Source organism: Chitinolyticbacter albus, from assembly GCF_024437655.1.
In the GTDB taxonomy this organism is placed as follows: domain Bacteria; phylum Pseudomonadota; class Gammaproteobacteria; order Burkholderiales; family Chitinibacteraceae; genus Chitinolyticbacter; species Chitinolyticbacter albus.
On sequence record NZ_JANBVF010000017.1, the window covers coordinates 114057 to 168929 of the forward strand.

Here is a 54873-nt window from a genome sequence, read left to right on the forward strand (position 1 = left end):
AGCTGGCCCGCGCCTTCGGCATGGAGGTTTGCTTTGTCGAACGACGCGGCGCTGTATCGGTACGCGCCGGCTATCTCGATTTCGACACTGCGCTCGCCACCGCCGACGTGCTCAGCCTGCATTGCCCATTGTCCGACGCGACGCGCAGCCTGATCGGCGCGGACGAGCTCGCCCGGATGAAATCGAGTGCGCTCATCATCAACACTGCGCGCGGTGGCCTGATCGACGAGGTGGCCTTGCTGCAGGCTTTGCGCGATGGCCGCATCGCCGGAGCAGGCCTCGATGTGCTGGTGGAGGAGCCCCCACGCCATGGCAACCCCTTGCTCGACGCGCGCCTGCCCAATCTGATCGTGACGCCCCATGTCGCGTGGGCCAGCATCGAAACGATGGAAGTCCTCGCGGAGCAGCTGATAGGCAACATCGAGGCCTACTTGCAAGGCCATCCGCGCAATCTGCTGGTTTGAACAGCACGCTACCAGTGATGCACCGCGCGCCGCTGCAACGGGCGCGACTGAGCTCGCCTGCGTGGCAGCGACGCTCGCGGCCTGCCGACTGAGCAAAGTGGCAGGCCGAGGCCAGGGCCCCGGCCTGCCTGGGCGTGGTGCGATCAGGCCGCGGGTGCCGATGCAAGAGCGATGGCTTTTTCAGCTTCGCGTGCCGCAGTTGCCCGTGCTGCCTTCAGCGCTTCGGGCTCTGAGGTGCCGAAGGCCGCCCCTTCGACGATCTGCGAGGTGAAGCCGTCCGGGCCTACCGGTACGTCGCCGGTGATGGTGGTGCGGTAGAGCACGCGCTCCACACCCTCGAGGTGATCCAGATCCTGCGGGGCGAGGTGGGCAGTGGCGCGGTTGTCCCAGAAAGCGATGTCGCCGTTGTTCCAGTGAAAGCGCACGGTGTAGGCGGGCTTGGTCACCTGCTCGAAGAAGATTTCCAGGAGCTTGTCGCTCTCGTGCTGCGACAGCCCGACGATGTGCGAGGTGAAGCCCGGGTTGACGAACAGCGCCTTCTCTCCGGTTTCCGGATGCACGCGCACCACCGGGTGGATGGAGACCAACGGGTTCTCGGCGAAGCGCTGGGCGAGCTTGCTGCCGGCGGGAATGCGCGAGCGGGCGCCGAAGCGATGCTCGGCCGTGAGGCCATCGGCCAGCGCGCGCAGTGGGGCGGACAGCCCTTCGTAGGCGGCGACGAGGTTGGTCCATTGGGTGTCACCGCCGAACGAGGGCACGTTCACCGCGCGCAGGATGGAGCCGGCAGGCGGGTTGACCACGGCCGTCACGTCGGTATGCCAGCGGCTCTCGTAGCTGGAGCGCTGGATGCCATTGCGCCGCTCGTAGCGGCTGCGATCGATCGGCAGCAGCTCCGGGTAGCCGTCGATGGGCTCGTCCTCGTGCGGGTGGGCGTAGGTCACTTCGCCAAAGCGGGCGGTAAAGGCCACTTGCGCGGCATGGTCGACCTGCTGGTTGCGGAAGAACACCACCTTCCACTTCAGCAGCGCATTGCGGATATCGCGCACCGCTTCGTCGGGCAGCGATTGCGACAGGTCGATGCCGCCGATTTCGGCGCCGATATGGCCGGCCAGTTGTGTGACGGTGACGCCGGAGGCGTGGGTAACGGTAGACATGGTATGGCTCCTTGGCATGCGCTGGCCGGGTCTCGGCACGGCGCGATTGGGCGGATGGGCTGGGGGTTCAGTTGCGGGATGCGTGTAGGGCGAGCTTGGCCTCGACGGCCGTGCCCTTGAAGAAGTCCGGGTTGGCCTCGGTGTAGAGCCGGTAAGGGTTCTCGAACACCAGCGCCTTGAAGTCGGCCTCGCTGATCACGCCCTCGTCGACCAGGTCGCGGCTTTCGGCCAGCGCCTCGGTCAGGTCGGGCACGTCCCAGTGGCCGACATCGGACGAGTAGATCGCGTTGATCTTCACGCCCAGCGGATTGGCCTTGTTGTTGAAGGCATGCGCCACGGTGCGATCATCGGCCTCGCTGCCGAAGTAGAAGTTGTCCACCCAGCGCGCCTTGATGTCCTCGACGCTTTCAATGCCGGCGAGCGCGAAGTCGTTCTGCTGCTCAAGGCTCGGCTGGCTGGCCTCGCGGGTGTAGCGCTTGCCCAGCGTGTCGGCGATCAGCTGCTGTGGCTCCAGCGAGCGGCCCTTCACCAGATCGCCGCCGTAGCGGCGGAACAGGTCGGCCAAGCCGTGGCCATCGAGCGCGGCCGGGTCGTAGTGCTTGAGGCCTTCCGGGCCGCGCTTTTCCCAGCGATCGACCAGGTGAATGAACACGCGCGCACCCCAGTCCGCGCCGCCTTCCAACAGGCCGAAGCGCAGCTGCGGGAAGCGGTGCGTCACGCCGCCGAAGAACAGCGCCTTGGCAAAGGCCTCGGATGCATCGGCGAAGTGGCCGATGTGGTTGAACATGTAGTTGCTGGTGGAGTTGCGGCCCACCCAGCCCTGACTGCCGTAGTGGGTGGTGATGGGTACGCCGAGCTCCACCGCCTTGGCCCAGAACGGGTCGTAGTCGTACTCGCTGTCGATACCGTAGAAATCGACCCACGACGCGTACTTCTCGATTTTCTTGAATTCCTCGGGCGAGAATTGCTGCTGGATCGCCTTGATCGGCCGGCGCACGCCGCCGGCGATATTGATCACCTTCAGCCCCAACTCCTTCACCGCGAATTCCAGCTCGGCGATGCCTTCCTCGGGCGTGTGCAGCGGAATGCCGGCCACCGGGGTCAACCGGTCGCTGTACTTGCGGTAGAGGTCGGCGTGGTAGTGGTTGATCGCGCGCTGCAGCACCTGGCGCGCCTCGGCGCTGCGCGCGGCCAGCGGCGAGAGCACGTTGTTGGGGAACAGGATGGAATAGTCGGCGCCCTGTTCATCCTGGCGCTCGTACAGGAGCTGCGGCAGGTGGTAGGTGGCGACATCCAGCGTGTTGTCGGTGACGCGCGCCCACCATGGGTTGCGGCGGGTGCGATGAAAATGGCGCTGCTCGGGCGTTTGCGCGTACCAGTCCTGGCCGTTGCTTTCCGAGCGTGAGCGCTCGCTGTTGGCGCGGCGAAACTCGTCGACAAGCTGCGTGCCGCCGTAATGCGCCACATAGTCTTCCAGCGCCGGTGTGTAGTCGTTGGTGTGCACATCGGTATCGATCACCGGGAAATCCAGCCGGGATTTGACAACGGCGGAACGGGATACCGAAGTGGCGGGTAGTCTTGCGGTCATGCACGATCTCCTGGCAAAGGCGGGCCGGCATGAGCCCTCATGCCGTGGCGTCAACCAATTTGCATAAACCGTGCCATGCTGCAAGCCGTTGATTTTTCTGTGGGTTGTGCAGAGATTTGCTGGCTTTGAAACGTCGATGTCAGCAATGTGCAGCAATCTGCACAGCGCGGTGAACCAGCCCCGCGAGGTTGGCGGCATCGCAGCAATCCGCCCGGATCATTGCTGCGATCGCAACAGCCGGTGGGGCCTGCGTGGGGCTGGGCAGGTGGGGCCCAAGCCGCGCCGTTGCTGGCGGAAAGGGCCATGTGGCGCGACTGGTATATCGCTTGCTACGTGAGGTGGCGTATTCCCACTCACGCAGGAAACGTTGCAATGTCCACCGCTCGCAAGCTGCGCCTCGGCGCTTTCGTCCAGGCCACCGGCCATCACATTGCCGCCTGGCGCCATCCGGATGCCCAGGCCGATGCCGGGCTCAACTTCAAGCACTACCAGACCATCACTCGTACCGCGGAGCGCGGCCTGTTCGATGCCATTTTCCTCGCCGATAGCCCCAGCCTGGAGGCGAGCGGTGATCCGGATGCCTTGAAGCGCAATGGCAAGCTCGCCAAGTTCGAGCCGGTCACACTGTTCGCTTCGCTGGCCGCGGTGACCGAGCACATCGGCTTTGTCGCCACCGCCAGCACCACCTACGAGCAGCCGTACACGCTGGCGCGCAAGTTCGCTTCGCTCGACTGGCTGAGCGACGGCCGCGCCGCCTGGAACGTGGTCACCACCGGCAACGAGAACGCCGCCGGCAATTTCGGCTATGACGCCCACCCGGACCATGCTGAACGCTACGAGCGTGCCGAAGAATTCGTCGACGTGGTGAAGGGCCTGTGGGACAGCTGGGAGGACGACGCCTTCATTCGTGATCGCGAATCGGGCATCTATTTCGACCCGGACAAACTGCACACGCTGAACCACAGCGGCAAGCACCTGAAGGTGCGCGGTCCGCTCAATGTCGGCCGTCCGCCGCAGGGCCACCCGGTGATCGTGCAGGCCGGTGCCTCGGACGACGGGCGCGAACTCGCCGCCAAGACCGCCGAAGTGATCTTCACCGCTTGGCAGACCCGCGAGGAGGCGCAGGCTTTCTACGCCGACGTGAAGGGCAGGCTGGCGAAGTACGGCCGCCGCAACGAGGATCTGCTGATCATGCCCGGCGTGTTCCCGGTGGTAGGGCGCACCGACGAGGAAGCGCAGGAAAAATACGAATTCCTGCAGTCGCTGATTCACCCCGATACCGCCTGGGGCATCCTCAAGACGCGCTACAAGGGCGTTGATCTATCCGGTTACAGCCTCGATGACCCGGCGCCGCTGCCGCCCACCGACACCAATGGTGGCAAGAGCCGGCTGCAGCTGGTGACCGACCTGATCGCCCGCGAGCAGCCCACGCTGCGCCAGCTGGTCTACGCGGTGGCGACCGCGCGTGGCCATCGCACCATCGTCGGCAGCCCCACCTCGATCGCCGACCAGCTCGAGGACTGGTTTGTCCACCACGCCGCCGACGGTTTCAACATCATGCCGCCCATTTTGCCCACCGGGCTCGACGATTTCGTCGAACTGGTGGTGCCCGAGTTGCAGCGCCGTGGCCTCTTTCGCACCGAGTACGAAGGCCGCACGCTGCGCGAGAACCTGGGCCTGGCCCGGCCGGAGAACCGCCACGTGCTGGCGCGCCGCCAGACCCTGGCGGCGTGAGGGCAGGGCGATGATGGATAGACGCACCCTGCTGGCGGGTGGCCTGGCTGCGCTGGCGGGCGCCGCCATGCCAGGTATTTTGCTGGCGGCGCCCGCCAAACCGCGTGTGATCCGCTTTGGCGTCTCGTCCGCCGGGGTCGGTAATCCACCGCGCAGCGGCACCGGCACGCTCGACGTGGTGCAGGCGCACCGCTACCTGGAGCAGGAGTTCGAAGCTGACGGCATTGCTGTGAAGTGGATGTTCTTCAAGGGGCAGGGGCCGGCGACCAACGAGGCGATGTCGAACGAGCAGATCGATTTCGTCAGCCAGGGTGCCTTGCCGTCCATCATCGGCCGGGCCGCCGGGCTCGATACCCGCGTGGTGTTCGTGTCGGGCGCGCGCGGCAACAGCTATGTGGGCGTGCCTCCAGATTCGCCGATCAAGTCGGTGAAGGAATTGCGTGGCAAGCGTGTCGCGTTCAACAAGGGCACGGCCGGGCATCTGGCCGCCATCCGCATACTCGATCTGCACGGCCTGACCGAGCGCGACGTGCGCGTGATCAACCTGGAGCCGGGCGCCGCGTTGGCGGCATTCCAGTCCGGCGATCTCGATGCGATCTTCGGCGGGCTCAATCTGCTGAATCTGCGCAACAAGGGCGCGTTGCGCGTCATCTTCGACACCCGCAACACCCCCGTGGCCACCGCGCCCAGCCACGTGCTGGTGCGCCAGCCCTTTGCCGAGCAGTATCCGGATGCGACGCGTCGTGTGGTGAAATCGCTGGTGCGCGCCGCGCGCTGGTCCAGCGACGAAGCCAATCGCGATGCGCTGTTCTCGCTCTGGTCGCAATTCGGCAGCACCACCAAGGCCATGTACCAGGAGGAATATGCCGGCGTGGCCATGCGCGACCGGCTCACGCCCTTGGCCGATCCGTTCATCCTGGCCCGCGAACGCGAGGCGATTGCCGATGCCTATCGTTTCAAGCTGATCCGCCGTACCGTCGATCCGGCCCAATGGCTGGATACCCGCTATCTCAATGCCGCGCTCAAGGAACTGAAGCTGGAACACTATTGGTCCCGCTTCGATGCCCAGGGCCGGCGCCTCACCTGAACCCGAATCGGAATCCTCCCATGAGTGCAAACCTGCAAGCCATTCCCCTCAACACCATCACGGGCGACCCTGCCACGCTGGCCGACTACGCCGGCCAGGTGCTCTTGGTGGTCAACGTCGCCTCCAAGTGCGGCCTCACCCCGCAGTACGGCGCGCTGGAAGCGCTCCATCGCGAGAAGCAGGACCAAGGCTTTAGCGTGCTCGGTTTTCCCGCCAACAACTTCAAGGGCCAGGAGCCCGGTCGCAACGAGGAGATCGCCGCGTTCTGCAGCAGTACTTACGACGTGACCTTCCCGCTATTCGCCAAGATCTCGGTGGCGGGCGACGATAGACACCCGCTCTACGATGCGCTCACCGCGGCCCGCCCGGATGGGGTCGATCGCGCCGCCTTTATCGAACGGCTGCAGGGACGCGGCCAGGTCGTGACCGACCCGGCCGGTGTGCTGTGGAACTTCGAGAAATTCCTGGTCGGCCGTGATGGCCGCGTGGTTGGGCGCTATGCCCCCGGCGTCGCGCCGGACGACGTGCGACTGCGTGCCGATGTGGATGCGGCGCTGGCGGCCTAGCGTGGCTAACAAAATCCTTCTGGCTACGTCGCGCTCACTTACCGTACGCCTTGTACTGTCTGCGACCGAAGGAAGTCCGGTTCACCGCCTTTCAGGACGTTTCGCACTTCTTGCCAGAACCGCTGCGCTGGATCTTGTTAGCCGCGCTTTAACCACGGTGGTTACTTGCGGTACAGCTCGTAGATCGCACCGGCGTAGTCGTCCGAGATATAGAGATTGCCGTTGCGGTTGGGGATCACGTCCACTGGGCGGCCCCAACGGCTGGCGATGTCGGCCGGATCGGTGAGGAAACCGGTAACGAGATCCTGCGGATCGGCGAAACCGTTGTCCGGCCGCAGCGGCAGATAGACCACCTTGTAGCCACGCGGCTGCGTGCAATTCCAGCAGCCATGCAGGCCAATCACTGCGCCGTTGCGCCATAGCGCCGGTACCGCGCTGCCGGTCCAGAAGCTCAGCCCCAGCGGTGCGGAGTGGGCCGGCAAGGCTTTGCTGATGCGGTCTATCGCGCTGCAATCGAGCACCGCCTCGTCTTCGTTGTTATCCACGTCGGGCAGGTAGGGGGGGCTGTCAAGCCCGCCCTCAAAGCTGGGGTTGCAATAAGGCCAGCCATAGTTGCCGCCGTTGCGCACCTGGGTGAAGGGTTCGGGCGGATTGTCGTTGTAGTAGGCCGGATCGAGCGCTTTGTAGGGGAAGCGGCCGTCTTTCAGCGGATAGTGGATGTTGTCGCGGTGGTTCACCGCGGCCCACCGCTCGCCCGTGACCGGGTGGATGGCCAAGCCCTCGGCGTTGCGCAGGCCTTGGGCATACAGCGTCAGCGCGCCGCCGATGTCGGGCGTGGTATAGATCGCGCCGCGCTTAGGGTTGGCGAGGATATCCGAAGGGTTGGCATTGGTCGCCGAGGCGATCGAGATATACATTGTGCTGCCGCTGAACGCGATGTTCTTCAGCGCGTGACCATAACTGCCCTGCAGTTCGGGCAGGGAGCTGTCCGGCAGATTGTCGACCACGGTGCTGCGCGGCCGCAGCGTGATGTCGCCGTCCATGTATTCGGCACGGCTGATGCGATCGGACTCGCCGATATAGAGATAATCGACGCCGCTCACCGTGTGGAATACCAGATCGTGCCCCTGGCTCAAGCCGCTGGCAAAGACATTGGTCGCGGCAGCGCCGTTGCCGGGTACCACGCGCACAATGAGGCCATTGCCAGGGCGCGAGACCAGCAGATCGCCATTGGGCGCCTCGGCCATGAAGCGCGCTCCAGGCACGCGGGCGATCACGCGCAAGCCAAACCCCGGCGGAACGATTGCGTTGCGCGCAATACTGAATGGCGCGGCATCGAGCCCGCTCGGCACTTCGACCGGTACGGAAACCGATGCGGCCGGCGGCCCGGCCGGTGTCGGGGTCGGGGTTGGGGCAGCGTGGTCGTCTCCATCGCCGCCGCCGCCACAGGCGGTCAGGGCCAGCAGACTGAGCAGCGCCAGCAACCGGGCAAGGGGTCGATTGAAGCGGACCATGGCTCAACTCCCAAACAAGGCGCTCGCCGCGCTGCATTCACGCGGGGCTTGTCATTCGTTGTTTAACGAAGCGTTCATGGCAATGCGAGGAGCCGGCTAGGAACCGGGTCTCAGCCGCCGCACAGCCCCCCCAAAATCCATGAACCTGCAGGGCGGGTTCGAAAAACAGCTATCCGCTCCGCCCCTGGCAATCAACCTTCTTGCAGGTGCCGTGCGCCTGATGGCGATCGTTTTAGATCCAGCACAGTGTCGCGAAACAGCGAATACAAGCCTAGTGCACAGTAGGTTCCGGTGGCGGGGGAAGGAGCTCGGGCAAGCCATCGTTCATATCATCATCGTCATCATCGGGAACCATGGGCACGATGACGACGCGCGGCGGCATGCCGGGCTTGCGAGGTGTGACGAGCGTGAAATCGGGCAGATCCAGCGGCAACATGGGGAAAACCTCTTCGACGATGCGCTCCCATTGTTGGTCATCGCTGCAAGGTAGGCTGTAGGACGAAATCTGAAATCGTTGTAGGGGCACGACCGCCGATCCAGCTATTGCGGGCGGTTTCCTTGCTTGAGATTGCCGCGTCCCAGCGCCATGCCACGCAGCGGTTCCGGCGTGCATGAACGGCTGGCCGAATCGAGGCCACGACGATCCATGATGCGGGCTCAAGGCGAGAGATGAATGGCAAGCAACGGCGGCATTGCATCTGCAAAATCGAGCAGTGTGGCCCACCATGGCGTGCCTGCTCGATTACAGGGTGGGGCCGTCCGCCCTGGATGGATGGGCTCATTGGCGATTGAAGAATGAAGTTTGCTGGAATCGCATTCCCGCCAATATCTGCTCGACGCGCTGGCTTGAAAGCGCGCCTATGCGTTCACCCAAACGGGTCTTGTACAGACAGGAAACTTGCGAAACCACCACGACACTTTGCTTGGCCAGATTTCCCTCCTCGGGCTCCAGCAATACGTTCCCTGGCTCATTGGCCTTGTTCAGGTTCGAACTGAGTGCGCAAACCACGACGGTGCTGATGCGGGAATGGTTCAAGACATCATCCTGAATGACGACGTAGGGATGCGGGTGCCCAGGGATGGACCCCCTGGATTCGTCGGCGCCGATCCAGAACACATCCCCCCGATTCACCACCCTGGCTTGGCTGCCTTGATAGGCCTCGGCTTCTCTATCCATGGGTTCTCGCTGACTGCATCAAACTAAACGTGCGTGAGATTATACGTAGGAGGTAAGGGGTGCGGCGCGGGCTTGCCGTGGTGATTGGCCGATAGATCAGCGGCCGAGGAGCTTGGCATAGAAAGTGGCGCTTGCAAGTCCGCCCAATAGGGAAAGGGTCAGCCAAATCAGGTGGTTGCCATGTGTGACGAAGAACCATAATCCGCCAAGAAGCAGTCCAAGAAAGAGTCCGACAGCAGTCGCTGAACGCCAATCGATGACCCAGATTTTTTGGAGCAATGTGTCAGCCGCGTAAAGCACGACAGAGCTAAAGGTAAAAGCCATTGGCAATTGCACCAGCGTTTGCAATTGCCATGTTTCGTTGGACTTGATGCCAGGCACGGTGGGCATTAAGTCAAGCAAGCAAGACGGCGTAAGCCACAACGGAGCAGAGAGCCGGACAGCTTGGCCTTTCGGATCGGCGATTGTGGCCGCGTACGCCACAGCCGCAATGCAGTGGGCGTAGTAGATCAAGACAATGGCAAGTCTGAGGCGATTACGCATGGTGACCCCTATTGCGGGAAGTAACTGGCAGCCGGGGCCGCGCAGCTGCGGATGGACATTGCATTGCAAAAAATGGGGATGTCCTTATCGAAATTAGGTGCGTGCATAGACTGCCTCCAGTCGAGAAACAACAGCCTGGACAAAGTCTTCTGGGAGCTCTTGAATTATTCTCGACGGCGGTGTAAATACTTCTTCTCCGTAGGTGGTTTCAATTTCTTCCAGGCGATCCATCCTCAGCTCACGATTTACAGGATAAGGATCACCGAAGTATTTGAGCGCTTCTCGAAATGCTTCCAGCGTGACAGGCATGTTTAAATTTTCAAGGCCTGACAAGGCAATCAATGCCAGGTCGCCAGAGCTATTCCAGAAATACTGATTTAGAGTCCCATTCATGGTTTCTGCTTCCAGCCACCACAAAGCTAGAGCTTCTTGCTCTTCCTTCATGAGCGAGTTGAAACCATTTGCCCAGTTTTCTTCAAGGCGTTTCCAGGTTGGGCTATTGGTTGGCTGCATGAAAGCCCCTAGCGTTTGACATGAGAGGCGGCGCCCGGCTCGCCGGTGATCGCCCGCTCGATGACAGGGTTAGACTGCTGATAGTAGGAATGCTCGGATTTCATTGAGGCTATCACTGCTGAACGCTACACGCGGGGACGTGGCGGCGGATTTCCAGATGGCTTGCATCCCAAGCTCCAGCGCGGGCTGCATATCGGCTGCGAAGTCGTCGCCGACGAATGCAGCAGTATGCGGCTCGACATCGAGCATCTGGAGGCAAGCGCGGAAGATGCGCGAATCCGGCTTCTTGATTCCGAGGCCGCCCGAGGTAACCAACGCATCGAGGTTCTCCCCGAGGCCCAGGCCTATGATCTTGCTTCGCTGAAAAGCGTCACGGCCGTTGGTCACAAGGCCAACCTTCATGCCCTGCGCTTTGCACGATCTGACGAGATCCAATGCACCAACGTACGGTTTGGCCGTCGCTCCAAGGTTCTTGTCGAAGTCCGCGAGCAGCGACTCGACGAGGCCTGACGGCAGTGAGAATTGATCTCGAAGGCGAGAGAAGACCTCGGTCTTCTCAATGCGAAGGTTGTTCAGAGCGACGTACAGGGATTCCCATTCGCTTTCATGGATGCCAAAGGACGAAAGTTCACCACTGGCATACTGCTTAGCCGCGACCGCACGCAATGTTGCAGACTTGTCGTGCAAGGTGTCATCGAGATCAAAGAGCACGGCTCGAAGGTTCATGAGTGTTAACGTCGCAGGTAAGGGGCGGCTGGAGTGCCGCAGACATTGGGGGGGGGAACCCAACAGCGCAGCAGTTTGGGTGTCCGGTTGGCTGAACAGCTAGGCGGCAGTTTGTCTGTGATATGCATGGATAGTCACCCCGGCTTTGTTGCACAATTCCCCTCGCCTGAACCCTACCGGTAAACGCCGGCCATGACCAAGCCCGCCCCAGCCAAGTACAAGACCACCAACTGGCGTGACTACAACGCCGCCCTCAAGGTTCGGGGATCGCTGTTGATCTGGCTTGATCCAGCCATGCCATGGTACGCGCCAGCCAGTGGCAAGCCCGGGCATCAGGCGACCTTCTCCGATGCCGCGATTCAGTTTTGTCTGTCGATCAAGGCGCTGTTCCGCCTGGCATTGCGGCAGGCCATCGGCATGGTCGAGGGCCTGATCAAACTGGCCGAGCTCGACTGGCGCATTCCGAACTACAGCACGCTCAGCCGACGGCAACAGACGCTGACGGTGCAGATTCCAGTACGACGTAGCGTCGGGTGACCTGCATCTACTGACCGACAGTACCGGCAACCAGTTCCTCGGCGAAGGCGAGTGGAAACGAGAAAAACATGGCGCCGAGTACCGTCGACAATGGCGCAAGGTGCATCTGGGCATCGACGCGCAAACGCTGGAAATCCGCGCGATTGAAATCACCGGCAATGGTGTGGGTGATGCGCCGGTGTTGCCGGATTTGCGGGCACAGATTCCGGTCGACGAAACCATCGCCAGCTTCCATGCCGATGGGGCTTACGACACCAAGGGTTGCCATCGTGCCATTGCCGAACGAGGTGCCGAGGCGATCATCCCGGTGCGCAAGAACGGCCAGCCAGGAAAGAGAACGGCGAAGGAGCGCGAGTGCGGAACGAAGTACTACGCGCGATGCGCCGGTAGGGTCCGGCGATCTGGAAACGCTGGGGCGGTTATCACCAGCGCAGCCTGGTCGAAACCAAGATGCACTGCTTCAAGTTGCTGGGTGAACGGGTGAAGGCGCGCACCTTCGAGCGACAGGTGGCGGAGCTGCAAGTCCGTGCCGCCTTGCTCAACCGGTTCACGCAACTGGGCATGCCGGAAACGGTGCGCGTGGCATAAATCCGTCCGGGGTTGGGGCTGGCTCAACTTTCTGCCGGGTTGTGCAACAAAGCCTTCTGGCATTGCAGCTCGGTTAGCGCCTTGATTCCCACCGGTTTTTACTGAAGTACAAGCCCCATTGTAAAACGGTGGGAGAACGGAGGGGATTATTTGTGGTTTTGGCTGTATGTGGCGAGATGGCGTTAGACAAGAAAAAACCCGCTAACCTAGTAAATTAGCGGGTTTAGTTGGTTTTTCTGGCTGCGCTAGGAACGCGTCAGTATGGCGTCCTTACTCCATCCGGTAGTTCGGTGCTTCCTTAGTGATCTGCACGTCGTGCACGTGCGATTCGCGGATGCCGGCCGAGGTAATCTCGACGAATTCCGCCTTGGCGTGCATGTCGGCGATGCTGGCGCAGCCAAGATAGCCCATGGACGAGCGGATGCCGCCGACCAGTTGATGCACGATGGCGGTCATCGGGCCCTTGTAGGGCACGCGGCCTTCGATGCCTTCCGGCACCAGCTTCTCGACATTGGCGGTGTTCTCTTCCTGGAAGTAGCGGTCGGACGAGCCTTGCTGCATCGCACCGAGCGAACCCATGCCGCGGTAGCTCTTGTACGAGCGCCCTTGGTAGAGCTCGACTTCACCGGGCGCTTCCTCGGTGCCGGCGAACAGGCCACCCAGCATCACGCAGTGGGCGCCAGCTGCCAGTGCCTTGGCAATGTCGCCGGAGAAGCGGATGCCGCCATCGGCAATCAGCGGCACGCCGGTGCCGGCCAGTGCTTGGGCCACATTGGAAACAGCGGAAATCTGCGGCACACCTACACCGGCAACGATACGCGTGGTGCAGATGGAACCGGGGCCGATACCGACCTTGACCCCGTCGGCGCCGGCTTCGACCAGCGCCAGCGCGGCGGCGGCGGTGGCGATGTTGCCGCCGATCACCTGTACCTGCGGGTAGGTTTGCTTGACCCAGCGTACGCGGTCGATCACGCCCTGGCTGTGGCCGTGCGCGGTATCGACGACGATGACGTCGACGCCTGCTTCCACCAGTGCCGATACGCGCTCCTCGGTGTCACCACCGGTGCCGACCGCGGCGCCGACCAGCAGGCGGCCATGGCTGTCCTTGGCGGCGTTCGGGTGCTCGGTCTTCTTGATGATGTCCTTGACGGTGATCAGACCCTTGAGGCGGAAGCTGTCGTCGACGACCAGCACGCGCTCCAGGCGATGCGTGTGCATCAGCTCGCGTGCTTCGTCGATGCTGGCGCCTTCCTTGACGGTGACCAGGCGATCCTTGGGCGTCATGATCGACGCGACCGGGGCATCCAAGCGGGATTCGAAACGGATGTCGCGGTTGGTGACGATGCCGACCACCTGACCGTTGGCATCGAGCACCGGCAGGCCGGAAATCTTGTGCTGGCGGGTGATGGCGAGCACATCGCGCACCGACATCTCGGGGCGGACGGTGATCGGGTCCTTGACGATGCCCGATTCGTGACGCTTGACCTTGGCCACTTCCTGCGCCTGATTCTTGGCTGGCATGTTCTTGTGCATGATGCCGATGCCGCCTTCCTGCGCGATGGCGATGGCAAGGCGGGCTTCGGTCACGGTATCCATGGCGGCTGAGACCAGCGGCAGGTTCAGCTGGATATCGCGGGTCAGGCGGGTGGACAGGGTAACGTCGCGGGGCAGGACGCTGGAATGGGCGGGAACGAGCAGAACGTCGTCGAAGGTCAGAGCTTTCTGAACAATACGCATGGGGCGCAAATCCTCGGGGCGCAAAAATCGATTATACCGGGCTGTTGCTTTCTAGGCTACGGTCGGCATGAAAGGGCACGCGGGGATTGCATGCGTGTGCGCCGCCCGCTAGCGTGTAAGAAAGACAAGTCAGGGGAGGGGAATGGGTATGGATTTGCGATCGCCGCAATGCGCGGGGCGCACGGCGCTCATTCTGTCGGGCGGGGGCGCCCGGGCGGCTTACCAGGTGGGGGTGTTGCTCGCTGTGTCGCGGCTCTCCCCGCGCCAAGTGGGCAATCCCTTTCCCATCATCTGCGGTACCTCGGCCGGCGGCATCAATGCGGCCGCGATCGCGGCCGGCGCTGAGGATTTTCATCGCGCGGTGCGCGAACTCGCCCGCGCCTGGCTGCAGCTCACGCCCGAGCAGGTGTATCGCGCTACGCTGCCCGCGCTGTTCGGCCGCGCCGCGCACTGGATGTTCTCGCTGCTGGTGGGCGGCTTGGGTCGGCACAACCCGCGCTCTTTTCTCGACAGCAAGCCGCTGGGTCAATTGCTGCATTCGATGATCGATTTTCCCGGCGTGACCCGCAGTATCGAGCGTGGCTATCTGCGTGCATTGGCGATCACCGCATCGGGCTACACGTCGGGGCAATCGGTCAGTTTCTTCCAGGGTTGCGACGAGCTGGAGGGCTGGCAGCGCGCACTGCGCATTGGCACGCGCACGCAGATCGGCCCCGAGCACTTGATGGCGTCCAGCGCGATTCCACTGGTTTTCCCTGCGACGCACATCCATCGCGAGTACTTCGGTGATGGCTCGGTGCGGCAAGTGGCACCGATCAGCCCGGCCATCCATCTGGGGGCGGAGCGCGTGCTGGTGATCGGCGTGGCACCGCAGCGCGAGGTGGGGCCGGCCCGCGAAAAGGTCGTCGGCTACCCGTCGATTGCCCAGGTCGCAGGCCATTTGATGGACAGCATCTTTATCGATGGCCTGGAGGCCGATCTCGAACGGGTGCGCCGCATCAATCGCACGGTTGGGCTGCTGCCGCCAGCGGAGCGGGTAAGGCTGGGTTTGCGCCCGATCGAGGTGCTCAGCATCACGCCCAGCCGGCCGCTGGAGCGGCTGGCAATGCCGCACCGTTCGACCTTTCCCCCGGGGCTGCGCTTCATGCTGGGCGGGCTCGGTGCTTTCCGGCGGCAGGGCTCGGTGGTGGCCAGCTATGTCCTGTTTCACCACCAGTACACGCGGGAACTGATACGGCTAGGCTACCGCGACGCGATGGCGCAGCGCGCCGCGCTCGCCGATTTCCTTGCCGACAGTCAGCGCGCTACAATCGCCGATTGAAAAAAACAATCGGGAGTGACAATGCGCTGGCGTTTGCCGTTTTTGCTGTTGTTCCTGGCATGCGTAGGCATGATTGCCTTCGCGCTTTACCATCAGTACGTGAACTGGGTGATGCCCTGTCTGATGTGCGTGTACCAGCGCCTCGCTGTCATTGCCTATGGCCTGGTCGCCCTGCTGGCGACGTCCTGGCTGCCCAGGTCGCGCACCGGAGTGGCGCTGATCGGCGTGCTGGCGAGTGCGGCTGCGTTGTTTGGCGCCGCCACCGCTGCCTGGAACATCCGCCTGCAATACGGCCCTGCCGATCCCAGCCTGGTTTGCGGCTCCAGCCTGCCTTTCCCCATTGATCTGAACGCACCTGGTTGGCCCGAGTGGTTCGTCGCGCTGATCCGCCCGGTCGGCGATTGCAGTCAGATTGATTTCACCTTGTTTGGCGTATCGATGCCGATCTGGACGCTGTTGACTTGCATTGGTCTGTTGGCCGTGACCTTTGTGTTGTGCCGTCTGCGCTGGCGCGAGCTGGCGCCGTGGGGGGGGCGGGCATGACGCTGACGGAACTGCGCTATATCGTTGCCGTTGCGCGCGAGCGCCACTTCGGCCGCGCGGCGGCCAGCTGCTTCGTCTCGCAGCCGACCTTGTCAGTGGCGGTGAAGAAGCTGGAGGACGAGCTCGGGGTGACGCTGTTCGAGCGCTCGGCGGGCGATGTCACCCTCACTCCCATCGGCGAGCGCATCGTCGAACAATCGCAGGCGGTGCTGGAAGAGGTGCAGGTGATCAAGCAGCTGGCGGAGCAGGGCAAGGACCCGCTGGCCGGCGCCTTGCGCCTGGGAATGATCTACACCATCAGCCCCTATCTGCTGCCGCATCTGATTCCGGCATTGCGCGAACGCGCGCCGCAGATGCAGCTGCTGCTGGAGGAGAACTACACCTCGCGCCTGGTCGAAATGCTCAAGCAAGGCGAGATCGATATCGCCGTCGTCGCCGAGCCCTTCCATGAAAGCGGCATCGTCACCCAAGCGGTGTACGACGAGCCTTTCGTGGTCGCAACGCCCAAGGGGCATGCTTGGGAGGCGCAGGACGAAATCGATTCCGAGCAGCTCTCCGGAGAAAACGTGTTGTTGCTGTCGCCCGGCAACTGCTTTCGCGATCATGTGCTGCAAACCTGCCCCGACCTCAACCGCGAGAGCGTGGCGGCCGGCAGCAGCCTGCAACGCACCCTACAGGGCTCGTCGCTGACGACCATCCGCCACATGGTGGCGGGCGGCATAGGCGTGACCGTGCTGCCGATCACCTCGGTGACGCCAGCGGATGACGCCCTACTGGCGATACGCCCCTTTGCCGACCCTGTACCGTCGCGTCGCGTGGTGCTTGCCTGGCGCAAGAACTTCCCGCGCGCCGCCGCCATCGAGGCGGTACGGCAGGCGGTGCTCGCCGCCCCGCTGACCGGGGTCGATTACCTGCCCGATGCCAGGGCCAGCGCCTGATTCCCTTCTAGATTCAATCCGGAGTACCCATGTCCGAACCCGTCGTCATCGTTGGCTCCGGGCTTGCCGCGTATAACTGCGCGCGCGAGTTCCGCAAGCTCGATTCCGCTACGCCGCTGACCATCGTCACCCGCGATGGAGGGGGCTTTTATTCCAAGCCCATGTTGTCGAATGCGCTGGCTGGCAACAAGACGCCGCAGGCGCTGGTGATGAAGCCGGTCGAGAAGATGGCCGAGGAATTGAACGCCACCATCCTGACGCGGCGCTCGGTTGTGAGCATCGATACCCAGAGGCGCCAGTTGCAGCTCGATGATGGTGCCGCGCTGGCCTACCGCGACCTGGTGCTGGCGCTGGGCGCCGATCCGGTGCGATTGCAACTCACGGGCGACGCGACCCCCGAGATCTTGTCGGTGAACGATCTGGACGACTACGCGCGCTTTGCCGAGCGCCTCGATGGTGTCCGGCGGGTGGCTATCCTTGGCGCGGGCCTGATCGGCTGCGAGTTTGCCAACGATCTCCTGGCGCGCGGCATCGAGCCCGTGGTGATCGATCCCGCGCTCTGGCCGCTCTCGCGGCTGGTGCCGCAGCAGGCGGGAGCCTGGCTGCAGGCGAAGCTTGCCGCGGCGGGCGTCGATTTTCGTCTGGGCTTGGCGGCGAGCGCGGTGGCGCGTAGCGAAGCGGGTTACCGGCTCACCCTGGCCGATGGCAGTGAGCTGGAGGCGGGGCTGGTGTTGTCCGCCGTTGGCTTGCGCCCGCGTACCGCGCTGGCTGGTGAGGGCGGTCTTGCTGTCGCGCGCGGCATCGTCGTCGACCGGCAGCTGCGCAGCAGCGATGCCCACGTCTATGCCCTCGGTGATTGTGCCGAGGTGGCGACGCTCAATCTGCCCTTCGTCATGCCCATCATGCAGCAGGCACGAACGCTGGCTGCCGTGCTGGCCGGAGGCATCGCAGAGCTTGCCTATCCGGCAATGCCGGTGGTGGTGAAAACCCCTGCCTGCCCGACGGTGGTGGCGCCGGTCTTGGGGCAGAGCGATGCGCAGTGGCAGATCGAGGCGACTGACACGGGGTTACTCGCGCGTAGCGTGGGCGTAGCGGGGGAGCTGCTGGGCCTGGTGCTGATGGGCGAGGCGACCAAGCAACGCCAGCAATTTGCGCCGAACCTGGTGCCTTGGCTGGCCTGACGCGCAAGCCGGAACCCAGAAAACAGAAACGCGCCCCAGGGCGCGTTTCCAGTTTGGGCAATACGCTGGCTATTGTTGCTGCACCACAGGCTGGATGCCGAGAGCGCGCAGCTTGCGAACAGCGGCATCGGCTTCGGCCTGGGTCTTGAAGGGGCCGAGTTGGACCCGGGTTTCCAGGTAGGCCGGCAAGCCGGCGGCCTGCAGCTGGCGCAACAGTTTCTCGGCATTGTCGGCATGCAGGAATACGCCGGCCTGGACCGTGACTTCCTTGGCCGGGCGCGCCGGAGCGGCGGGCGGAATCGGGAGGGCGGGACGAGATGGCTTGGCCAGTGTCGGGGCCGGTTGCGCGCGCGGCGGCGGTGGCTCGGTCGGCGCGGGGCGTAGAGGCTGTACCGGCGAGGTCAGCGTCGGATGGGCTGTCGGGGCCGAGGTTGGGGTCACCGCCACGGCCGTTGGCGTGGCTGTCGGCGTCGCGGCGCTGGTCGGGGCAGTTGGCGGTGCTGAGGCCGTGACGGGCTCGCTGGCGACTGCACTCGCCGGCACCGGGGCGGCTGCCGGCTGCGAGGCCACGGCAGTCGGCGCTGTGGCGATGCGCGGCGCGGCAGGACGGACCGGTTCATCGGCAGCTTGATCGGGGCGATCGAGTAGATAGATGCCGGAAAGAATGATGACGATCAGTCCGGCGGCAATGCCCAGCCGCCAGAACACCTGTTCTTTCAGCCGATTCTGCTCGGCGTCGCGCAATATGGGGTCTTGTCCTTCGCTCATCTGCCGCTATGATTGCAAGTTTGTTATAATACTCGGCTATTTTGGCTCGACGCAGGGCCAAGCCTGGTGCTGTAACGAGGCTAGCCTAGTTTCGCGCACCGCCGCAACGATTTCCTTCTTTCACTGAACCGTTAAGTTACTCTGGAGTCAACATGGCTATTGAACGCACGCTGTCGATCGTGAAACCCGATGCAGTTGCCAAGAATGTGATCGGCAAGATCTACGACCGTTTCGAATCGGCCGGCCTCAAGATCGTCGCCGCCAAGATGAAGCAACTGTCGCGTGCCGAAGCCGAAGGCTTCTACGCCGTGCACAAGGAGCGCCCGTTCTTCAATGATCTGGTCAGCTTCATGGTGTCCGGCCCGGTGGTGATCCAGGTGCTGGAAGGTGAAAATGCCGTGCTGAAAAACCGTGAGCTGATGGGCGCCACCGACCCGAAGAAGGCGGATGCCGGCACCATCCGTGCCGATTTCGCCGATTCGATCGATGCCAATGCCGTTCACGGTTCGGACAGTGCTGAAAACGCCGCAATCGAAGTAGCCTACTTCTTCGCGGCTTCGGAAGTTTGCGGCCGTTAAGTCGTCAGCCCTTTTCGGGCTGACCGAGGAGTAAAGAGATGTCTGTCAATCTGCTCGATTACGATGCCGATGGCCTCGCAGAGCTGATGGTCCGCTACGGCGAGAAGCCGTTCCGCGCCAAGCAACTGATGAAGTGGATACACCAGCGGGGCGTGTCCGATTTCGAGCAGATGACGGACATCGCCAAGACCTTCCGCGGCAAACTGGCTGCGGATGCGCTGGTGAAGTCGCCGGACATGCTGGCCGAGCACGTGGCCAGTGACGGCACGGTGAAATGGCTGCTCGACGTCGGTGTCGGCAATGGCATCGAAACGGTGTTCATTCCCGAGGACGATCGCGGCACGCTGTGCGTGTCGAGCCAGGTGGGGTGTGCGCTCGATTGCTCGTTCTGTTCGACCGCCAAGCAGGGCTTCAACCGCAACCTGTCGGTGGGCGAGATCATCGGTCAGCTGTGGTGGGCCGAAAACCGGCTTTCCGCCGAGCAGGCCCGCATTGGCGCGCCGGCGCAGGAAGGGGGGCGCATTGTCTCCAACGTGGTGATGATGGGCATGGGCGAGCCGCTCGCCAATTTCGAAAACGTGGTCGCCGCCTTGCGGATGATGCTGGACGACAATGCCTACGGCCTGTCGCGCCGCCGCGTCACGCTGTCGACCTCGGGCCTGGTGCCCGCCATGGACCGCCTGCGCGACGCCTGTCCGGTGGCGCTGGCTGTCAGCCTGCACGCACCCAACGACGCCTTGCGCGACGAGATCGTGCCGATCAACAAGAAGTATCCGCTCAAGGAGCTGATGGCGGCGTGCAACCGTTATCTGGATAAGGCGCCTAGAGATTTCATCACTTTCGAGTACGTGATGCTCGAAGGTATCAATGATCAACCCGAGCACGCGCGCCAATTGGCGGCGCTGATACGCGACGTGCCGTGCAAGATCAATCTGATTCCGTTCAACCCCTTTCCCAACTCGGGCTACAACCGTTCGTCGCGCGATGCTATTCTCGCCTTTCGCGACATCGTCGCCGAAGCCGGTTACATCATCACGGTGCGCAAAACGCGTGGTGACGATATCGATGCCGCATGTGGTCAGTTGGCCGGTCAGGTCAAGGACCGTACCAAGAGAACGCAGCGTGCGCCCGAGGCGCAGCCGATCACGTTCCATAGTTGAAGGGGAAGGGCATGCAGCAAGGTTTGATGGGATGGATGCGATTGATGGCATGTGCCTTGACCTTGCTAGCACTGGCTCCGGCCAAGGCCGAGCCGGGTGACCTGGCGTCGATCCGCACCCAGTTGGCGGTGGGTTATTTTCAGCGCGGCCAGTATGCCGTTGCGATCGACGAAGCAAACAAGGCGCTGGCCGCAAACCCGAAGTTTGCTGCCGCCTACAATATTCTTGGCCTGATCCATGCGGAGCTGAAGGACACGCAGAAGGCACGGGATGCCTTTCTGAAAGCCTTGTCCCTGTCGCCGGACGATCCTGATATCAACCATAACTATGGGTGGTTTCTCTGCCAGCAGGGTCAGATGCAGGAGGGCATTGCCTTCTATATGAATGCGCTGAAGAACCCGTTGTATGCCACGCCTGACAAGACCTTGGTGAACGCGGGCCAGTGCGCGATCAAGGCTGGAGAGGTCCAGACCGCGCAGGATTATTTCGAGCGTGCGATCAAGCGGCGCCCGGACAATATACTGGCCCACGTGCAATTGGCTGAACTCAGCATCAAGCTGGGTGACCCGGTCAATGCGAAGAAAAACTACCTCGACCTCCAAAAACGTTTGCCCGAAAGCGCCGAGCTGTTGTGGCTGGGTGTGCGTATCGAACGCCTGGCCGGCAATCGTGAGGGCGAGGCGAGGCTCGCAGCGCAACTGAAGAGCCGCTTCCCGGATTCGCTGGAAACCACCAAACTGCTGACCGGAAAATACGACTGATCGTCGTGTGCAGGTGATAGAGAAAACACAATGAGCGAGCATTTCGAATCGACGCCCGCCCCCTTGCCTGTGCCCCCGCAAAGCGTGGGTGCACGTCTGCGTGCACGACGCGAGGCACTAGGTTTGACGGTCGAACAGGCCGGCGCCCAGCTCAAGCTGGGTAAGAAGCAGATCGATGCCATCGAGATCGACCATTTCGAAAGCCTGCCGGGCAATACCTTCGCGCGCGGCTTTGTCCGCAACTATGCGAAGTTGCTCGGTCTCGATGCCGCGCCCTTGCTGGCCGATCTGGAGCGCTTGCTGCCCAAGGAGCGGCTGCAGTCCGCCTTGCCTGCCGTGAAGGAGGAGCTGGGCTTCAATCTGGCGGGTGGCTCGGCCTCGGGCTCCGGTGGCGGTATGGCCGGCGTGCTGGTTGGCGTGGCGACTTTCGCGGCCGTGGTCGGCGGTGTCTGGTGGTATCTGCAGCTGCCGGTGAGCCCGCAGCTCGATGTCGTTCCCAATCAGGTGATCGAGATGCCGGCGCCGGTTGCGCCGATTGCCAACGTGGCGTCGTCCCTGGCCGCCAGCGTGGTGGCGAGTGCGCCCGTCGCAGTCGTCGCCAGTGTCGCCGATGACAGGCTGTCGCCAACGCCAACGCCAACGCCAACGCCAACGCTAACGCCGGTCAGCGTGGGCACCGACGAGCTACGCTTTGTCGCTCAGGGTGAAACCTGGGTGCAGGTGCACGACGCCGCTGGCCAGCGGATATTGTCCGAAGTGATCCCGGCGGGCGGCGAGCGCACGGTATCGGGCAAGCGCCCGTTCACCATCAAGATCGGCAATGCGCCGCAAACCCGGCTGTTCCTCAAGGGGCAGCCCGTTGATCTGGCGCAGTACACCAACGTCAACGTTGCCACATTCGAGTTGAAGTAGAGCACCATGAGCGAAGCAAACGCGCGTCGTGCGACGCGACAGGTCCAGGTCGGGCATGTCTGGGTCGGCAGCGACCATCCCATCGTCGTGCAATCGATGACCAATACCGACACTGCCGATGCCGAGGGTACGGCTCGCCAGGTGTTCGAGCTGTGGCGTGCCGGCTCCGAGATGGTGCGCATCACCGTCAACAGCGCCGAAGCCGCAGCCCAGGTTGCCACCATCAAGACCAAGCTGGAGCACTGGGGCTGTCAAGTGCCGCTGGTGGGGGATTTCCACTTCAACGGCGATCGGCTGCTGCGCGATTATCCCGATTGCGCCGAGGCGCTGGCCAAGTACCGGATCAATCCGGGCAATGTGGGCAAGGGCAGCAAGCGCGACGAGAAGTTCGCGTTCATGATCGAAACCGCGATCAAGTACGACAAACCGGTGCGCATCGGCGTGAACTGGGGCTCGCTCGACCAGGCGATGGCAACGAAGCTGATGGACGAAAACGCCCAACTGGCCCAACCGCTACCGGTCGATGCGGTGATGCGCGAAGCGCTGATCCGCTCTGCGCTCGATTCGGCCCAGCAGGCGATCGGCTGGGGCATGAGCCCGGACAAGATCATCCTGTCGTGCAAGGTGTCGCTGGTGCAGGATCTGATTGCCGTCTACCGCGATCTGGGCGATCGCTGTGATTTCCCGCTGCATCTGGGGCTGACCGAGGCTGGCATGGGCTCCAAGGGCATTGTCGCCTCCAGCGCCGCGCTCGGCGTGCTGCTGCAGGAAGGCATCGGTGACACCATCCGCATTTCGCTGACCCCGGAGCCGGGCGGTGATCGCTGCAAGGAAGTGGTGGTGGCGCAGGAGCTGCTGCAAACCATGGGCCTGCGCAGCTTCACGCCGATGGTCGTTGCCTGCCCAGGCTGTGGCCGCACCACGTCGACCGTGTTCCAGGAATTGGCGCGCGACATCCAGGATTTCCTGCGGCAAAAGATGCCGATCTGGCGTGAGCAGTATCCGGGCGTCGAGGAAATGAAGGTGGCGGTGATGGGCTGTGTGGTGAACGGCCCCGGCGAATCCAAGCTCGCCGACATCGGCATCTCGCTGCCCGGCACTGGTGAAGTGCCGGTCTGCCCGGTCTACGTCGACGGCAGGAAGGACGTGACGCTCAAGGGCGAGCGCGTCGCCGCGGAATTCCAGGCCATCGTCGAGCATTACGTACAGACCCGCTATGGCGAGGGTGGCGAGAAGCGCCGCGAGGGCGCCGCTGCCAAGACCATCCCGCTGCAACCGGTGTAATCCGCGCAGGAGCGGCGCACCGCTCCGCGCCTCATCTTTTCCTTCTCCGAACCGACTCCATGAGCAAAACCATACAAGGCATCCGCGGCATGAACGACGCGCTGCCGATCGCGACCAAGGATGCGCCGCTGCCTAGTACCGCGTGGCTGTATTTCGATGGCGTGGTCCGCGACTGGCTCGCCGCCTATGGCTACAACCAGATCCGCACTCCCATCGTCGAATCGACCGCGCTGTTCGTGCGCGGCGTGGGCGAGCATACCGACATCGTCGAGAAGGAAATGTACGCTTTCGAGGACAGTCTCAACGGCGAGCAGCTGGTGCTGCGCCCCGAAGGCACTGCCGGTTGCGTGCGTGCCTGTATCGAGCATGGCCTGTTGTACAACCAGACGCAGCGGCTGTGGTACACCGGACCGATGTTCCGCCACGAGCGCCCGCAGAAGGGGCGTTATCGCCAGTTCCATCAGGTGGGCGTCGAGGCTTTCGGTTTCGAGACACCCGATGCCGATGCCGAGATGATCGTGATGCTGGCCGACCTGTGGCAGCGGTTGGGCCTCACCGATCTGGCGCTCGAGCTCAATACGCTGGGCGACGCTGCCGAGCGCGCGGCGCATCGCGAGGCGCTGATCGCCTACCTGGAGCAGCACGCCGACATCCTCGACGAGGATGGCAAGCGCCGGCTCTACACCAACCCCTTGCGTGTGCTCGATACCAAGAATCCGGCGCTGCAGGTCATGGCCGAAGGCGCCCCCAAGCTGGCCGACTTCCTTGGCGAGGCATCGCGTGCGCATTTCGACGGCGTGAAGGCGTACCTCGATAGCGTCGGCATCACCTACAGCATCAATCATCGGCTGGTGCGCGGGCTCGATTATTACAACCGCACCGTGTTCGAGTGGACCACGACCAAGCTGGGTGCCCAGGCCACGGTGGCCGCCGGCGGCCGCTACGATGGTCTGGTCGAGCAGCTGGGCGGCAAGCCGTGCCCCGGCGTCGGTTTCGCCATCGGCATCGAGCGGTTGATCCTGCTGCTGGAGGCCGAAGGCGTTGCCATGCCGGCCGATGCGCCCGATGCCTACCTGGTGCACCAGGGCGAGGCGGCCGATCGCGCGGCCTTCGCGTTGGCGCGCCAGCTGCGCGCTGCGGGGCTGAAAGTGGTGCTGCATGCCGGTGGTGGCAGCTTCAAATCCCAGTTCAAGAAGGCCGATGCCAGCGGCGCCCGTTTTGCCGTGGTGATCGGTGACGCCGAGGTCGAAGCCAGGACCGCCAACCTCAAGCGTTTGGTGGGCGAGGGCGGTGGCGAGCAAATCACCGTGCCGCTGGCTGAGCTCGCCGCGCGAATTCGGGCATAATCGCTACTTTCTTCTATCCCTTGACTGTTAGATAACGGACAACAAGATGGCATTCGACCTTCAGGAACAGGAACAGATCGCCGAGTTCAAAGCTTGGTGGCACAGCTGGGGCAAGTATCTGGCGTTAGCAGTGGCCGCCGGCCTGATCGGCTTTGCCGGCTGGCAGGGCTGGAAGCATTACCAGCAGGGCCAGGCTGCGGCTGCGGCCGAAATCTATAGCCGGGTCGAAGGTCTGCAGGGCGATGCGGCCAAGGTCCGCGCCGAGGCGGATGCGCTCAAGCGCGACTATGCCGCTACCGCCTACGCACCGCGCGCCGCGTTGTTCGCCGCCAAGGCGAGCTTTGACGCAGGCGACCTGAAGAATGCCGAATCGCAGCTGAACTGGGCGATTGCCAATGCCAAGGAAACCGATCTGCGCGATGCAGCCCGGCTGCGCCTGGCCGCGGTCCAGCTCGATCAGAAGCAGATCGACGCCGCGCTGAAGACACTGGCCGCTGCCGAGGGTGAGGGCTTTGCCGGTCTGATCCAGGAATTGCGCGGCGACGCACTCGTCGAGAAGGGCGATACCAAGGGCGCCGTCGATGCCTATACCGCCGCGCTGGCCAAGCTGCCCAAGGACGCGCCCAACGTGCAATTCGTGCAAGTGAAACTCGATGCACTCGGAAAGGTTTGATATGCAGCTGAAGTATGCGCGCTGGACCTTGCGTGGCGTCGCCATCGCGGCGCCGTTGTGGTTGGCCGCCTGCGGCGCGACCAGCAATCTGCCGGAGCCATCGCCGCGCCCGACCGTGGCCGATCAGGTGGGCGCCCATGTGTCATGGCGTGCCGATGCGGGGAGCAAGACCGATTTCCGTTTCCTGCCGGCGCAGGCGGGCGATCGCCTGGTGGTTGCCGGTGCACCTGACCAGCTGTCCGCAGTCGACCTCGCCACCGGCGCACGCCGCTGGCAGGTCGAACTCGATGGCGAAGTCGCCGGGGGCGTGGGTGCCGGCGATGGTACGGTCGCTGTTGGCACGCTCAAGGGCAAGGTCCACGCTTTTGATTACGACGGCAAGCCGTTGTGGCAGGCGCAGGCATCGACCGAGGTGATTGCACCGCCGCTGGTCTCCGGCAGCATTGTGGCTGTGCGGACCGCCGATGGCCGCATCACCGGCTATTCCGCTGCAGACGGCACGCGCAAGTGGCAGTTCCAGCGCCAGATGCCGTCGCTGATCCTGCGTAATTTCGCCCCCATGGTCGCCGAGCGCGGCGTGTTGTTCGCCGGCCTTGCTGGTGGGCGCATGGTGGCGTTGCGCCTGTCCGATGGTACGACGCTGTGGGACGCACCGGTGGCGCAGCCGCGTGGCGCGACCGAGCTTGAACGCGTCGCCGACATCGTGTCGCCGCCGGTGGTCAGCGGCAATCTGGTGTGCGCCGTCGCCTATCAGGGCCGCGTTGCCTGCCTGAATGCCGGCAACGGCTCGCCAGCCTGGTCGCGCGAGGCATCTAGCGCATCCGGGATCGCCGTCGACGACAAGCAGGTCTATCTTGTTGATGACCTCGGCAACGTCAGCGCGCTTGATCGCGCCAGCGGGCGCAGCATGTGGCGCCAGGACAAGTTGTCCGCTCGCCGCGTCAGCGCGCCGGTACGCCTCGGCAATGTCGTTGCGGTCGGTGATTATGAAGGCTATGTCCATTTCCTTTCGGTCGATGACGGCAGCTTCGTCGGCCAAGTTTCAACTGACGGCAGCCGCATCGCCGCGGTCCCGCAACGCTTTGACGAGCGTGCCATTGTTCAAACCCAGTCCGGCGGCGTGTTCGCGCTCGGACTCAAGCAGTAAGAAGTAATCAATGAAACCGACTATCGCACTCGTCGGCCGGCCCAATGTCGGCAAGTCGACGTTGTTCAACCGGCTGACCAAGACCCGCGACGCCCTCGTCGCCGACCAGCCGGGGCTGACGCGTGACCGCCACTACGGCCACGGCAAGGTCGGGGAAAAACCGTACTTCGTCGTCGATACCGGTGGCTTCGAGCCGGTGGTCGACGAAGGCATCATGTTCGAGATGGCCCGCCAGACGCTTCAGGCGGTCGATGAGGCCGATGCCATCGTCTTCATCGTCGATGGCCGGGTCGGCATCACGCCGCAGGACAAGATCATTGCCCAGCGCCTGCGCCAGACCGATCGCCCGGTGTGGGTGGCGGTCAACAAGGTCGAAGGCATGAATCGCGGTGTGGTCACCGCCGATTTCTTCGAGCTGGGCCTGGGCGATCCGGTGGCGGTTTCCGCCAGCCACGGCGAGGGCGTGCGTGATCTGATCAACGAAGTGCTCGAGCGCTTCGAAGTGCCGGTCGAAGAGGAAGAGGCCAGCCATCCCAAGTTCGCCATTGTCGGCCGCCCCAACGTCGGCAAGAGCACGCTGGTGAATGCGGTGCTGGGCGAGGAGCGCGTGATCGCGTTCGATCAACCGGGTACCACGCGTGATTCGGTCTATATCGACTTCGAGCGCGGCGAGCAGCAATACACCATCATCGATACCGCCGGCGTGCGCCGGCGCGGCAAGGTCACCGAGATGATCGAGAAATTCTCCGTGATCAAGACCATGCAGGCGATCGAGGATGCCAACGTCGCCGTGCTGGTGCTCGATGCGATGCAGGAAGTGTCGGACCAGGACGCCAAGGTGGCCAGCTTTGTGCTGGAGACTGGCCGTGCGCTGGTGGTGGCGGTGAACAAGTGGGAAGCGGCCGACGCCGAACAGCGCGATCGCATCAAGCGTGAAATTTCACGCAAGCTGGGCTTTCTTGAATTTGCCCGATTCCACTATATCTCTGCATTGGCAGGGCAGGGTGTGGGCGATCTGTTCAAATCGATCGACGCGGCCTACCACGCGGCCATGATCAAGATCCCGACGCCCAAGCTTACGCGGGCGTTGCAAGTGGCGATCGAACGTCAGCAACCGCCGCTTTCCGGCAAGATTCGTCCCAAGATGCGTTATGCGCACCAGGGGGGGAGCAACCCGCCAGTGATCGTGATCCATGGCAATGCGCTGGAACAGGTGCCGGCCTCGTATTGGCGCTACCTCGAGCATTGCTTTATGAAGACGTTCAAGCTGCAGGGCACACCGCTGCAGGTGCAATTCAAACGGGGTGAAAACCCCTACGACACGCAGGACAAGCCGCGCGCCAAGCCCAATCCGCGCAGCAAGATGCGTGGCCGAGAGTGATGATAGGTGGCTGGCGGCATTTATACTAACAGCGTAAGATGCCGTACAAAGCTCGATAAGATTGGTTTCACATATAACAAACGCATCGGAGAACAAGACAATGAGCGCCAAGGGGCAAATGCTGCAAGACCCGTTCCTCAACATCCTGCGCAAAGAGCACGTTCCGGTCTATATCTACCTCGTCAACGGCATCAAGCTGCAAGGTCAGATCGAATCGTTCGACCAGTACGTGGTGCTGCTGCGCAACAATGTGACGCAAATGGTGTACAAGCACGCGATTTCCACCGTCGTGCCGTCGCGTCCGGTCTCGATCCCGCACGAAGCGCCGCCGGCTGCAACGCCAGCCGCCGAAGCCTGATCGATCCATGATCCAACAGGCCCCGGGAGTCATTCCGGGGCTTTGTCTATTTCGAGTATCGCCAATTCATGTTTGAACGTCATCAGGGCGGCGACACCGCCGTACTGGTCTGCCTCGATTTCGGCGAACCCGACTACCGGGACGGCGTCGAGGAATTCGTGCAACTGGTCGAATCGGCTGGCGTGAAGGCGCTGGTCGTGATCGAAGGCAAGCGCAGCCGGCCCGATCCCGCCTATTTTGCCGGCAGCGGCAAGGCCGAAGAGATCGCCGAGACGGTGCGTGCCCACCAAGCCGAACTCGTCATCTTCAACCACCAGCTGTCGCCGGCGCAGGAGCGCAACCTGGAGCGCAAGGTCGAGTGCCGGGTGATCGATCGCACCACGCTGATCCTCGACATCTTCGCCCAGCGCGCACGCACCGCCGAGGGCAAGCTGCAGGTGGAATTGGCGCAGCTTGCGCACATCCAGACCCGATTGATTCGCGGCTGGACCCACCTGGAACGGCAGAAAGGCGGTATCGGCCTGCGCGGTCCCGGCGAAACGCAGCTCGAAACCGACCGCCGCCTGATCGGCGAACGGGTGAAGCGGCTCAAGGGGCAGCTTGCCACCGTGCAGAAACAGCGCGCCACGCAACGTCGCGCCCGCGAGCGCAGCCACTTGTTCACCGTCTCCATCGTCGGCTATACCAATGCGGGCAAGTCGACGCTGTTCAATGCATTGACCAAGGCTCGCGCCTACACGGCCGACCAGTTGTTCGCCACGCTTGATACCACCAGTCGCAAGTTGTTTCTCGATCCCGAGCACTCGGTAGTCATTTCCGATACCGTGGGTTTCATCCGCGCGCTGCCGCACACGCTGGTTGCCGCGTTTCGCGCTACGCTGGAGGAAACCATCCATGCCGACCTGCTGCTGCACGTGGTCGATGTGAACCATCCGCTACGCGAGATGCAGGTCGACGAGGTGAACAAGGTGCTGCTTGAGATCGGTGCGGAACGGATCCCGCAACTGATGGTCTGGAACAAGATCGACCTGAAAGACCTTACACCCGACGTGGAGCGTGACGAGTATGGTAAGATTCGCGCCGTTCGCGTCAGTGCCATCAACGGGGCAGGGCTGGATCTGCTGCGTAGCGCAGTGGTCGAGGCTATGAGCCTACCCATCGAGGAAAACACCAGTACATGAGCCAGAACGACCCGCAATGGGGTGGTCGCCGCAACGACGGCCCACCCGATCTCGACGAAATCGTCCGCAAGTTCACCCGGAAATTTGGCGGTTTGTTCGGCGCCAGGCCTGGGCCAGGCAATGGCGGCTCGAGCGGCTTGATTGCCGTGCTCGGTGTGCTGTTGGTGCTCTGGGGGGCATCGGGCTTCTACGTGGTCGACGAGCGCGAGAACGCCGTCATCCTGCGTTTTGGCAAGTTCGTGAACACGGTCCCGAATCCCGGTCTGCACTGGCATCTGCCGTGGCCGATCGAAAGCCGTGAAATCGTCAACATGACCGAAATTCGCAGCCTGGTCGTCGGGACCACCGCAACCACGGATGCCGCGTCGAACGACGAAGCCATCATGCTGAGCGGCGACCAGAATCTGCTCGAAGTCCAGCTCGAAGTGCAGTACACGCTCAATTCGGCCAAGGACTACAAGTTCAACAATCTGAACGAAAATGAAGATGGCCGCGATCTGGTGGTCAAGCCCGCTGCCGAAACCGCAATCCGCGAGGTGGTCGGCAAGAGCAATGTCGACTACGTGCTCAACGAAGGCCGCGGCCAGATCGCCGAGGAAACCAAGAAACTGATGCAGGATCTGCTCGATCGCTACGGCGCGGGCGTGTCGATCTCGCGCGTCAATATCTCGGACGTGCAGCCGCCGCAACAGGTGCAGGATTCGTTCGCCGATGCCGTGAAGGCGCGGCAGGACAGGCAGCGCCTGATCAACGAAGGCACCGCCTACGCCAACGATGTGATTCCGAAGGCCGAGGGGGCCGCGGCACGCCTCATGGAAGAAGCCAAGGGCTACAAGCAGCGTGTGGTCGCGCAGGCCGAGGGTGATACGTCGCGCTTCAAGGCGGTGGCTGCCGAATACGCCAAGGCGCCGCAAGTCACGCGCGATCGCATGTATCTGGACACCATGCAGCAGATGTTCGAGAACACCACCAAGATCCTCGTCGACCAGAAGGCCGGCGGCAATCTGCTGTACCTGCCGCTCGACAAGCTGATCCAGCAAAGCGCCGCCGATGCATCGGCCGGCTCCGCACCGACGCCGGTTCCGGCTCCCGCCGTGCAAGCTGCGCCGCAAGATCGCGGCGAGCGCTTCGGTCGATAAGGAGGAGACGAGATGAATCGCATATTGCCGACGCTCGCCGTCATCCTGGTCGGGCTGTTCGTACTGAGCCTGGCTTTCTTCACCGTTGATCAGCGCAAGTTCGCCGTGGTGTTCCAGTTCTCGGAAGCGCGTCGGGTGATATCCCAGCCCGGCTTCAACTTCAAGATCCCGCTACTGCAGGAAGTGCGCTACTTCGACAAGCGCATCCAGACCATCGATGGCGATGCGCCCGCACGTATCCAGACCATCGAGAAGATGAATGTGCGCGCCGACAGTTATATCAAGTGGCAGATCGCCGACGTGGAGCGCTACTACAAGGCTGTCGGTACCGATCAGCGCAAGGCGCAGGACCGGTTGCGCAATACCGTGAACAACATGCTGCGTGACGAGTTCGGCAAGCGCACGGTGCAGGATGTGATCTCGGGCAAGCGCGAAGAGGTCATGGCCAAGGTCAAGCAGGTTGCCGCCGCCGACGCCGAACGCATCGGCGTCAAGGTGATCGACGTGCGTATCAAGCGCGTGGAACTTGAGGACAGCACACTGAACTCGGTGTACGAGCGCATGCAGTCCGAGCGCAAGGCCGTGGCCAACCAGCTGCGTGCCGAAGGCAGTGCCGAGGCCGAGAAGATCAAGGCCGATGCCGATCGCAAGCGCGAAGTGACGCTGGCCGATGCCTACAACAAGGCCCAGCAGCTCAAGGGTGAGGGCGACGGCCAGGCTGCGGCAATCTACGCGGCAGGCTACGGCCAGAACGCCGAGTTCTACGCCTTCTACAGGAGCCTGGAAGCGTACAAGCAGGCATTCCGCAAAAAGAGCGACCTGATGGTGGTCGACCCGAGCGCGGACTTCTTCAAGTACATGAAGAACCCGCGGGCGGCTGGCCGGTGAGCGGCACGCTGCTCCTGGCATTTGCGCTCGTGCTCGTGTTCGAGGGCATCCTGCCTTTTGCCGCGCCCGCCGTATGGAAGCGCGCGATGAGCCAGGTGACACGCCTGTCCGATCGGCAGGTCAGAATCTTCGGCTTTGCCGCGCTGATGACTGGCCTGATCCTCGCTCTCGCCGTACACTAACCGTTTGTTGAATCCGCTGCGCCCGATGGTGCTCTCGCACCTTCGGGCCTTTGTTTGAAAAGAACCCATGCGTAACTGGATCCTGCCGGAAAACATTTCCGACGTATTGCCGCGCGAAGCGCGCCAGATCGAAGCGATGCGCCGCAGCATGCTTGATCTGTTCGGCCGCTACGGCTATGAACTCGTGATGCCGCCGCTGGTGGAATACGTCGAATCGCTGTTCCTGCACGACGATCCCGCACTCAATCTCAAGACCTTCAAGCTGGTCGACGAGCTGACCGGCCGCCAGATGGGCCTGCGTGCAGATATCACGCCCCAGGTGGCGCGCATCGACGCGCATATCCTCAATCGCCAGGGCGTCGCCCGGCTGTGCTATGCAGGTTCGGTGGTCAATACCCGGCCCGACGGCATCCTCTCGACGCGCGAGCCGCGTCAGATCGGTGCCGAGCTCTACGGCTGCGCCGACGTTGCCGCCGACGTCGAGGTGATTGAGCTGATGTTCGAGAGCCTGGCGCTGGCCGGGCTCGCCGATGTGCACCTCGATATCGGCCATATCGGCCTGTTCCACGCGCTGGCCGACGCCGCCGGTCTTGGCGGCGAAGCCCGCAATAGCGTGTTCATCGCGTTGCAGCAGAAAGACGTGCCGACACTCAAGGCTGCGTGTGCCGGCTTGCCGACCGAGATCGCCGCAGGGCTGGCCGCGTTGCCGACGCTGTATGGCCACGGCGAAGTGCTGGCGCGCGCGCGCGCCTCGCTGCCGGCTTTGCCTGAGGTGCTGCACGCGCTTGATACGCTGGCGCAGCTCGAAGCTGCACTGGCCGTGCGCGGCATCAAGGTGCGCTTCGACCTGGCCGAGGTGAAGAGCAGCGATTACCACACCGGCCTCGTGTTCGCCGCCTACGCCGATGGCTTTGCCAACGCGGTGGCACGTGGTGGCCGCTATGACCGCGTCGGCGAGAAGTTCGGCCGCTCGCGCCCGGCCACGGGCTTCAGCCTCGACCTGCGCGAAATGAGTCGTTTGCCGTTCCCCGATACTGCGCCCGCCATCCTGGCGCCGCGTGGCGACGATCCGGCGCTGATCGCCGCGATCCGCGCGCTGCGCGCGGCTGGCGAAACTGTGGTGGTCGACCTGGGTGTGGACGCCGGCGAAGCCGGTTGTGATCGCCGCTTGGTGGCGGGCGTAAGCGGCTGGCAGGTGGTGCCCGCGCACGCAGTTTGACGGATGTGGGCGAGGGTGCCATGCTGCGCCCGCGTCGTTGATTTTGAATGGCTTTATCAGGTTTGAATCGAGGATTTCCATGAGCAGAAACGTCGTCGTGATCGGTACCCAGTGGGGTGACGAAGGTAAGGGCAAAATCGTTGACTGGCTGACCGATCACGCCCAGGGCGTGGTGCGCTTCCAGGGCGGCCACAACGCGGGCCACACGCTGGTCGTCGGCGGCAAGAAGACCGTATTGCGCCTGATCCCGTCGGGCATCCTGCATCCGGGCAAGGCCTGTTTCATCGGCAACGGCGTGGTGATCTCGCCTGAAGCGCTGCTCAAGGAAATCGACGAACTCGATGCGGCCGGTATCGATGTGTTCAGCCGGCTGAAGATCTCCGAGGCCTGCCCGCTGATCCTGCCGTACCACGTTGCCATCGACCAGGCGCGCGAAGCCGCCAAGGGCGACAAGAAGATCGGCACCACTGGTCGTGGCATTGGCCCGGCCTACGAAGACAAGATCGCGCGCCGCTCGATCCGCCTGCAGGACGTGTACCACCCGGAACGGTTCGCCGCCAAGCTGTTGGAGAACCTCGACTGGTACAACTTCGCGCTCAAGCACTATTTCAAGGCCGAAACCGTCGACTTCCAGAAGGTGCACGACGAGACGCTGGCCTACGCCGAGCGCATCAAGCCGATGCTGGCCGACGTATCGCGCACGCTGTACGACCTCAACAAGGCGGGCGCGCCGCTGCTGTTCGAAGGCGCGCAGGGCACGCTGCTCGATATCGATCACGGCACCTATCCGTTCGTGACCTCGTCCAACTGCGTCGCGGGTGCCGCTGCACCGGGTGCTGGCGTGGCGCCGCAGATGCTGCAATACGTGCTGGGCATCGTGAAGGCCTACACCACCCGCGTCGGCTCCGGTCCGTTCCCGACCGAACTGTTCGACGAGGTCGGCGCTGGCCTGGCCAAGCGCGGCAACGAGTTCGGCTCGGTTACTGGCCGTCCGCGTCGTTGCGGCTGGTTCGATGCCGCCGCACTCAAGCGCTCGATCCAGATCAACGGCGTATCGGGCCTGTGCGTGACCAAGCTCGATGTGATGGATGGCATCGAAACGATCAACCTGTGCACCGGCTACCTGCTGGATGGCCAGAAGATCGACATCCTGCCGGTCGGTGCCGAGGAAATCGCTCGTTGCCAGCCGGTGTACGAGCAGATGCCGGGCTGGACCGAATCGACCTTTGGCGTAAAACGCTGGGAAGACCTGCCGACCAACGCCCGCGCCTATATGGAACGCATCGCCGAGGTTTGCGAGGCACCGGTCGATATCATTTCGACGGGTCCCGATCGCGAAGAAACCATCGTGCTGCGCCATCCCTACCTGGGTTGAACGCAAGCATGAAGAAAACCCCGGCCAAGGCCGGGGTTTTTGTTTGCCCATACAGATCGTTTTGGCGATGCCCGACTTAAGTTTGATAGTTTTCACAAATGGCCGTGGTGAGGATAATCAATTTCTCCATGGTGTTGAGAATGATTACTATCAACTTAAACAAGGAGTGCATCATGACCAAGACCATCACCTTCGCCATCACCCACTTCAGCGTCGCCTTCGCCGTGGCTTACTTGCTGACTGGCAATATCGGGGTATCGAGCATGCTGGCGCTGGTCGAGCCCATGGTGAATACGGTGGCCTATTTCTTCCACGAGAAAATCTGGGATCGCATCCGCGCCGGCAAACCCGCCAATATCGCCTATGCTGGCCACGAAGCCTTGTTTCACCGACATTGAGCAAAAACACTACCGCCACGACGAAGTTGGGCAACGCGCTCGGGTGCATGAACAGCGATGGCCGCGCGCGTTCCAAGGTCAGGACGCCGACCCGACTCCCATCGCTTGGCGCTACTCATGCTGAAGCCGGTGTTATGCTGAGTGGATAGCACGCGAAGGAGCGGATGATGCGCTGGGACCGAATGAGGGCGAGCAGCAATGTCGAAGACCGTCGCGGATTGGGCGGTGTCGGCCGCGGTGGCGCCAAACTGGGCTTGGGCGGTATTGCCGTTGTCGTGGTAGTTGGCCTGTTGATGGGCAAGAACCCGATCGAGCTGCTGTCGCTGGTCATGCAGATGCCGGCGGGCCAGGGTACGCAGCAAGCGGCGACGGGTGCTAGCGACAACGATCAGAACGTGCAGTTCGTCTCCAAGGTGCTGGGCGATACCGAGGATACCTGGGGCGCATTGTTCAAGGACGCCGGCTCCAGTTACAGGGCGCCCAAGCTTGTGCTGTTCCGCGGTGGCGTCGACAGCGCCTGCGGCCAAGCGAGTTCCGCAGTGGGGCCGTTCTATTGCCCGGGCGACTCCCAGGTCTACCTCGATCTGGGTTTCTTCGACGAACTCGACAAGCGCTTTGGCGCGGGCGGCGATTTCGCCGCAGCCTATGTGGTCGCACACGAGGTTGGCCACCATGTGCAGAACCTGATCGGCGTTTCGAGCAAGGTGCATGCCCAGCGGCCGCAGTTGTCGGATGCCGAAGGCAACGCGCTGTCGGTAAAGCAGGAACTGCAGGCCGATTGCTTCGCCGGCGTGTGGGGCCACTACGCCAGCCAGCGTGGCATCCTGGAGCAGGGCGATCTGGAAGAGGCACTGACGGCCGCGCATGCGATCGGTGATGACACGCTGCAGCGTAATTCGGGTCGGCAGATCGTGCCCGATTCCTTCACGCACGGCACTTCCGAGCAGCGCATACAGTGGTTCCGCCGTGGTTTCGAAGCCGGCCAGATCAAGGCTTGCAACACGTTCTCCTGAATCTGCATGCTTTATCTCTATACCCCATACCAGCGTGAAGCCTGGCTGGACGCGCTGCGCGCCGCCTTGCCCGATGTGACCGTGGCCGCCTGGCCCGATCCTGTTAAGGTCGATGCGGTCCGTTACCTCGCCGCATGGCGGCCGCCCGAGCACTTCTTTGCGCAGTTTCCGGCGCTGAAGGCGGTGTTCACGCTGGGGGCGGGGGTCGATCGTTTCGTCGAGCGCAATGATCTCGCATCCCATGTCGCCATCGTGCGATTGACCGACGCCGGGATGGTGGCGCAGATGGCCGAGTACGTGCTGTATGGCGTGCTGCGGTTTCAGCGGGATTTCGATCTGTACGCTGCCCAGCAGCATGGGCATCACTGGCTGCAGCACGCGCCCCGATCGGCTGCACAGACCCGGGTCACGGTGTTGGGCCTGGGCGAGATCGGCGGCGTGGTCGCTACGCGATTGGCGACCTTGGGCTATGTGGTGTCAGGCTGGAGTCGTGGCCGGCGTGCGCTCGAGGGCGTGGCCTGCCACGAGGGCCTTACCGCGTTGGAGGCGCTGCTGGAGCAGACCGACATCCTCGTGAACCTGCTGCCATCGACGCCCCGCACGCGCAGCCTGCTCGACGGGCCCAGGCTGTCGCGCCTGCCGGCGGGCGCTGCCATCATCCATGCTGGCCGCGGCGATCAGCTCGATCTGGATGCGCTGGTGCTGCTGCTGGATGCCGATCGCCTGCGGGGCGCCGTGCTGGATGTGTTTCCGGAGGAGCCATTGCCGCCCGATCATCCGCTGTGGCGCCATCCCAAGGTGCTGATGACGCCACATGTGGCGGCGACTACGCTGATCGTCCCGGCCGCGCAGCAGATCGCGGATAAACTCGCTGCTTTGCACGCTGGCGGGCAAGTGGCTGGCCTGGTTGATAGGGAGCAGTATTACTGATGTACGTGCTGGTTCGAGTTTTGCGCTGGGCGCTCTATGCGCTGCTCACGTTGTTGGCGGGTATCGCGCTGTACTTCGGCGTCTCGTCGGCCTTGCTGTACTGGCCAGTGCCGGCAACGCAGCCCTCGTCCGACGCGACCATCGATATCTACGTGCAAAGCAACGGCGTCCATACCGACCTGGTGCTGCCGGTAGTCACGGCGCAGCAGGACTGGCGCCGGTTTTTTCCGACGCAGCACATGCGGCAGGTGGAGGCCGCGCCGGCCTGGCTGGCGCTGGGTTGGGGCAATCGCGAGTTTTACCTGAATACGCCGCAATGGTCCGATCTCACCTTGCGCACGGCCTGGGGAGCGTTGAGTGGGCAGGGCGGCACCTTGCTGCACGCCGAGTACCTGCGCGTCACACCGCGAGGGCCGCAGGCGCGACGCTGGCGACTGACACCTGCCCAATACGCGGTGCTGATCGCTTACGTGCACGACACGGTGAGGCAGGAAGGGGGGCACGCCATGCAGATTGCGGGCTACCACTACAACCGGCGCGATGCCTTCTACGAGGCGCACGGCCGCTACCATCTGTTTCGTACTTGCAATGGCTGGACCGGCGCGGCCCTGCGCCGCGTTGCCGCTCCGGTCAGCGCCTGGACGCCGTTTGATTGGCAGGTGCTCTGGCATTTACCCCGTGTGTGATGCGCCATCCTACGCTGGCGATCCAATCGATAAGCGGTCGCATTTGCGATTGCATAGCGTACGTCGTTTTGTACATAATGAGAACGCTTATCAATGGTGAGGTTGTCGATGTACGTTTGCGTGTGCAACAGCGTGTCGGACAAGGCCGTGCGGCGAGCCGTGGCGAACGGTGCGCGCAATTTCATCGAGCTGCAGCAGATGACCAAGGTCGGCACCTGTTGTGGCCAGTGTATCGGCTGCGCACGTGAAGTGATGCTCGATGCGATCGAGGAAGAAGCGCGACGCGGCTGGGAAGAGATGGACGCGTTGGCCGCGGCCTGAACCGCGAAACTGGATACGACAACGGGACGCTCTGGCGTCCCGTTTCTTTTGCTGCGTGGCTCAGCCCGGCGCTTCGACCTGCGACTGCAGGTAGTTCTGCAATCCCACTGCCTGGATCAGCCCCAGTTGCTGCTCCAGCCAGTGCGCGTGGTCCTGTTCGGTGTCGTCGAGCAGCTGCAGCAGGACGCGTCGCGTGACGAAATCCTGTACACCCTCGCACAGTACGATCGCCTGCTTCAGCGCGGCGGCAACCTCGTATTCAGTGTCGAGATCGTTCTTCAGCATCGCGGGTACATCGGTACCGATACGCAGCGCGGTGCGTGCCGCCACGTCGGGAATGCCGCCAAGAAACAGAATGCGTTCGATCAGCCGCGTGGCGTGGCCGATCTCGTCGCCGCGTTCATGATCGATCCGCGCATACAGCCGCTGGTAACCCCAGTTGTGATACATCTGGCTATGAACGAAGTACTGGTCGACCGAGGAGAGCTCGGCGGCCAGCAGCTGGTTGAGCGTGGCGATGACCTGCGGATTGCCTTGCATGATGGACGCTCCTTATTCGTCGATCTGCGATTGCAGGTAATTGGCCAGACCCAGCGCAACCAATTGCTCGCGCTGCGTTTCCAGCCAGTCCACATACTCCTCTTCGCTGTCGAGCAGTGCTTCGAGCAGGTCACGCGAAACGAAATCCTGCGCCGATTCACAGCTGACGACGGCTGTGCGCAGCAGCTGCAAGTGCCCGGACACGAGTTTGAGGTCACACTCGAGCATCTCGGGTACGTCTTCGCCTATCCACAGCTTGCCCAGTTGCTGCAGGTTGGGCAGGCCTTCCAGGAACAGGATGCGCTCGATCAGCTTGTCCGCGCGTTTCATCGCGGCGATCGACTCGTGATAGACACGGTCGTTCAGACGTTTGTAGCCCCAGTTCTTGTACATGCGCGCATGCAGGAACAGCTGGTTGATGGCGATGAGCTCGTTGCCCAGCACGGCATTGAGCGACTGAAGTACCTGCTTGTCGCCTTGCATGGTGGTAACTCCAGAGGGGTTAATCCAAAGATTTTATTCCCTTCATTTGCTTAATTCCATTTCCTTTTAACTTTAAAAGTTATTATTGATTTTTATTATGATAACCATTATCAAATACGCATGCCCATGGCAGCTCGGCTGCCATTCGTTTGGGGTGGCGGGCGACTCGTGATAGGCTCGCCGACCTTGCTTTATCCGGATGAGTGCACCATGCCCATCGCCGCCTTGCCCGAACAGCTGAACCTGATGCATCGCCTCGTTGCCGCCAGCGGTGATGTGATACGCGCTTATTACCGCAGCGGACTGGCCATCGACGACAAGGATGACGCCAGCCCGGTGACGCGTGCCGATCGCGAGGCGGAACTTGCCATGCGCGCGCTGATCCAGGCACAGCGGCCGCAAGACGGCATCATCGGCGAGGAGTATGGCGAGGAAAATGCCGACGCCGATTGGGTCTGGGTGCTCGATCCGGTCGACGGCACCAAGTCGTTTACCGTGGGCAGGCCACTCTTTGTCACGCTGATCGGCTTGATGTACCGCGGCGTACCGGTGCTGGGGGGCATCCACCAACCCATCACCGGTGATCTGTGGCTGGGCGGGCAGGGCGTGTCGGCCACGCTGAACGGCCGGCCGATCCATGCCAGCGAGGTGGCGGCGATCGCGCAAGCGAGGATCGGTACCACCGGTCCCGAATACCTGCACGCGGCACGCTCGGTGTTCGATGGCCTGGCCAGCCTATGCCGCTATCCGATCTACGGCGGTGACGGTTTTCTCTATGCTCAGGTGGCGAGCGGCTGGCTGGAGCTGGTGATCGAGGAAGGGCTGAAGCTGCACGATTTTGCCGCACTGGCGCCGGTGGTAAACGCGGCCGGTGGCCGGATGACCGACTGGCAGGGCGAGGCACTCAACCGGCACAGCAGCGGCCGGGTGATCGCCGCGGCGAACGCAGCGCTGCATGCTGCGGTGTTACCGCGGCTCGCGGTGCTCTGAAGCGCTGCCCGGCGCTGGCCCGCGCCGCACGACTCTTTTATAATCCGGTCAACTTCAGTCAGGCACCATCATGTTCAAGAACACCCGATACGTTTCCGAATTCACCCAGTTCATGCAAGGCTACCTCAACGAGCACCCCGATGTGGCGCGTGGCCAGGTCGAAGGCCGTGCGCTGTTGTGGGACAAGGCGCCGATCAATCTGGACGAGCGCAGCCGCAGCACGGTATCGAACGTGCCGCACAAGCCGTATCCCTACCAGCCCGATTGAGCGCAGGCTGACAAACCGGGCTACGCCCGGTTTTTTGTTTGTCATCAGATTCAATGCCGATAGCGGCTGATGGTACGGTCGAGCTCCCCGGTCAGCGCTCTCGGCCGTTGTGACAGCTCGCCGCTGCTGGCTGCCGCGCTGTGGTTTTCCTCGCTGGCCTGGGTGATCCGCGCCACATTGCGCGCGATGTTCTGGTTGGCCGCACTTTGCTCGCGGATGGCGTGAACCATCTGCCAGCTCCGATCGGGATATGCTTACAAGCTTGGTCGAGCCTGCGAGGACGCGTGTTAACATCCGTGTTTTCAAGCATTTGCCCGCCGGACGGAACACCATGGACGCAGTCACCGAGATCACGCCTTACGAGTTGCTGGGAGGCGAGGCCGTGCTGCGGCAGCTGGTCGATCGCTTCTACGACATCATGGCGACCGACCCGCGCGCGGCTGGCATCCAGGCCATGCACGCCGCGGATACCACGCTGATCCGGCAGAAGCTCTTTGAATTCCTCTCCGGCTGGCTGGGCGGGCCGCAGCTCTTCATCGAGAAGTACGGCCATCCACGCCTGCGTGCGCGCCATATGCCGTTCGCCATCGGCGAGGCGGAGCGTGATCAGTGGCTGCTTTGCATGTTCCAGGCGATGGCCGAGGTGCCGATGGAAGCGGCGCTGCGCGCCCACCTGGAAGAGGCGTTCACCCGCACCGCGGATTTTATGCGCAACCAGTGAGCGCCGCTCAGTAAGACAGCGTATTGGACAGCAGCCGCGCGGTGACGTCGACGATGGGGATCACCCGATCGTAAGCCATGCGCGTCGGTCCGATCACACCCAGCGTGCCGACCACTTCGCCGTCGACGCGGTAAGGCGCGGTGACGACCGAACAGTCGTCGAGCGGCGCCAGACCCGATTCACCGCCGATATAGATCTGGATGCCATCTGCGGCGTGGCCGCTTTCCAGCAATTGCAGCAGCGCGGCCTTGCGCTCGAACAGCTCAAACAGCTGGCGCAGTCGTCCCATATTGGCGGAGAGCTCCGCGCTCGCCAGCAAATGATGTTCGCCGGAAACCAGGATGTGCTCGGTGGCATCGGCGTGAGGGGGCTCGACCGCGGCGTTGAGCAGCGTGACGAGCTCGCCGCGCAGCTGGTGCATCTCGGTTTCGACCACACCGCGCAGCGAGGTCAGCGTGCGGCCGCTGCAATGGGCATTGATGAAGTTGGCCGCCTCCTGCAACTGCGCTTCGCCGTACTCCACTTGCGGATGCAGGATGCGGTTCTGCACGTCGCCATCTTGCGTGACCAGGATCAGCAGCACGCGCCGCTCGGACAACTTGAGAAACTCCACCTGGCGCAAGCGCACGTCCTGGCGCTTGGGCGCGAGTACGATGCCGGCAAAGTTGGTCAGTTGCGACAACAGCTGCGACGCGGCGGCGGCGGTGCGCTGCGGGTTGTCAGTCGGCAACAGGTTGCCGCTGCGCAGGATGTCCTCGGTGTTGAGTGTGGTCAGTGTTCCGGCGGACAAATAGCAATCGACGAAAAAGCGATAGCCGAGCGCGGTGGGGACGCGACCGGCCGAGGTATGCGGGCTGGCAATGAATCCCAGTGCTTCCAGATCGGCCATCACGTTGCGGATGGTGGCCGAGCTGACGTCCAGCCCCGAATAGTGCGACAGCGCCTTGGAGCCGACCGGTTGCCCGTCGGCGATATAGCGTTCCACCAGGGTATGGAGCAGGATTTGCGCGCGTTCGTTCAGCATGGCAGCGATTCTAAATCAGATCGGGCATGGCGTAGCGGCTGCAGCCATGCACTGTGTTCACATGTGGACAGCCACGAAGAATGCAAGGGCAGTGCGGTTGAAGGGCCACGGCATCGCGCAAAGGACGCCGGCCTATGGTTAAATTCGCCCGTTGCCTACGGAATCGTTGCCCATGCAAAGCCTGTTCAAGACGATCGCGCTGGTGTCGCGGCAAAACACGCCGACGATCGCCGAGCCGCTCAAGCACCTGACGCAGATGCTGGCCGAGGCCGGCGCACGGGTGCTGGTGGACCGCGAATCGGCGCTGGAGCATGGCCTGGCCGGCATCGACGTGGTCGAGCGCGCGGACATCGGCAAGGTGGCCGATCTCGTGATCGTGCTCGGCGGCGACGGCACCATGCTGGGCGTGGCACGGCTGGTGGCACCGTACCGCACGCCCATGATCGGCGTGAACCAGGGCCGGCTTGGCTTCATGACCGATGTGCCGCTGGGCGATATGGAAGCGCAGATCGGGCAGATGCTCAAGGGCGCGTTCGCGCCCGAGGAGCGCATCCTGCTCGAAGCCACGGTAGAGCGCGAGGGCAAGGTAATCGCCTCGGCGCTGGCCTTCAACGACGTGGTGTTCAACCGCGGCTCCAGCGGCTCGATGATCGAGTTCGAGGTGTTCATCGATCGCCGTTTCGTCTACAGCCAGCGCTCGGACGGGCTCATCGTCAGCACGCCCACCGGTTCCACGGCCTATGCGCTCGCGTCCGGCGGCCCCATCATGCATCCCAGCCTGCCGGCGATCGCGCTGGTGCCGATCTGCCCGCAGTCGCTGTCCAACCGGCCCATCGTGATCAACGACGATTGCGAAGTGGAGTTCGTGCTGACACGCAGCCAGGATGCGCGCGTCTACTTCGACGCCCAGTCCGATTGCGAAATGCACGAGCTCGATCGCGTGCGGATCCGCCGCTATCGCAACACGCTGCGCATCCTGCATCCGATCGGTTACGACTATTACGACACCTTGCGCGCCAAGCTGCATTGGGGCGCGCGCCTGCACTGATCCGCGGAACCCGCCCATGCTTGTGAGCCTGCAGCTCAAGAATTTCGTCATCGTCGACGAGCTCGATCTCCATTTTGCCGAAGGCCTGACGGTGCTGACCGGTGAGACCGGTGCCGGCAAGTCCATCGTGCTCGATGCGCTCGGCCTGCTGCTCGGCGATCGTGCCGACGCCGCCCTGTTGCGGCACGGCAGCGAGCGCGCCGAACTGGCCGCCGAGTTCGATCTGGCGAACTGCGCTGCCGCGCAGCAATGGCTGGTGGACAACGAACTTATCGGCGACGAGGCCGGGCATTTGCTGCTGCGTCGCACGCTGGACGCCGCTGGCAAGAGTCGCGCCTTCATCAACGGCGTGCCGGCAACGCTGGCACAGCTGAAGGCGCTGGGTGAATTGCTGGTCGATATCCATGGCCAGCACGCGCACCAGCAATTGCTGCGACCGGATACGCAGCGCGCGGTGCTCGACGGCTATGCCGGTGCACAGGCGCTGGCGAGCGAGCTGGCCCACACCTTCCGGGGTTGGCAACGCGCCGACGCCGAGCTGCTCGAGGCCGAGCGCAATGCGTCCACCTTCGCCGCCGAAGGCGAGCGGCTGCAATGGCAGGTCGACGAGGTGGCCGCGCTGGGTTTGGCCGCCGAGGAATGGCCGGCGCTGTCTGCCGAGCACGCCCGGCTGCATCACGCGGCCAGCCTGATTGCGGGAGTGAACGGCGCGTTGACCACGCTGGCGGACGGCGATGAAAACTGCCAGTCCTGGCTGGGCAGCACGACCCATGTACTGAGTGATTTGGCCGATGTCGATCCGGCGCTGGCCGAAGCCAACGAGCTGCTCGCGGCTACCGACGCGCAGCTGGCCGAGACCGTGCAGGCGCTGCGTCGCTACGCCGACAGGTTGGAGCTCGATCCGGAACGCCTCGCCGAGGTCGAGGCGAGGATGGACGCGATCTGGCGCACAGCCCGCAAATACCGGGTGGAGCCGGAACGGCTGCCGGGGCTCCTCGCCGATTGGCAGGCACGTCTGGCCGAGCTCGGTGGCGTCGGCGGCGTGAATGCCTTGCGGGAACGGCGTGACGCACTGGCCCGGCACTACTACACCCTGGCCACGCAGCTGACCGCGCGGCGCCAAACCGCGGCTGGTGTACTGGCCGCCGCGGTGACCCAGGAAATGCGTCCTCTGGCGCTGGCTGACAGCCGATTCGAGATCGCGCTGACGCCGGCTGGCCCGAGTGCGCATGGCCTGGAAGGCGTCGAGTTTCGCGTGGCCCATGGCGACGCCGAGGCGCGCGACATGGCGCGCATCGTGTCCGGGGGTGAGCTCTCGCGCATCAGCCTGGCGCTGCAGGTGATCGTCAGCGGCCTCTCTGGCGTGCCGACGCTGGTGTTTGACGAGGTCGACGTCGGCATCGGCGGGCGCGTGGCCGAGATCGTCGGCCGCCTGCTCGCAGGGCTCGGCCAAGTGCGACAAGTGCTCTGCATCACCCACCTGCCGCAGGTGGCGGCGTGCGGCAGCCATCACTTCGTGGTCAGCAAGTCGCGCGGCGACGCCGGCATCGTCAGCGCCGTGACGCCGCTGACGACAGCCGAGCGCGTCGAGGAGATTGCCCGCATGCTAGGTGGCGTCGAAATCACGGAAACCACCCGCCGGCACGCGGCCGAGCTGCTCGGCCATGCTTGAGCTTGCGCACGCCTGGAGCACAGAGGAGGCGGGTTTCATGCGTGCCGCGCTGCGCCAGGCCGCGCGCGCGGCGCGGCTGGGCGAAGTCCCGGTCGGTGCGGTGGTCGTCTACCAGGGCGAGATCATCGGCCGGGGTTGCAATGCGCCGATCGCGCGGCGCGACCCCAGTGCGCACGCCGAAATGCTGGCACTGCGCCAGGCCGCGCGCAGGTTGGGCAACTACCGGTTGCCCGGCTGCGAGCTCTACGTGACGCTGGAGCCGTGCATCATGTGCGCCGGCGCCATGATGCACGCGCGCGTGTCACGCATTGTCTACGCCACGAGCGATCCCAAGACCGGCGCCGCTGGCAGCGTGATCAATCCCTTCGCCGACCGCCGCCTGAATCATCACGCCGAAGTGATCGGCGGCCTGCTGCTCGACGAGGCCACCGCCCAGCTCAAAGCCTTCTTCGCCGAACGCCGTAAACAGCAGCGCGAGCAAAACGCACGCTGAGTCGGCGCTAGCCAGGCGTATTGGCCATGCCACATGGATAGTTCGCGAGGGTCGGCTGCCGGTATGGCCAATCCCCAGCTGCGTCGCTGCCGTTCAATGGGGTCGATAGCGTCGAGGCCTCTCCAAAGGCGTGCGGAGTGGGTGGCGCGATGTTGGGAGATCACCGCGGACTTCAAGAAAGCCCCGGAATAGCAGATTGGGAGTGCGCTGATACCCGCAGCAAAGTGGCGCTTTTCCCTGCTTGCTCTAGCGTTGCGCCTCAGTCACGGCCGGGCACGCATTGCTGACGTGCATCCGGCCATCATGCTATATACGTACGCGGAGCCGGGGCGCAGGTGTGGACGTGACTCCGGTTGCAACAACAAGGCCGATGATGACCGGCAAGTCGAGGAGAAAGACGATGAAAAAGCTGTTCCTGCCGCTGATGATCGCGGCGGCCTTTGCCCATGCAGACAGCGTGGTGTTCGAAGAGAATTTTGAAGGCGGTGACCTGAACGCAAAGTGGGTTGGCCAGAATGGCGACGGTTCGGTGCCGATGAACGCCAGCATCGTCGAGGATCCGCTGCGCCCGGGCAACAAGGTGGTGCGGTTCGACAAGCCCGTATTCGGTGGCGATATCTTCTCCAAGGAGAAATATCCCGAAGGCAAATACATCCTGTCTTTCGACTACCTGGGCAAATGTGGTTTCAATTGCGGTGGCGTGATCGGCATCACGCCGGATTTCCCGGGCGGACGCGACTACTGGATTGCTGGAACGGCACCGTCGGGCTTCCCGAACCGCCTCAAGGACACCAAGCAGTGGGAGAAGTACGAGTTCGAATTCAAGGGCCGCTTTGATTTCCACCTTGCCGTTGAGCAATGGGTGCAGTCCAACGGCGAAGGCAAAGACATCTTCATGGACAACATCAAGCTGGTCCAGGTCGGCGATGGCGCAGCCAAAGCCGCCGGTGCAGCTGCCGCCGCGCCGGTGTTGGCCAAAATCGCCGCCGGCGATGCCCCCGGTCCCAAGGGCATGCAGAAGGTGTATTACTTCCCGTCCTGGGGCACCAGCCGCGGTTACTGGGTGAAGAACCTCGATACCAGCGGCGCTGCCAAGAAGACCACGGTGGTGCAGTATGCCTTCGGTAACGTGATGAACAACAAGTGCACCGTGGGCATCGACAAGGACGGCGAGGGCAGTGCTGGCCTCGACTATTGGAACCCGGTGCCGGCCGAGCACACGCTCGATGGCAAGGAAGACAAGGGTGACAAGGGCTTGTTCGGCCACTGGAATCAGATCAAGCAGCTGAAGAAGAAGTACCCGGATCTGAAGGTGGTGATCAGCCTGGGCGGCTGGACCTGGTCCAAGTACTTCTCCGATGCGGCGCTGCCTGCAAACCGCGAAGCGTTTGTCAAGTCGTGCATCGATGCCTACATCAAGGGCAACGTGCCGACCAAGGACGGCAAGCTGGTCGAGGGCCTGGCCGCAGGCGTGTTCGACGGCATCGACATCGACTGGGAGTACCCAGCCAGCCAGGGTGCGCCGGGCAATATCGTGCGCGCCGAGGACAAGCAGAACTACACGGCGCTGCTTAACGAGTTCCGCAAGCAACTGGATGCCTCCAAGCCCGGCCTGCTGCTCACCGTGGCAGTCGGCGCGCCGAGCAACATCTCGGACAATATGGAGCTCGACAAGATCCACAAACCGCTGAACTGGATCAACCTGATGACCTACGACTTCAATGGTCCGTGGTCGAACAAAACCGGTCACCTGGCGCAGCTTCACGGCACGTCGGCAGAGAATTCGGGCGCGGCTACCGTCAAGAACTACCTGGAAGGGGGCGTGCCACCGCAAAAGTTGGTGCTGGGCGTACCGTTCTACGGCTATGGCTGGGTGGTCTCGAAGACCGACAACAATGGCATGGGCCAGCCGGTGAAGGAAAAGGCCAAGAGCCCGCTGGAGCCGGGCGTGCTGGGCTATGCCGGCATCAAGGCCATGCCGGGCAAGGTGTTCCGCGACGAGAAGACCCGCGCAGTATGGAAGCTCAATGGCGACGAAATGTGGGTCTACGATGACGTGCAGGCCTTGAAGGAAAAGGCCGAGTTCGTGAAGAAGCAGAACCTGGGTGGCATCATGGCCTGGGAGCTGACCGGCGATACGCCCGATGGCGAGCTCGTCACCACGGTATTCGATGCGCTGAAGTAAGTAGCAACTCGTTGAAAAAACGGCCCTTCGGGGCCGTTTTTCTTTTGCCGAGGAAGAGCCTGCAACACGCTAGGCGCCACTGCAGCATGTCGATGCGCGCAGCCTAAGCGGGCGCATAAGGTGCAGTCCAAGGTTTCTCTGCTGGAGCTAGCCTGGCGACGATAGGCGCATGGGGCCTGCGCGAGTGCTGCAACCGGGCAACAAAACGTTCGGCCCGGCCCACGATAGCCGTGGACCGGGCCGAACAAGGCTGCAGCCTCGCCTATCTCTTGGCGGGAATCAGCCAGCTTGCAGGGGGGGCTTCGTCAGACAAAGGCTGAGTATCATGTTGGACCGCGTTGGGCACGGCGGTCTGTGGCGCGCTTGCGTCGTCCGGCTGCTGGCCGTTCAGTACGTCGCCATTGCGTGAGAAGGGCAACATCACGTTGGCCCAGTCGTTGTAGTCGGTCAAGAGCGGGCTGCCGCCGTCTGCACCCAGATCCAGCGCGTAGCTCGCGGCGTCGGCCAGCTTGTTGTCGTTCCAGTCGGCGTACACGCCGGCATAGGCACCGCGGCCGAGCAGGTCCGACTCCTTGAGCGCGCCTTCATTCAGCGCAGCGCCACTGCCATCGGAGTAATCGATGTTCATCGTGTTGCTGCACGGGCCGTTGGCAAGCGCGCAATAGCCGTTGTAGCCGCCGATGCCATGATTGGCGTACCAGCGTTGTACCGCCTCGTCGGTCTTGGCGTCGTTGCCCACGCCGGTGAGCTGATACAGATAGTTCATCACGCTGAGGTAGTTGGGCTCGTTGTTGGCGCCATCGTTGCCACCATGGAACAGGCCAAAATTGTGCCCCAGCTCATGCATGATGGTGCCAGCCTGGTAGTTGATCAGAATCTGCAGATCGGTCGGCGTATCCGTGGAAAGCCGCCACCCCCCCAGCGTCACGATCAGGTCGTTGCCCGGCAATTCTGCTCGGCCGGAGCTGCCACCGCTGCCATCCAGGCTCTGCGAGCCGCCAAACACCAGATAGTGGAAGCTCTGACGGCGGCGCACATCCATACCCATCTTGTATTCGTAGATCGACGGGCACTCCGCGCTGGTGGTCGAGTTCATCGATATGCAAGGTTGGTAGGGCAGTGCACGGCCGCCTCCCAGGTTGTAGAGCGCCGGGTTGAAACTGGCGCTGAACAGCGGACCGGCGTCGAAATGGAGGGCAATACCGCGACGCGCGAATGCGGCGACCACATTGTCGAGGGCCTCCTTGCGAGGTGTGGTGCCAGGATCGTTGCTGGGCATCCAGTCAAGCTGGACGAAGATATCGCGGCGACCCGCGCGGGCACCCAGCGCATAGAAATCGATGCCGCCGTAGCTGCCGCCAGGGTGCTTGGCCCAGTTGGGAATGCCGTCGTTGTCGCTATCGATGGCATCGGCCGCCACGTCGTTCACGCCACCCGGCGTTGAAAACGGCACCAGACGCCAATCCCCCGCACTATTGCTGTCCGGCTGCAGTGGGAAGGGGCGCACCAGCGCCATGCCCAGCGCCGGGCGACCCGTCGGCAGGGCGCTGATGTTGCTACCGGCCCAGGCGCTGCTGGTGGCGGGCTGTGCGGTATCGTCGCCGAAACGGATGAAATCGATGGTGCGGCCGTTGCTCGAAACCAGCTCGACAAAGCCCGCGTTGCCCCACGACGGGTACTGCAACGGGTCGGACACATACCGTAGCGTGGCCGACGAAACCGGATTGGGATCGTAGGTGGCCGAAATCACCAGGAAGCCTCCAGCGACGATGCGGGTGCCGGCTGGCAGGGTGTACTGGTTGACGGGGCAAGGCGGCAGGCAATTGTAGGTCCGGCGTGTGCGCAGCACGGCGCCCGACAGATCGTATGGCGTGTCGCCCGTGTTGTGGAGCTCTACCCATGCGCCCTCGGCGGGATGGTTGCTGGCGGCGATCTCGCTGATGACGAGCTTGTCGGTACCAGGCGGCTCGGTGGGAACGTAGGTGCATTCGCTGACCACGCTCCACGGACCCCAGGGCTCGGACAGCGTGGGGTCATTGCCCTGGGTCCACCACTTGGCTTGGTAAACGGTATTGCCCACCGAGACGCGCTCGCCGGCGAGGTAGGCCGTGGTCGGATTCCATGGCGCCACCTGGCAGCCCGCGGGGGGAGTGGGTGTGACCGAGGCTGGGGTGACGGGCGTTGGCACCGTGGTGGGGAGCGGCGTGGCGGTGATCGGCGTGGGCGTGGTGGGGGACGGCGTCACCGGAGTCGGGCTGACGGGGGGCGGTGTCACAGGGGATGGCGTGACGGGCGTGGGCGAAATCGGCGTCGGCGTGGTCGATACCGATACGCATGGGCCAAGGTCACGCCACAGTGTGGGAGTCGAGGCCGGATTCCAGTTGGCGCCCACGTAAGCGATATGGGTGACGAGCGCCGCGTAGTTGTGATCGATGTAGCTGGCCACCTGGCCAGCAGCGTAGGTCGAGCCTTCCTGCCAGGGGGCTTCACATCCTGCCGAATGGGCTTGGCCAGTGGCCAGGGCCAACCCGGCCAGCGCGAAGGCTGTGACGGGATACCGCAATGTAACGATGTGCATATTCCTCTCCAAATCAAGATGCGTTCAGTTATTTGTAAGTAGTTATGACGCAAGCGAGATCATAGAGAAAAAATATTGCGTTGCAACAATGTAGTTGTATTTATTTGCCTACGTCGTTGTGCAGTGCAAAATTGTAGTTGAATTATGCGAATTACATGCGGGGAATCGGGCAAGGGAAGAGGGGTGTGCTGCGACAGTGCCTTACCACAGAGGCAGGCTGTCCCCTTGCGGCGCGGGCAGGTCGGCAAAGCGCACGCCCACCCCCAACAGGCGCACCGGCTTGGCGCCACGCGGCCAGGCGCGTTCCAGCAGGGCCTGGTAGACGTCGCCACGCGGCTCGCGGCAGACGCATTCTATGGTGGTCTGGGTGAAGTCGCGATATTTGATCTTGACCACCGCTTTGTGCGGCATCAATTCGCCGTCGTGGCCGGTCAGCCGGGCGACGAGGTCGTCGTACAGCGGCGCCAGCGCGGCGGCGCAGGCGGGCAGATCGGGCAAATCCTCCACATAGGTGGTTTCGACCGACAAGGACTTGCGTACCCCGTCGTTGTGCACGGGCCGCTCGTCGATACCGCGGCATTGCCGATAGAGCGAGGCACCGAGGTTGCCAAATTCGGCCACCAGCCGTTGCAGCGGCCAGGTTTGCGCGTCGCCACAGGAGACGAGCCCGTGGCGCGCCAGGCGCTCGGCGGTGACCCGACCGATCCCCCACAGCTTGGCGATCGCTAGCTCCGGCATGAAGTCAGCCACGTCTTGCGGCCGGATCACGAACTGGCCATCGGGCTTGTTCCAATCGCTGGCGATCTTGGCCAGGAGCTTGTTGGGCGCAATGCCTGCGCTGGCAGTGATGCCGACTTCCTGGCGGATCCGGTCGCGGATCTCGGCGGCGATTAACGTGGCGCTACCCTTACAGTGGGCACTGTCACTGACGTCCAGATAGGCTTCGTCGAGCGACAGTGGCTGGATGTGTGCCGTGTAGCCCTTGAAGATGGCGTGCACGCGGCGCGAGGCATCGCGGTAGCGCTCGAACGAGTGTGGCAGCAGCGTCAACGTGGGGCAGAGCCGCAGTGCGCGGCTGGTGGGCATCGCCGAATGAATGCCGTAGCGCCGGGCCACGTAGTTGCAAGTGGAGATCACCCCGCGCTGGTCCGCGCGCCCGCCTATGGCCAGTGGCACGTCGCGCAGCTCGGGCCGGTCGCGCATTTCCACGGCGGCGTAAAAGCAGTCGCAATCGATATGGATGATCTTGCGTCCGGTTTCCATGGACTTTCCCTGCAGTCGACGCCAAATTGTACGATCGTTCTATTTTGCTTGCCAAGGGCTGAACATGGTTGGGGACTGGCGTGGTGCCGCCAAGATTTCTTATGTGGTAAGGATATTTTTGAATCCATTCCCCAGTCCGGTTAGTATCGCGCGCTCGGTATTGATAAATCAGCCGAGGCTACAAAACCAAATCAGGGAGTAATAGGAATGATGAAGTGGATTGCAACCGTTTGTGCCGCTGCGGCCATGGTCGCGTTTTCGGGCTGCGCCAGCGTGCCTTCTGCACCCGCGGCGGTGGAAGCTGCGGCCAAGCAGTTCGCCCCCAAGGAAGGCAAGGCCAATGTTTATGTCTATCGGAACGAAACCCTGGGCGCTGCGATAACCATGCCCGTGGCGCTGGACGGGCAGCAGGCGGGTGAGACTGCAGCCAAGACGTTCTTTGCCTTCGAGGTTGAGCCGGGCCAGCATGAATTGGCGTCGGAGGCTGAAAACACCTCCAAGTTGGATCTGACTGTCGAAGCGGGAAAGTCCTACTACGTCTGGCAGGAGGTAAAGATGGGCGTATTGATGGCTGGCTCCAAGCTGCAGCAAGTGGATGAAGCCATCGGCAAGGCCGGTGTTCTGGAGTGCAAGATGATCGATAGTCCGCTGCCCGCACCAGGCGCGAACTGACATCGTGAATTAGTTCGAATACAAGGCCAGCTTCGCTGGCCTTGTTGCTTTTGACCACCGTGCAATGCTTAGGGTCGATAGTCCACAAGCAGCGCGGTCAAGCCACGCTTATTGCGCGGCATGGCCTGCCAGTGCTGATTTCACGCGGTCGCAGCCAGGATCCGGTTGTCGCAGACTGCGCTCGCCGCTACGATCGGGTGCATCCTCATTCCTGCCCCCGCCATGGATTCCCTGACCCAGATCGTGCTCGGTGCCAGCGTCGCCGCGCTGGCGGTGCCTCCCGCCCAGCGCCGCCGCGCGCTGGTGGCCGGTGCCATGCTCGGCACCTTGCCTGATCTGGACATCGTGCCGCTGGCGCTGATGGGCGTCGATGCCGTGACCTACGTGACCTGGCATCGCGGCCCCTCGCATTCGCTGCCGGTGCTGACGCTGTTGGGCTTGCTGGTCTGGTGGCTGGCGAAGCTTGGGTCCGGCGTGGTGCGTGCAGCGCCACGGCGCTGGCTGGCCGCGATCTGGCTGGCGCTACTCACGCATCCGCTGCTCGATGCGTTCACCGTCTACGGCACCCAGCTGTGGTGGCCGCTGACCCCGCCGCCAACGATGTGGTCCAGCATCTTCATCATTGATCCGGCTTACACGCTACCGCTGCTGGCAGGCTGTGTCGCCGCCTGGTACTGGCGCGAGCGTGGCGTGGCACGACGCTGGCTGTGGGCTGGCGTGCTGCTCAGTTCGGTGTATCTGGGCTGGTCATTGATCGCCAAGGCCCGGATCGACGATATCGCCGCGCGCACGCTCACCGCACGGGGCCTGGCTGATGCACCGCGCTTCTCGGTACCCACACCGTTCAACACGCTGCTGTGGCGGGTGGTGGTGCTGACGCCCGACGGTTTTCTGGAAGGCGACTACTCGCTCGTGGCCGACAGTGGTCCGATCCGCTTCCGTCAGTACCCGAGCGAGCAGGCCGCCCTGACCCGGGTGGCTGAAACCCCGGCGGTGGCGCGGCTGCTGTGGTTCACTCACGGCTTCGTCAAGGCCGAGGCGCACCAGGGCACGCTGGTGCTGGCCGATCTGCGCATGGGCGCGGAGCCGGACTACAGTTTTCGTTACGCCGTGGCGCGGCAGGATGGGCAGGGGTTGTGGCAGGCGGTGCAGCCGGAGCAACTGAACTGGACGTTTACCAGCCGCCGCGGCCTCAACGCCCTGTGGCACCGCATCTGGCACGCTGCCGAGGAGTATGCATCGTGATCCTGGGCAAGCCCGACTGGTGGGATAGTGCCTGCGCCGATCTCGCCGCCAGCGACCCAGTGCTGGCGCAGCTGATCGCTCAGTACCCCGGCATCAGCCTGGAAGGGCGGGGCGACGTGTTCCTGACGCTGGCGCGCTCCATCGTCGGCCAGCAGATCTCGGTAAAGGCGGCCGATTCGATCTGGCGCCGCGTACTCGAGCAGGTGGGCACCATGGCGAGCGAGCACGTTCTGGCGGCCGATCCGCTGGCGTTGCGCGCCTGTGGGCTGTCGCAGCGCAAGGTGGAATACCTGGGCGATCTGGCGCGCCACCATGCCGATGGCCGGCTCGATCGTGCGGTACTGGCCGGTCTCGACGACGAGGCGCTGATCGGCGCGCTGACCGACATCCGTGGCATCGGCCGCTGGACCGCCGAGATGTTCATGATGTTCCATCTGCTGCGGCCTAACGTGCTGCCGCTCGACGATATCGGCATCGTGCGCGCGATCGCGCTGCTGTACCACGGCGGCGAGCGCCGCCCCAAGGCCGAACTCCGGCGCTTGGCCGAGCCGTGGCAGCCCTGGTGCACGGCCGCATCCTGGTATCTGTGGCGCAGCCTGGAGCCCGTGCCGGTCTCCTACTAAGGCATTGCGGGCTACAGCGTGCGCAGTCGCCCGTGGAAATCGGCGATCCGCGCGTAGCCCTTGCTTTCCATCAGCGCGACCAGCTCGTGGTTCAAGCGCTCGAAGAGGCCCAGCCCTTCCTCGTATAGCGCGGTGCCGACTTGAACCAGCGTGGCCCCGGCCAGCAGGTGCTGGAATACATGCTCGCCGCTGCGCACGCCGCCGCAGCCGATGATGGCCTTGCTCGGGCAACGGCGATAAAACGCATTCACGTTGGCGAGCGCGATCGGCAGCACGTAGTCGCCGCCCAGCCCACCGAAACCATCCTTGGGGCGGATCACCGTCGATTCATGCGCGGTATCGATCACCAGGGCATTGCCGACCGAGTTGATGCAGGTGACCCAGGCCAGATGAGGGTGCCGGTTCAGGATTTCCGCGGCGGCATCGAAATGGGCGAAATCGAAGTAGGGCGGTAGTTTCACGCCGAACGGGCGGCGGTAGGCGCTGGCCACCTCGGTGACGAGCTCGTCCATCGCGGCAAAGTCGTAGGCCGGTTGTGCCTTGCCCGGCACGTTGGGGCAGGACAGGTTGAGTTCCAGCTGCACCGGCAGCACCGCATCGCGCACGGCGGCGACGATGGTGAGATTGTCGTCCAGCGTGAGGCCAGACACTGAGAAGAACAGCGGTTTCTTCTCGTAATCGTGCTGCGCTGCGTAATCGAGGTAGTAACCATAGCCCTCGTTGGGCAGCCCCATCGAGTTGATGCTGCCCGACAGACCCGGTGCGACCAGCGTGCGATAGCGGGGTTCGGGATTGCCTTCGCGCCGCGCCAGTGTGCAGCTCTTGGTGACCATGGCGCCGGCGGCGCTATCGACCAGGGCATCGAGTTCGGCGACCCGCGTGCACCATACGCCCGAAGCGTTCATCAAGGGGGTGGCAAGTGGTAGCGACAGGAATTCGGTGGAAATTTGGGGGGCGGACATATGCTGCTCCACGATAGTCATCGTGGAGTCAGCATAAGTGGGCGCAGCGTGATTTGTTGTGCGCCGGATCAAAAAATATACATTGCGTCCGTTCGAAATTTACGCACATGACATTGCTCTGCCGCCCGCCCGCCGCCGGAGATTTACGCTTCGCGGCGCACCACGCCGGTATCGGCGGCAGCGAGCGAGAGCATCACTGCACGCCAACCGTCGCTGGCATAGCCATCCAACCCCGAGAACACCTGGGCCAGGATGGCGCGTTGGCTACCCGAGAGCTCGCGCTCCAAGGCCAGCCCTTCCTCCGACAGGTACAGGCATTTCACGCGCCGGTCGTGCTCGGCGACGCAGGCCTTAACCAGCCCCGCGGTCTGCAGTTCGCGCAGCGGTGCGTGCAGCGCCTGTTTGCTCACGCCCAATCGAGCCAGCAGCGTGTTCACCGACAGACCCGGCTCGCGGCCGACGAAATACAGCACCCGGTGATGCACCCGCCCCCAG

General features: G+C 63.3%; 57 protein-coding genes and 1 pseudogene (2 of these 58 running past the window's edge). 40 read left to right on the top strand and 18 right to left on the bottom strand.

Annotated elements, in window-relative coordinates; all coding sequences use genetic code 11:
* Nucleotides 1-464, top strand: partial view of a D-2-hydroxyacid dehydrogenase gene (locus tag NLI84_RS12010; protein WP_255990456.1) — the final stretch only. 487 nt of this gene lie to the left of the window's left edge; only the last 464 of its 951 coding nucleotides appear in the window; the start codon falls outside the window, past its left edge; the stop codon is at nucleotides 462-464.
* Nucleotides 465-607: 143 nt separating this feature from the next.
* Here NLI84_RS12010 and NLI84_RS12015 read toward each other — a convergent pair whose 3' ends face one another.
* Entirely contained in the window at nucleotides 608-1618 is a 1011-nt protein-coding gene (locus NLI84_RS12015) for a TauD/TfdA dioxygenase family protein (protein ID WP_255990458.1), read from the bottom strand.
* A 67-nt stretch (nucleotides 1619-1685) separates the two neighbouring features.
* Entirely contained in the window at nucleotides 1686-3206 is a 1521-nt protein-coding gene (locus tag NLI84_RS12020; RefSeq protein WP_255990459.1) for an amidohydrolase family protein, read from the bottom strand.
* Between the two features lie 372 nt (nucleotides 3207-3578).
* Between NLI84_RS12020 and NLI84_RS12025 the strand changes: the two genes are divergently transcribed.
* From NLI84_RS12025 to NLI84_RS12035, 3 genes are read left to right on the top strand one after another with little or no spacing between them, the layout of a single operon-like run.
* Entirely contained in the window at nucleotides 3579-4940 is a 1362-nt protein-coding gene (locus NLI84_RS12025) for an LLM class flavin-dependent oxidoreductase (RefSeq protein WP_255990460.1), read from the top strand.
* Between the two features lie 13 nt (nucleotides 4941-4953).
* On the top strand, nucleotides 4954-6027 hold the full coding sequence (locus NLI84_RS12030) for an ABC transporter substrate-binding protein (protein WP_255990462.1): 1074 nt from the start codon (nucleotides 4954-4956) through the stop codon (nucleotides 6025-6027).
* Between the two features lie 20 nt (nucleotides 6028-6047).
* On the top strand, nucleotides 6048-6593 hold the full coding sequence (locus NLI84_RS12035; RefSeq protein ID WP_255990463.1) for a glutathione peroxidase: 546 nt from the start codon (nucleotides 6048-6050) through the stop codon (nucleotides 6591-6593).
* Between the two features lie 161 nt (nucleotides 6594-6754).
* Here the strand turns inward: NLI84_RS12035 and NLI84_RS12040 are convergent, their stop codons facing one another.
* The 6 genes from NLI84_RS12040 to NLI84_RS12065 form a co-directional block, all read right to left on the bottom strand.
* Complete coding sequence (locus NLI84_RS12040; RefSeq protein ID WP_255990469.1) at nucleotides 6755-8107, bottom strand: PQQ-dependent sugar dehydrogenase; 1353 nt, start codon at nucleotides 8105-8107, stop codon at nucleotides 6755-6757.
* Nucleotides 8108-8378: 271 nt separating this feature from the next.
* Nucleotides 8379-8633, bottom strand: a complete 255-nt coding sequence (locus tag NLI84_RS12045) for a hypothetical protein (RefSeq protein ID WP_255990470.1) — start codon at nucleotides 8631-8633, stop codon at nucleotides 8379-8381.
* Nucleotides 8634-8885: 252 nt separating this feature from the next.
* Nucleotides 8886-9284 carry a type II toxin-antitoxin system PemK/MazF family toxin gene (locus tag NLI84_RS12050; protein WP_255990472.1) on the bottom strand — a complete coding sequence of 133 codons (399 nt, stop codon included), beginning with the start codon at nucleotides 9282-9284 and terminating at the stop codon, nucleotides 8886-8888.
* 96 nt (nucleotides 9285-9380) lie between these two features.
* Nucleotides 9381-9827 (bottom strand): hypothetical protein, encoded by a 447-nt coding sequence (locus NLI84_RS12055; protein WP_255990473.1) that lies wholly within the window; start codon nucleotides 9825-9827, stop codon nucleotides 9381-9383.
* 93 nt (nucleotides 9828-9920) lie between these two features.
* The gene (locus NLI84_RS12060) at nucleotides 9921-10340 is read right to left on the bottom strand and encodes a DMP19 family protein (RefSeq protein WP_255990474.1); all 420 of its coding nucleotides are present in this window, start codon (nucleotides 10338-10340) and stop codon (nucleotides 9921-9923) included.
* Nucleotides 10341-10409: 69 nt separating this feature from the next.
* The gene (locus NLI84_RS12065) at nucleotides 10410-11066 is read right to left on the bottom strand and encodes an HAD family hydrolase (RefSeq protein WP_255990476.1); all 657 of its coding nucleotides are present in this window, start codon (nucleotides 11064-11066) and stop codon (nucleotides 10410-10412) included.
* Nucleotides 11067-11258: 192 nt separating this feature from the next.
* On the opposite strand from NLI84_RS12065, the pseudogene NLI84_RS12070 reads away from it, so the two are divergent.
* Nucleotides 11259-12191 (top strand): annotated as a pseudogene (locus tag NLI84_RS12070) (IS5 family transposase).
* A gap of 270 nt (nucleotides 12192-12461) precedes the next feature.
* Here NLI84_RS12070 and guaB read toward each other — a convergent pair.
* Entirely contained in the window at nucleotides 12462-13928 is a 1467-nt protein-coding gene (guaB, locus tag NLI84_RS12075) for an IMP dehydrogenase (RefSeq protein ID WP_255990477.1), read from the bottom strand.
* A gap of 148 nt (nucleotides 13929-14076) precedes the next feature.
* Here guaB and NLI84_RS12080 point away from each other — a divergent pair, with 148 nt between their 5' ends.
* From NLI84_RS12080 to NLI84_RS12095, 4 genes are read left to right on the top strand one after another with little or no spacing between them, the layout of a single operon-like run.
* The gene (locus tag NLI84_RS12080) at nucleotides 14077-15249 is read left to right on the top strand and encodes a patatin-like phospholipase family protein (protein WP_255990478.1); all 1173 of its coding nucleotides are present in this window, start codon (nucleotides 14077-14079) and stop codon (nucleotides 15247-15249) included.
* Nucleotides 15250-15270: 21 nt separating this feature from the next.
* Entirely contained in the window at nucleotides 15271-15792 is a 522-nt protein-coding gene (locus NLI84_RS12085) for a disulfide bond formation protein B (protein WP_255990493.1), read from the top strand.
* Nucleotides 15789-16730: a hydrogen peroxide-inducible genes activator gene (locus NLI84_RS12090; RefSeq protein WP_255990494.1), complete on the top strand. Its 942-nt coding sequence runs from the start codon at nucleotides 15789-15791 to the stop codon at nucleotides 16728-16730. Before NLI84_RS12085 ends, NLI84_RS12090 begins: the two co-directional genes overlap by 4 nt.
* A gap of 29 nt (nucleotides 16731-16759) precedes the next feature.
* Nucleotides 16760-17911 (top strand): NAD(P)/FAD-dependent oxidoreductase, encoded by a 1152-nt coding sequence (locus tag NLI84_RS12095; RefSeq protein WP_255990499.1) that lies wholly within the window; start codon nucleotides 16760-16762, stop codon nucleotides 17909-17911.
* Between the two features lie 69 nt (nucleotides 17912-17980).
* Here the strand turns inward: NLI84_RS12095 and NLI84_RS12100 are convergent, their stop codons facing one another.
* Nucleotides 17981-18679 carry an SPOR domain-containing protein gene (locus NLI84_RS12100; RefSeq protein ID WP_255990501.1) on the bottom strand — a complete coding sequence of 233 codons (699 nt, stop codon included), beginning with the start codon at nucleotides 18677-18679 and terminating at the stop codon, nucleotides 17981-17983.
* A gap of 152 nt (nucleotides 18680-18831) precedes the next feature.
* Between NLI84_RS12100 and ndk the strand changes: the two genes are divergently transcribed.
* The 21 genes from ndk to NLI84_RS12205 all read left to right on the top strand — a co-directional run bounded on the left by ndk (nucleotide 18832) and on the right by NLI84_RS12205 (nucleotide 37611).
* Entirely contained in the window at nucleotides 18832-19257 is a 426-nt protein-coding gene (gene ndk, locus NLI84_RS12105) for a nucleoside-diphosphate kinase (RefSeq protein ID WP_255990502.1), read from the top strand.
* Between the two features lie 38 nt (nucleotides 19258-19295).
* Nucleotides 19296-20417 carry a dual-specificity RNA methyltransferase RlmN gene (gene rlmN / locus NLI84_RS12110; protein ID WP_255990503.1) on the top strand — a complete coding sequence of 374 codons (1122 nt, stop codon included), beginning with the start codon at nucleotides 19296-19298 and terminating at the stop codon, nucleotides 20415-20417.
* An 11-nt stretch (nucleotides 20418-20428) separates the two neighbouring features.
* Nucleotides 20429-21178, top strand: a complete 750-nt coding sequence (gene pilW, locus NLI84_RS12115; RefSeq protein ID WP_255990504.1) for a type IV pilus biogenesis/stability protein PilW — start codon at nucleotides 20429-20431, stop codon at nucleotides 21176-21178.
* Nucleotides 21179-21208: 30 nt separating this feature from the next.
* Nucleotides 21209-22090, top strand: coding sequence for a RodZ domain-containing protein (locus NLI84_RS12120; RefSeq protein WP_255990505.1), 882 nt, complete (start codon nucleotides 21209-21211; stop codon nucleotides 22088-22090).
* Between the two features lie 6 nt (nucleotides 22091-22096).
* On the top strand, nucleotides 22097-23374 hold the full coding sequence (ispG, locus tag NLI84_RS12125) for a flavodoxin-dependent (E)-4-hydroxy-3-methylbut-2-enyl-diphosphate synthase (RefSeq protein WP_255990507.1): 1278 nt from the start codon (nucleotides 22097-22099) through the stop codon (nucleotides 23372-23374).
* 59 nt (nucleotides 23375-23433) lie between these two features.
* Complete coding sequence (gene hisS, locus NLI84_RS12130) at nucleotides 23434-24720, top strand: histidine--tRNA ligase (RefSeq protein WP_255990508.1); 1287 nt, start codon at nucleotides 23434-23436, stop codon at nucleotides 24718-24720.
* Between the two features lie 46 nt (nucleotides 24721-24766).
* Nucleotides 24767-25393 carry a YfgM family protein gene (locus NLI84_RS12135; protein ID WP_255990509.1) on the top strand — a complete coding sequence of 209 codons (627 nt, stop codon included), beginning with the start codon at nucleotides 24767-24769 and terminating at the stop codon, nucleotides 25391-25393.
* 1 nt (nucleotide 25394) lies between these two features.
* Nucleotides 25395-26540 (top strand): outer membrane protein assembly factor BamB, encoded by a 1146-nt coding sequence (gene bamB, locus NLI84_RS12140; protein ID WP_255990512.1) that lies wholly within the window; start codon nucleotides 25395-25397, stop codon nucleotides 26538-26540.
* 10 nt (nucleotides 26541-26550) lie between these two features.
* On the top strand, nucleotides 26551-27921 hold the full coding sequence (der, locus tag NLI84_RS12145; protein WP_255990514.1) for a ribosome biogenesis GTPase Der: 1371 nt from the start codon (nucleotides 26551-26553) through the stop codon (nucleotides 27919-27921).
* 100 nt (nucleotides 27922-28021) lie between these two features.
* The gene (gene hfq, locus NLI84_RS12150) at nucleotides 28022-28279 is read left to right on the top strand and encodes an RNA chaperone Hfq (RefSeq protein WP_255990515.1); all 258 of its coding nucleotides are present in this window, start codon (nucleotides 28022-28024) and stop codon (nucleotides 28277-28279) included.
* Nucleotides 28280-28347: 68 nt separating this feature from the next.
* On the top strand, nucleotides 28348-29460 hold the full coding sequence (gene hflX / locus NLI84_RS12155; RefSeq protein ID WP_255990516.1) for a ribosome rescue GTPase HflX: 1113 nt from the start codon (nucleotides 28348-28350) through the stop codon (nucleotides 29458-29460).
* The gene (gene hflK / locus NLI84_RS12160) at nucleotides 29457-30599 is read left to right on the top strand and encodes an FtsH protease activity modulator HflK (RefSeq protein WP_255990519.1); all 1143 of its coding nucleotides are present in this window, start codon (nucleotides 29457-29459) and stop codon (nucleotides 30597-30599) included. Before hflX ends, hflK begins: the two co-directional genes overlap by 4 nt.
* A 12-nt stretch (nucleotides 30600-30611) precedes the next feature.
* Complete coding sequence (gene hflC, locus NLI84_RS12165) at nucleotides 30612-31487, top strand: protease modulator HflC (RefSeq protein WP_255990522.1); 876 nt, start codon at nucleotides 30612-30614, stop codon at nucleotides 31485-31487.
* Nucleotides 31484-31669 (top strand): DUF2065 domain-containing protein, encoded by a 186-nt coding sequence (locus NLI84_RS12170; RefSeq protein WP_255990523.1) that lies wholly within the window; start codon nucleotides 31484-31486, stop codon nucleotides 31667-31669. Before hflC ends, NLI84_RS12170 begins: the two co-directional genes overlap by 4 nt.
* Nucleotides 31670-31736: 67 nt before the next feature.
* Nucleotides 31737-32888, top strand: coding sequence for an ATP phosphoribosyltransferase regulatory subunit (locus NLI84_RS12175; protein ID WP_255990524.1), 1152 nt, complete (start codon nucleotides 31737-31739; stop codon nucleotides 32886-32888).
* 79 nt (nucleotides 32889-32967) lie between these two features.
* Entirely contained in the window at nucleotides 32968-34263 is a 1296-nt protein-coding gene (locus tag NLI84_RS12180) for an adenylosuccinate synthase (RefSeq protein ID WP_255990525.1), read from the top strand.
* 173 nt (nucleotides 34264-34436) lie between these two features.
* The gene (locus tag NLI84_RS12185) at nucleotides 34437-34661 is read left to right on the top strand and encodes a DUF2061 domain-containing protein (protein ID WP_255990526.1); all 225 of its coding nucleotides are present in this window, start codon (nucleotides 34437-34439) and stop codon (nucleotides 34659-34661) included.
* Nucleotides 34662-34828: 167 nt separating this feature from the next.
* Nucleotides 34829-35674, top strand: a complete 846-nt coding sequence (gene ypfJ, locus NLI84_RS12190) for a KPN_02809 family neutral zinc metallopeptidase (protein ID WP_255990527.1) — start codon at nucleotides 34829-34831, stop codon at nucleotides 35672-35674.
* Nucleotides 35675-35680: 6 nt separating this feature from the next.
* A complete protein-coding gene (locus tag NLI84_RS12195) occupies nucleotides 35681-36604 on the top strand; it encodes a 2-hydroxyacid dehydrogenase (protein ID WP_255990528.1) in 924 nt (307 codons plus the stop codon).
* Nucleotides 36604-37290: a TIGR02117 family protein gene (locus tag NLI84_RS12200; protein ID WP_255990529.1), complete on the top strand. Its 687-nt coding sequence runs from the start codon at nucleotides 36604-36606 to the stop codon at nucleotides 37288-37290. Before NLI84_RS12195 ends, NLI84_RS12200 begins: the two co-directional genes overlap by 1 nt.
* 108 nt (nucleotides 37291-37398) lie before the next feature.
* Entirely contained in the window at nucleotides 37399-37611 is a 213-nt protein-coding gene (locus NLI84_RS12205; protein ID WP_255990530.1) for a (2Fe-2S)-binding protein, read from the top strand.
* A 60-nt stretch (nucleotides 37612-37671) separates the two neighbouring features.
* Here NLI84_RS12205 and bfr (NLI84_RS12210) read toward each other — a convergent pair whose 3' ends face one another.
* A complete protein-coding gene (bfr, locus tag NLI84_RS12210) occupies nucleotides 37672-38151 on the bottom strand; it encodes a bacterioferritin (RefSeq protein ID WP_255990532.1) in 480 nt (159 codons plus the stop codon).
* Nucleotides 38152-38163: 12 nt separating this feature from the next.
* Entirely contained in the window at nucleotides 38164-38634 is a 471-nt protein-coding gene (bfr, locus tag NLI84_RS12215) for a bacterioferritin (RefSeq protein ID WP_255990534.1), read from the bottom strand.
* Nucleotides 38635-38760: 126 nt separating this feature from the next.
* Between bfr (NLI84_RS12215) and NLI84_RS12220 the strand changes: the two genes are divergently transcribed.
* Complete coding sequence (locus NLI84_RS12220) at nucleotides 38761-39624, top strand: inositol monophosphatase family protein (protein WP_255990535.1); 864 nt, start codon at nucleotides 38761-38763, stop codon at nucleotides 39622-39624.
* 70 nt (nucleotides 39625-39694) lie between these two features.
* On the top strand, nucleotides 39695-39892 hold the full coding sequence (locus tag NLI84_RS12225) for a DUF3460 family protein (RefSeq protein ID WP_255990538.1): 198 nt from the start codon (nucleotides 39695-39697) through the stop codon (nucleotides 39890-39892).
* A 50-nt stretch (nucleotides 39893-39942) separates the two neighbouring features.
* Here the strand turns inward: NLI84_RS12225 and NLI84_RS12230 are convergent, their stop codons facing one another.
* The gene (locus NLI84_RS12230) at nucleotides 39943-40122 is read right to left on the bottom strand and encodes a hypothetical protein (protein ID WP_255990540.1); all 180 of its coding nucleotides are present in this window, start codon (nucleotides 40120-40122) and stop codon (nucleotides 39943-39945) included.
* A 101-nt stretch (nucleotides 40123-40223) separates the two neighbouring features.
* Between NLI84_RS12230 and NLI84_RS12235 the strand changes: the two genes are divergently transcribed.
* Entirely contained in the window at nucleotides 40224-40613 is a 390-nt protein-coding gene (locus tag NLI84_RS12235; RefSeq protein ID WP_255990541.1) for a group II truncated hemoglobin, read from the top strand.
* A gap of 7 nt (nucleotides 40614-40620) precedes the next feature.
* Here the strand turns inward: NLI84_RS12235 and hrcA are convergent, their stop codons facing one another.
* Nucleotides 40621-41637 carry a heat-inducible transcriptional repressor HrcA gene (gene hrcA, locus NLI84_RS12240; protein WP_255990549.1) on the bottom strand — a complete coding sequence of 339 codons (1017 nt, stop codon included), beginning with the start codon at nucleotides 41635-41637 and terminating at the stop codon, nucleotides 40621-40623.
* Between the two features lie 172 nt (nucleotides 41638-41809).
* Here hrcA and NLI84_RS12245 point away from each other — a divergent pair, with 172 nt between their 5' ends.
* The 4 genes from NLI84_RS12245 to NLI84_RS12260 all read left to right on the top strand — a co-directional run bounded on the left by NLI84_RS12245 (nucleotide 41810) and on the right by NLI84_RS12260 (nucleotide 47035).
* Entirely contained in the window at nucleotides 41810-42685 is an 876-nt protein-coding gene (locus NLI84_RS12245; protein WP_255990551.1) for an NAD kinase, read from the top strand.
* Nucleotides 42686-42701: 16 nt separating this feature from the next.
* Complete coding sequence (gene recN / locus NLI84_RS12250) at nucleotides 42702-44357, top strand: DNA repair protein RecN (RefSeq protein WP_255990552.1); 1656 nt, start codon at nucleotides 42702-42704, stop codon at nucleotides 44355-44357.
* A gap of 37 nt (nucleotides 44358-44394) precedes the next feature.
* Entirely contained in the window at nucleotides 44395-44850 is a 456-nt protein-coding gene (gene tadA, locus NLI84_RS12255) for a tRNA adenosine(34) deaminase TadA (RefSeq protein ID WP_255990553.1), read from the top strand.
* 400 nt (nucleotides 44851-45250) lie between these two features.
* Entirely contained in the window at nucleotides 45251-47035 is a 1785-nt protein-coding gene (locus NLI84_RS12260) for a glycoside hydrolase family 18 protein (protein ID WP_255990554.1), read from the top strand.
* 262 nt (nucleotides 47036-47297) lie between these two features.
* Here NLI84_RS12260 and NLI84_RS12265 read toward each other — a convergent pair whose 3' ends face one another.
* Both NLI84_RS12265 and dinB read right to left on the bottom strand, forming a co-directional pair.
* Nucleotides 47298-49613, bottom strand: coding sequence for a carbohydrate-binding protein (locus NLI84_RS12265; RefSeq protein WP_308445824.1), 2316 nt, complete (start codon nucleotides 49611-49613; stop codon nucleotides 47298-47300).
* Nucleotides 49614-49814: 201 nt separating this feature from the next.
* Nucleotides 49815-50876 (bottom strand): DNA polymerase IV, encoded by a 1062-nt coding sequence (gene dinB, locus NLI84_RS12275; protein WP_255990558.1) that lies wholly within the window; start codon nucleotides 50874-50876, stop codon nucleotides 49815-49817.
* Nucleotides 50877-51083: 207 nt separating this feature from the next.
* On the opposite strand from dinB, the gene NLI84_RS12280 reads away from it, so the two are divergent.
* The 3 genes from NLI84_RS12280 to NLI84_RS12290 all read left to right on the top strand — a co-directional run bounded on the left by NLI84_RS12280 (nucleotide 51084) and on the right by NLI84_RS12290 (nucleotide 53416).
* Complete coding sequence (locus NLI84_RS12280; protein ID WP_255990560.1) at nucleotides 51084-51548, top strand: DUF2846 domain-containing protein; 465 nt, start codon at nucleotides 51084-51086, stop codon at nucleotides 51546-51548.
* A 222-nt stretch (nucleotides 51549-51770) separates the two neighbouring features.
* Complete coding sequence (locus NLI84_RS12285) at nucleotides 51771-52793, top strand: metal-dependent hydrolase (protein ID WP_255990562.1); 1023 nt, start codon at nucleotides 51771-51773, stop codon at nucleotides 52791-52793.
* Entirely contained in the window at nucleotides 52790-53416 is a 627-nt protein-coding gene (locus NLI84_RS12290) for a DNA-3-methyladenine glycosylase family protein (RefSeq protein WP_255990563.1), read from the top strand. The genes NLI84_RS12285 and NLI84_RS12290 overlap by 4 nt, the downstream gene beginning before the upstream one ends.
* A gap of 11 nt (nucleotides 53417-53427) precedes the next feature.
* On the opposite strand, the gene NLI84_RS12295 is transcribed toward NLI84_RS12290, so the two are convergent.
* Nucleotides 53428-54378 (bottom strand): dihydroorotate oxidase, encoded by a 951-nt coding sequence (locus NLI84_RS12295; protein WP_255990564.1) that lies wholly within the window; start codon nucleotides 54376-54378, stop codon nucleotides 53428-53430.
* Between the two features lie 143 nt (nucleotides 54379-54521).
* Nucleotides 54522-54873, bottom strand: the 3' portion of a protein-coding gene (locus NLI84_RS12300; RefSeq protein ID WP_255990570.1) for a MarR family winged helix-turn-helix transcriptional regulator. Its footprint extends 104 nt past the window's final position; the window shows 352 of its 456 coding nt (coding positions 105-456); its start codon lies beyond the right edge, outside the window; its stop codon occupies nucleotides 54522-54524.

What these genes read in the sequence shown, in the direction of transcription:
- NLI84_RS12015 (WP_255990458.1), bottom strand. Translation starts at nt 1,618, where the DNA reads ATGTCTACCGTTACCCACGCCTCCGGCGTCACCGTCACACAACTGGCC.
- NLI84_RS12020 (WP_255990459.1), bottom strand. Translation starts at nt 3,206, where the DNA reads ATGACCGCAAGACTACCCGCCACTTCGGTATCCCGTTCCGCCGTTGTC.
- NLI84_RS12025 (WP_255990460.1), top strand. Translation starts at nt 3,579, where the DNA reads ATGTCCACCGCTCGCAAGCTGCGCCTCGGCGCTTTCGTCCAGGCCACC.
- NLI84_RS12030 (WP_255990462.1), top strand. Translation starts at nt 4,954, where the DNA reads ATGGATAGACGCACCCTGCTGGCGGGTGGCCTGGCTGCGCTGGCGGGC.
- NLI84_RS12035 (WP_255990463.1), top strand. Translation starts at nt 6,048, where the DNA reads ATGAGTGCAAACCTGCAAGCCATTCCCCTCAACACCATCACGGGCGAC.
- NLI84_RS12040 (WP_255990469.1), bottom strand. Translation starts at nt 8,107, where the DNA reads ATGGTCCGCTTCAATCGACCCCTTGCCCGGTTGCTGGCGCTGCTCAGT.
- NLI84_RS12050 (WP_255990472.1), bottom strand. Translation starts at nt 9,284, where the DNA reads ATGGATAGAGAAGCCGAGGCCTATCAAGGCAGCCAAGCCAGGGTGGTG.
- NLI84_RS12055 (WP_255990473.1), bottom strand. Translation starts at nt 9,827, where the DNA reads ATGCGTAATCGCCTCAGACTTGCCATTGTCTTGATCTACTACGCCCAC.
- NLI84_RS12060 (WP_255990474.1), bottom strand. Translation starts at nt 10,340, where the DNA reads ATGCAGCCAACCAATAGCCCAACCTGGAAACGCCTTGAAGAAAACTGG.
- NLI84_RS12065 (WP_255990476.1), bottom strand. Translation starts at nt 11,066, where the DNA reads ATGAACCTTCGAGCCGTGCTCTTTGATCTCGATGACACCTTGCACGAC.
- guaB (WP_255990477.1), bottom strand. Translation starts at nt 13,928, where the DNA reads ATGCGTATTGTTCAGAAAGCTCTGACCTTCGACGACGTTCTGCTCGTT.
- NLI84_RS12080 (WP_255990478.1), top strand. Translation starts at nt 14,077, where the DNA reads ATGGATTTGCGATCGCCGCAATGCGCGGGGCGCACGGCGCTCATTCTG.
- NLI84_RS12085 (WP_255990493.1), top strand. Translation starts at nt 15,271, where the DNA reads ATGCGCTGGCGTTTGCCGTTTTTGCTGTTGTTCCTGGCATGCGTAGGC.
- NLI84_RS12090 (WP_255990494.1), top strand. Translation starts at nt 15,789, where the DNA reads ATGACGCTGACGGAACTGCGCTATATCGTTGCCGTTGCGCGCGAGCGC.
- NLI84_RS12095 (WP_255990499.1), top strand. Translation starts at nt 16,760, where the DNA reads ATGTCCGAACCCGTCGTCATCGTTGGCTCCGGGCTTGCCGCGTATAAC.
- NLI84_RS12100 (WP_255990501.1), bottom strand. Translation starts at nt 18,679, where the DNA reads ATGAGCGAAGGACAAGACCCCATATTGCGCGACGCCGAGCAGAATCGG.
- ndk (WP_255990502.1), top strand. Translation starts at nt 18,832, where the DNA reads ATGGCTATTGAACGCACGCTGTCGATCGTGAAACCCGATGCAGTTGCC.
- rlmN (WP_255990503.1), top strand. Translation starts at nt 19,296, where the DNA reads ATGTCTGTCAATCTGCTCGATTACGATGCCGATGGCCTCGCAGAGCTG.
- pilW (WP_255990504.1), top strand. Translation starts at nt 20,429, where the DNA reads ATGCAGCAAGGTTTGATGGGATGGATGCGATTGATGGCATGTGCCTTG.
- NLI84_RS12120 (WP_255990505.1), top strand. Translation starts at nt 21,209, where the DNA reads ATGAGCGAGCATTTCGAATCGACGCCCGCCCCCTTGCCTGTGCCCCCG.
- ispG (WP_255990507.1), top strand. Translation starts at nt 22,097, where the DNA reads ATGAGCGAAGCAAACGCGCGTCGTGCGACGCGACAGGTCCAGGTCGGG.
- hisS (WP_255990508.1), top strand. Translation starts at nt 23,434, where the DNA reads ATGAGCAAAACCATACAAGGCATCCGCGGCATGAACGACGCGCTGCCG.
- NLI84_RS12135 (WP_255990509.1), top strand. Translation starts at nt 24,767, where the DNA reads ATGGCATTCGACCTTCAGGAACAGGAACAGATCGCCGAGTTCAAAGCT.
- bamB (WP_255990512.1), top strand. Translation starts at nt 25,395, where the DNA reads ATGCAGCTGAAGTATGCGCGCTGGACCTTGCGTGGCGTCGCCATCGCG.
- der (WP_255990514.1), top strand. Translation starts at nt 26,551, where the DNA reads ATGAAACCGACTATCGCACTCGTCGGCCGGCCCAATGTCGGCAAGTCG.
- hfq (WP_255990515.1), top strand. Translation starts at nt 28,022, where the DNA reads ATGAGCGCCAAGGGGCAAATGCTGCAAGACCCGTTCCTCAACATCCTG.
- hflX (WP_255990516.1), top strand. Translation starts at nt 28,348, where the DNA reads ATGTTTGAACGTCATCAGGGCGGCGACACCGCCGTACTGGTCTGCCTC.
- hflK (WP_255990519.1), top strand. Translation starts at nt 29,457, where the DNA reads ATGAGCCAGAACGACCCGCAATGGGGTGGTCGCCGCAACGACGGCCCA.
- hflC (WP_255990522.1), top strand. Translation starts at nt 30,612, where the DNA reads ATGAATCGCATATTGCCGACGCTCGCCGTCATCCTGGTCGGGCTGTTC.
- NLI84_RS12175 (WP_255990524.1), top strand. Translation starts at nt 31,737, where the DNA reads ATGCGTAACTGGATCCTGCCGGAAAACATTTCCGACGTATTGCCGCGC.
- NLI84_RS12180 (WP_255990525.1), top strand. Translation starts at nt 32,968, where the DNA reads ATGAGCAGAAACGTCGTCGTGATCGGTACCCAGTGGGGTGACGAAGGT.
- NLI84_RS12185 (WP_255990526.1), top strand. Translation starts at nt 34,437, where the DNA reads ATGACCAAGACCATCACCTTCGCCATCACCCACTTCAGCGTCGCCTTC.
- ypfJ (WP_255990527.1), top strand. Translation starts at nt 34,829, where the DNA reads ATGCGCTGGGACCGAATGAGGGCGAGCAGCAATGTCGAAGACCGTCGC.
- NLI84_RS12195 (WP_255990528.1), top strand. Translation starts at nt 35,681, where the DNA reads ATGCTTTATCTCTATACCCCATACCAGCGTGAAGCCTGGCTGGACGCG.
- NLI84_RS12200 (WP_255990529.1), top strand. Translation starts at nt 36,604, where the DNA reads ATGTACGTGCTGGTTCGAGTTTTGCGCTGGGCGCTCTATGCGCTGCTC.
- NLI84_RS12205 (WP_255990530.1), top strand. Translation starts at nt 37,399, where the DNA reads ATGTACGTTTGCGTGTGCAACAGCGTGTCGGACAAGGCCGTGCGGCGA.
- bfr (WP_255990532.1), bottom strand. Translation starts at nt 38,151, where the DNA reads ATGCAAGGCAATCCGCAGGTCATCGCCACGCTCAACCAGCTGCTGGCC.
- bfr (WP_255990534.1), bottom strand. Translation starts at nt 38,634, where the DNA reads ATGCAAGGCGACAAGCAGGTACTTCAGTCGCTCAATGCCGTGCTGGGC.
- NLI84_RS12220 (WP_255990535.1), top strand. Translation starts at nt 38,761, where the DNA reads ATGGCAGCTCGGCTGCCATTCGTTTGGGGTGGCGGGCGACTCGTGATA.
- NLI84_RS12225 (WP_255990538.1), top strand. Translation starts at nt 39,695, where the DNA reads ATGTTCAAGAACACCCGATACGTTTCCGAATTCACCCAGTTCATGCAA.
- NLI84_RS12230 (WP_255990540.1), bottom strand. Translation starts at nt 40,122, where the DNA reads ATGGTTCACGCCATCCGCGAGCAAAGTGCGGCCAACCAGAACATCGCG.
- NLI84_RS12235 (WP_255990541.1), top strand. Translation starts at nt 40,224, where the DNA reads ATGGACGCAGTCACCGAGATCACGCCTTACGAGTTGCTGGGAGGCGAG.
- hrcA (WP_255990549.1), bottom strand. Translation starts at nt 41,637, where the DNA reads ATGCTGAACGAACGCGCGCAAATCCTGCTCCATACCCTGGTGGAACGC.
- NLI84_RS12245 (WP_255990551.1), top strand. Translation starts at nt 41,810, where the DNA reads ATGCAAAGCCTGTTCAAGACGATCGCGCTGGTGTCGCGGCAAAACACG.
- recN (WP_255990552.1), top strand. Translation starts at nt 42,702, where the DNA reads ATGCTTGTGAGCCTGCAGCTCAAGAATTTCGTCATCGTCGACGAGCTC.
- tadA (WP_255990553.1), top strand. Translation starts at nt 44,395, where the DNA reads ATGCGTGCCGCGCTGCGCCAGGCCGCGCGCGCGGCGCGGCTGGGCGAA.
- NLI84_RS12260 (WP_255990554.1), top strand. Translation starts at nt 45,251, where the DNA reads ATGAAAAAGCTGTTCCTGCCGCTGATGATCGCGGCGGCCTTTGCCCAT.
- NLI84_RS12265 (WP_308445824.1), bottom strand. Translation starts at nt 49,613, where the DNA reads ATGCACATCGTTACATTGCGGTATCCCGTCACAGCCTTCGCGCTGGCC.
- dinB (WP_255990558.1), bottom strand. Translation starts at nt 50,876, where the DNA reads ATGGAAACCGGACGCAAGATCATCCATATCGATTGCGACTGCTTTTAC.
- NLI84_RS12280 (WP_255990560.1), top strand. Translation starts at nt 51,084, where the DNA reads ATGATGAAGTGGATTGCAACCGTTTGTGCCGCTGCGGCCATGGTCGCG.
- NLI84_RS12285 (WP_255990562.1), top strand. Translation starts at nt 51,771, where the DNA reads ATGGATTCCCTGACCCAGATCGTGCTCGGTGCCAGCGTCGCCGCGCTG.
- NLI84_RS12295 (WP_255990564.1), bottom strand. Translation starts at nt 54,378, where the DNA reads ATGTCCGCCCCCCAAATTTCCACCGAATTCCTGTCGCTACCACTTGCC.